This is a genomic window from Actinoplanes sp. NPDC051470 (genome assembly GCF_040682035.1).
GTDB lineage: Bacteria > Actinomycetota > Actinomycetes > Mycobacteriales > Micromonosporaceae > Actinoplanes.
Map to the genome: position 1 here is coordinate 265,816 of NZ_JBFBAA010000005.1, position 57,671 is coordinate 323,486.

Below are 57,671 nucleotides of genomic sequence, written 5' to 3' on the forward strand. Positions count from 1 at the left end.
CGAGCTGGCCGCGACCCGCCGCCGCCGGCGCTGGGTCCTGGCCGTGGTCCTGCCCGTGGCCGTGCTGCTGCTCGCCGTGGCCACGATCTATCTCTGGCCGCTCGGCGACGGCCGCCTGCGGCGATCGGAGGCGCCGGCGCTGGGGTTCGCCGCCGCCACGGCCGCGGCTCAGCGTCAGGTCGCCCACGATCAGGCCGATCCGACGGTACGCCCGGAATGCCGTACCCAGCTCCTAACCCATGGCCGGCGCACCGCCCGCACCGTCCTGATGTTGCACGGCTACACCGGCTGCCCGGCCGAGTTCGGGCGGCTGGCCCGGCAGTTCTTCGACCACGGCTACAACGTGTACGTGCCGCGCGAGCCCCGCCACGGCCGGGTCGACGACGAAGCGCACGAGTGGGTGACCGCCACCGAGCTGGTCGGCTACGCGGACGGCGCCGCCGGCATCACGGCCGGGCTGGGCGACGAGTTCGGCGTGCTCGGCCTGTCCGGCGGCGGCAACCTGGCGACCTGGCTGACCGAGTACCGCTCCGACGTCAAGCGCGCGCTGCTGCTGGCCCCGTTCTACGCCCCCGACGCGTCGCAGGCGCCGCCGATGCTGATCAAGCCGATGACCGTGCTGTGGGGCCGGCACGTGATGGCGGACCGGCGGAACGGCGACATGTTCTACTACGCGCTCGCGCAATACCTGCAGGTCCGGGCGAACTTCAAGGACCGCCCGGTGAACGAGTCGCTGACCTCGATCGCGGTCGCCGCCTCGGCCGCCGACGGCCTGATCGACCTCGGCGAGGCGTTCGACCTGCCGCGCGAGATCGCCCGGATCAACGACGTGCCGCTCCAGGAGTACGAGATTCCGGCCGAGCTGAAGCTCCCCCACGACATCGTCGGCCCCGGCAGCGTGGGCACCCGCGCCGACGATCTCTACGCCCGGTATCTGACCCTCTACGAAGGGGTCAAGCCGGCCTGAGCTGCCGCTTCGGCATCGGGGAACCCGCGAACCGCAACGATCGCCAGGTGGCCAGCGCCCAGTCGAGGTCGGCGGGGTCGGGCGTAAGGACGGCCAGCTGCACATAGGAGCCACGCCGGACGGTGTAGGCGTACAACGCCCAGCGCCCGTCCTCGGGGAACCATGACGCGTAACGCACCTCGTACGAGTCGGTGCCCGCCTCACGCCACCGCTGCTCCGGCGACTGATGCACGTCCTGCAGGATCTCGTCGAGCAGCGCCTCGGGCGCCCGCGCCGGCGGTGTCGCGATCACCTCGGCCAGCAGGACCCGGCCGTCGGCATGACGGAGGTCGGCGCCGAAGCCGGCCGGAAGCTCGATGGTCCAGTCGTCGCTCAGTCCTCGCCTCGCCACGCCCTCATCCTCGCCGATCACCGCCCCGCTCCGGAAGCCCTCCGTCTCGACCATCCGTCCACTGTGCCGTTCCGCGTCAGGTAGCGGTCAGTCACCGGGACGGAGCGGCGTACGACCATAGCGTCGGTCCATGCGCTCCCTACGACTGCTCGTCGTCGCGGCCCTGGTGCTCACCGCCGGCTGCTCCGGGGCCGACGACCCCCCACGAACCACGCCGTCCCCGCCGGTCACACCGTCGGCCGGCCCCACCTCGACCGGCCCACAGCAGCTCACCCGGGCCGAGTACCAGGCCGAGATCTCCGCGTTCGAACGCGACTACCGCAGCCACCTCGACAAGGCGGCCGCCGCGCGCACTCCGGCGCAGGTGGAAGCCGTGCGCCGCTCACTGGTGTCGGTGCTGGCCCGCCGCTCCCGCGCCTGGGAACAGCAGGACGTGCTGCCGCCCGCGGAGGTTTCCACCGCACACGACGACATCCGCCGGGTGATGGGCAACTACCAGTCGATGCGTACGGCCGAGGTCGCGGGCAAGAACGACTGCGGCGTCGCCCCGCCCGCCGCGCAGCAGCTCTACGACGCGAAGATCAGCCTGTACCGGTCGGCCGAGGAGGGCGCCAAGGAGGCGGCCGCCAGCGCGTCGGCCGCCGGCCTGACGTTCGGCCGGTCGCTGCTCCCCCGTGAGCCGGTCGCGCCCAAGCTGCAGAACCGCCGCCCCGGCAACGGCACCGTCGTGCAGCGGTCGGGCCGGCGCGGCCCGAGCAGCATCCGGATCCAGAACAAGAGCGACGGCGACACCGCCGTGCTGATGGACGGCGGCCGCAAGCAGCCGCGGGTGATGGTCTACGTCCGCGCCGGGAAGTCCACCACCGTCCGCGGCGTCGCCGGGAACCGCAGCGGCACCTTCTCGATCAAGTTCAAGCAGGGCGCCGACTGGGACCAGCGACGCCGCGGCTTCACCCGGAACTGCTCGTACGAGACCTTCCAGCAGTTCTTCGACACCCGCTCGGACTGGCGGATCAGCCTGGAGAAGTCCATCGCCGGCAACGCCCCGACCACCGAGACCGATCCCTTCTGACCGGGCCCGAATGCGCCGGCTTCACCCGTTCGGTGCCGGAGTCAATCCGATCGGGGGAGTTTGCGCAGGTGGGCGTTCCGGGCATGTCCAAGGTCGAACCGCCGCGCTGCAGCGCGGCGGCCGGACCCCCGAGGAACTCTTCATGACGGTTGCCGCCGCGCCCGCCCCCAGCACCGTTGATGCGGCCGAGCAGCCGGCGAAGACCGACCGGGCCGGCGAGCTGATCGCCGCGCTGGGCGCACTGCCGGCCGGGCACCCGTCGCGGGCGGCCGTTCGTGACCGGGCGATCGAGGCGTGGATGCCGATGGCCCGGCACCTGGCCAACCGGTACGCCGGCCGCGGCGAGCCCAACGACGACCTGTTCCAGGTGGCGCTGGTCGGCCTGATCAAGGCGGTCGACCGGTACCAGGCCGACCGCGGCGTCGAGTTCGCCGGGTTCGCCATCCCGACCATCGTCGGCGAGCTCAAGCGGCACTTCCGCGACCGCACCTGGTCGATCCGGGTGCCGCGCCGGCTCCAGGAGCTGCGCCTGGCCATCACCGCGGCGAACGCCACGCTCACCAACACGCTGGGCCGTTCCCCCACGGTCGCCGACATCGCCGTGCACCTCGAGGTGCGCGCCGCCCAGTCGGCCTGGGGCTTCGTCGACCCGGCCGCGACCACCCGCGCGGTGGGCCACTTGCGCGACGACCTGACCTCCGGCGCGTGGGACGACAAGTACGGCTCCTTGCGTACGCAGCCCGAGTTCATCGGTGCGTTGCGGTTGATCGTGGGCCGCCCGTGAGCCACGCCGAGTTCCGCCGGCGGCTACTCCTCCTCGGCCACGACCGGACGGACGGGCGGCGCCCATCCTGGTCGGGGGATGAGGCAGAACGGGTGGCCGGCGGGATCGGCGAAGACATGGTCGCCGCCGGGGCGGCGGGTGGCGCCGAGGGCGAGGACCTGATCGGCGGCCACGACCAGGTCGTCGACCATGACGTCGTGGTGCATCTGCTGCGGGACGGCCGGGTCGGGCCAGGTGGGTGGCCGGTGCTCGGGTGCTCGCTGGAAGGCCAGCCCGGAGGTGGTGGTGTCGCCCGAGACAACGACAAAATCGCCGTCGTCGTAGGTGATCGGCCGGCCCAGCACGGCACTCCAGAACGCGGCGGCGGCCGCCGGGTCGGCGCAGTCGAGGATGAGGTGATGCAGCCGTCCCACCGGCCCGGCCCTCATCTCACGTCCCCGCGGGCTGGAACAGCTCGACCGGGTTGCCGGCCGGGTCGTCCAGCACGATCTGCCGGCCACCGGGCCCGGTGATGATGTCGCTGCGGAAGGCGACTCCGGCCTCGCGAAGCCGGGCGACCTCGCTCCCGATGTCGTCGACGATGAGGTGGATGCGGTTCCAGCCGCCGGGTTCGGGGCGACGACCGTCGGGCATCGGCCGCCCGGCGGAACTCTCCGGGCCGGACAGCAGCAACCGCAGGTTGCCACGGGTCACGTCGGCGAAGGCGGGCAGGAACGTCGTGTTCGACGTGAACCCCAGGTGGCCGGTGTAGAACCGGATCGCTGCTCGGACGTCGTCCACGAGGTAGCGGACGCTGACGGTGGTGGTGTCGGTCATGACGCTTCCTTCGTCAAGATGTGCAGGGCGCTTCCTTCGTCAAGGTGTGCAGCAGGTAGGTGATGCGCTGGTCCAGCTCGTCGGCGACGGCCTCGAAGTCGGCGGGCCCGGCCGGTTCGGGAATGCTCCAGTGGATCGGGCGGGGGTGCCCGGGGAAGCCGGGACAGGTCTCCTTGACCTTGTCGCAGAGGGTGATCACGCGGTCGAAACGGCGGCCGGTGAACTCGTCCAGGTGCCGGGGCCGGGCGCCGGTGAGATCGATGCCCCGGGCGGCCATGGTCGCGATGGCCCGCGGGTGGACCGGCTTGGGGCGGCTGCCCGCGCTGTGCGCCTCGACGGCGCCGCCCGTGCGGTGGCGCAGGAGCGCTTCGGCCATCGGGGAGCGAGAGCTGTTGCCGGTGCAGAGGAAGAGCACCCGCGCGGTGACGTCCGGGGGCAGGGCGGGCGCGCCGAGGCGGAGGGCCGGATGCAGGGCGGCGCCGGCGCCGGCGAGCAGGTCGGCGCAGCGGGTGAGGTCGAGGGTGTAGAACGTGTCGCGGCGGTCGGCGCTGCTGCGCCGGGTGGACACGAGTTCGGCCTTCCGCAGCTTCCCGAGGTGGTACGAGACGAGGTTCTGCGGCTGGCCGAGACGCTCGGTCAGCTCGCGGACGGCCAGGTCTCCGTGTGCGAGTTCGCCGAGCAGCCGCCAGCGCAGCGGGTGCCCGCCCGCGGTCAGGAACGCCGGCGGCATCATGACCGGAGATTACATCAAACTGGTTTGATGCAATAGCGGTCACGGCTGCTGGGGAACGACCAGGCCGGTCTCGTACGCGAGGATCACCAGCTGAGCGCGGTCGCGCGCGTGCAGCTTGGCCATGGCGCGGTTGAGGTGGGTCTTGGCCGTGATCGGGCTGATCACCAGGTGGGCGGCGATCTGCTGGTTGGAGAGGCCGCGGGCGGCCAGGGCGACCGTCTCGCGTTCGCGGTTGGTCAGTCCGGCCAGCGCCGCCGGGTCGGGGCGTGGCGGCCGGGTGACGTACCGGTCGATGAGCTTGCGGGTGATCGAGGGCGCGAGCAGTGCCTCGCCGCGTGCGGCGACGCGGACGGCGTACAGGAAATCGTCCGGCAGGATGTCCTTGACCAGGAAACCGGCGGCACCGGCGCGCAGCGCGTCGAAGACGTAGTCGTCCAGGCCGTAGTTGGTCAGGATGACCACGTGAACGCCGGCCAGCTCGGGGGCGGCGGCGATCCGGCGCGTCGCCTCCACACCGTCCATCAGGGGCATCCGGATGTCGATGAGGACGACGTCGGGGCGGAGCTCGTGGGCCAGGGCCACGCCCTCGGCGCCGTCGGCGGCCTCGCCCACGACGTCGATGTCGTCCTCGGCCTGGAGCAGGGCCCGGAATCCGCTGCGGATCAGGGCCTGATCGTCGACCAGCAGAACCCGGATCACGGCGGGCCCGGCACGGGAAGCTCCGCGTGCACGGTGAAGCCGCCCTGCTCGCGCGGCTGGGCGTCCAGGCGGCCGCCGAGGGCGGTCACCCGTTCACGCATCCCGAGCAGGCCGACGCCGGGCACCGGCGGATCCGAGGCGGTGGCCGTGCCGTCGTCGTCGACCCGGACGGCCAGCGCGCCGGGACGGTAGGTGATCTGGATCGAGGCGGTGGCGGCGCCGGCGTGCCGGGTGATGTTGGTCAAGGACTCCTGCACGATGCGGTACGCGGTGCGGTCGACGGCCGCCGGCACGCTGGTCCGGTCGCCCTCGATGGTGAGGGAGGCGTCCAGGCCGGCGGCCCGGGTGCGGTGCACGAGGTCGGGGACGTCGCTCAGCCCGTACCGCGGCTTGTTGTCGTCGTCGCGCAGCAGGCCCAGGGTCGCGCGCAGCTCGCGGGCGGCCTCCCGGCCGGCGTCCCGGATGGCCAGCAGCGATTCGGGCACCGGTTCGCCCCGTTTCCGGGCCACGTGCACGGCGGCTTCGGCCTGCACCTTGATCACCGAGATCTGGTGGGTGAGCGAGTCGTGCAACTCCCGGGCGAGATGGAGCCGTTCCTCGCCGGCCCGGCGCAGCGCGGTCTCCTCCCGGGTCCGCTCCGCCTCGTCCGCCCGCCGCTCGGCCTGCCGCACCGCCTCCCCGGCGGCGCCGGCGGCGATCAGCCACGCCAGCTCCAGCACACCCCGTCCCCGCCCGAACGCCTCGGCCGCGTCGTGCCGGCCCGAGGCCATCGCCGCGAGCGGCAGGACGACCAGCATCAGCACGCTCACCACGATGGTGGCCCTACGGTGTCCGGCCCGCACGGCGCTGTAGACCGCGACCAGGTATCCGACCGCGAACACGTCGAACCCGGCCGCCTGGTAACCCACGGCGCACGCCCCGGCGGCCACCAGGACGGCGATCGGGGCCCGGCGCCGCGCGGCCAGCGCCAGTCCACCGAGGACCAGCGCCGAGAGGCCGAGCACCGCGAGGCCGCCCCGCGGGTGTCCCTCGGACAGCCCGACGATCAGCAGGATCGCGGCCACCCCGGCCGCGACCGCCCAGTCCCGCGCCCGGCCCATGGGGGCACCCTAGCCGGGCGCACCGCCGGAGCGACTCGTCCCGCCGGATGACCCGCGGCTACCGCCGACGCGGCAGCCCGGCGGTTTCTACCGCGTCCGCAGCAGCGTGGAGTGTCGGCGCCGGCACGATGCCCGGCCGCCGCCTCGCGGAAAGACTCGGGTCTCAACCTGAAGGAGGGTTCTGATGATCGACGAATATGGCTTGACCGGCGGACGAGCCGTCGGTACGGCGGGCGCCGTCCTGGCCCTGGCCGCCACGATCCTCGCGGGCCTGGCCCTGATCCGCCGCATCGGCCCGCGGGGCGCGGCGCTGGCCGTGGTGGCGGGGTCGGCCGGGGCGGCCGCCGGCGTCCTGGTGCTGGCCGTGGCCGACGGCGGCCCCGGCACCGGCAACGGCGTCGTCGGGGCCGGCGCGGCCGTGGTGTTCGGTCTGATCGCGGCGGTCGTCGGCGGGATCGTGATGGCCCGGGCGCGCCGGACCACCCGGACCGGCTGACCCCTTCGGCACCCCACACCTCCACCGCTCCGACGGGCTGAGCCCGTACTCACCGCCGCGGTTCAATGAGCCGCGGCGGTGAGCCGTGCAACCCGGCGCGGGGTCCGCTGAGTCGTATCTCCGTCCATCACGAAGCGGAGGCCGGAGGGCACCTTGAGCCGCGGCGACGACCAGGAATTCCACGATTTCGTGGCGCAGCGCATGGAGCGATGGCGTCGTTCGGCGTACCTGATGTGCCTGGACTGGCACACCGCCGACGACCTCGTCTCGATCGCCGTCGCCAAGATCTACCGCCACTGGCGCGACGTTCGACGGGCCGACAACCCTGATGCGTACGCGCAGAAGGTGTTGACCCGCACCTGGCTCAGCGAGCGGCGGCGGCCGTGGCGGCGGGAACGTTCCGCCGAGGTGCTGCCCGACCAGCCGGTCACCACGCCGGATCACCTCGCCGACCGGGACGCGCTCGCCGGGCTGCTGCGCGGTCTCGGGCCACGTCAGCGGGCGGTGCTGGTCCTGCGGTTCTACTTCGATTGTTCGACCGAGCAGACCGCCGAGATCCTGCAGGTGACCGTCGGCACCGTGAAGAGCCAGACGGCGCGTGGGCTCGATGCCCTGCGCGCGGCCCAGCAGACCCTGCGCGGCTGAAGACCGCGCGAGAAGGAGTGACCGACTCATGAATCAGCAGCTGTTCGACGAGCTCACGGCCGACGCTCCGCCCAGCACGGTCGACGTGCCGGGAATCATCCGCCGGGAGAGGCGTCGCCGCGGCCTCCTCCGCGTCGGCGCCCCGGCGGCCGCGGCCCTGACCGTCCTGTCGGCGATCGCGGTGCTCGCCCCGGGTGACCCGCCGCCGGCGCCATCGGTGGTGGCCCAGCCGTCGTCCACCCCGACGCCCGGACCAGCGGGTTTTCGGCTCGTGGCCCACGACCGGGCGTCGGCCGCCGCCACGGCCGAGACGTTGCGGGCCGCCCTGGACGACGCCGTGCGCCGGACCGCACCGGGCGCGACCTGGCTCACGCAGGGCCTGACCAAGGAGGCGACGCCGGACGGCCGGCCGCCACGGATCTTCGGCGACGACCAGCGACGCCCGTCGAGCCAGATGTTCACCGGGACCACCGGCATCGCCCTCGACGGCCGGCGCGGCATGCTCAGCCTCGAGGTCATCTCGACCGATCCGTGTACGGGCGGCTCGCTCGCCAAGTGCCCTCCGACGGGGACGGACCCGCTGACCGGCCTGTTCGCCTGCGGGCCGGCGGCGAAGACGTGCACCACCGGCACCGGCGAGGACGGGCGCCGCCGGCGGGTGCAGACGATGGAGAGCCTGGGCGGCTTCCTCAGCCAGGAGACGAACGTCGAACTGGCCGACGGGCGGGTGCTGATGGTCGCCGTCACCAACCAGTTCATCAAGCCCGGCAGCGGGGTCACCAACGACTACGTCGCGCAGCCCGCCACGCCGCTGAGCCCGGCCGCGGTCACCGGGATCGCCACCACGATCGGTGACCGGATTCTGGCCTGACGCCCTGGTGCGTCACGCCCGCCGGGCCGGCCCCGTCACCCTCGGCCGGCCCGGCGGAGCATCGCGTCGGTCTCGGGGTCGGCCATCAGCTCGCGGACCTCCTGCGCGCAACGGCACCCGGCCGCGACCTTGGCCGCCCACGCCAGCGCCTCCTCGCGTGAGGGCACGTCGACGACCACGAACCCGCCGATGACCTCCTTGGTCTCCGGGTAGGGGCCGTCGGTGACCAGCCCGTCGGTGGCCAGCCCGTCGGTGGCCACGACGCTCGCCCGCTGGCGCTCGAGTCCGGCCCCGAAGACGAACACGCCGGCGTTCACGGCCTCCTGGATCACCGCGTGCGCGGCCTTGCCCACGTCGGGCCAGTCGGCGTCGGGGATGTGGTCCATCGCGCCGTCGTTGAACGAGATCAAGTACCGGGTCATCCCATGGCTCCCTGGGTCGTGCCGCGGCGGCTCGTCCGCCGCCCGTCAGCCGTTCTGCTCACCTGTTCCACGAACGACCCGGCCCGGATCCGACGCTATCCTCCTTCGCCGAAGCTGGGAAAACTCGCCGAGAAAATCTATGACGGAAGTACTAGACATCCTCGGCAAGGTCGTCTAATGTTCCTGGTGTTGACAACGAGATCGCGGAACAAGCCGACGAAGTGACCGAGCGTCAAGCAGGGCTCACGCCGACACCCATGTCGCGGGCTCGCTCGGCACAGGTATTGGTAAGTGGCAAGGCAAGATCGGCAAGTGGCAAGACAAGACCTTGACGTAATTCCAGGTCAGGGCAACGCTCGTCGCACGTGTGCGGGGCCATGAAGTTTGCGTGGGGCTTCGACACCGGCGAGTAGCACGTCAGATGTTGGAAGCAGAGGAAAGGGAGGGCTGAACACCGTTGGATCGCCCGCGACCAGAACATGTTCTGAGCTCTGGGGCGGACACCGCAGTTTCCATCGAACGAGAGGTGGTCTCCGGTCACGCTTATGCGATCCTCGCACCCCATGCCGCCAGCGGCGGCAGGTGCGGATAAGACAACCCGACGATCGTGTCGGTAGATGGTGTGTAACCCATAACCCTGGGCCCCGGCGCTTTCGCGCCGGGGCCCTCGTCATGAAAGATTTCTATATGGCGCTATCCGACGACATGTTCGGCGACGACGACTACCCCGCCTACACGATGGGCCGCGCCGCGGAGATCACCGGGGCCTCACAAGACTTCCTGCGCCGGCTCGACGAGGCGAAACTGTTCACCCCGTTCCGCTCCGCCGGCGGACACCGCCGCTATTCCCGCTACCAGCTGCGCCTGGCCGCGCGAGCCCGCGAGATGGTCGAGCAGGGAACCGCTCTGGAAGCGGCCTGCCGCATCATCGTTCTCGAGGACCAGCTCGAAGAGGCCCTCCAGCAGAACGAGTCCTACAAGCGCGAGCAAGAATCCGGCGCCTGATCAGTCCCCCTCCGATCGCGTCCTTCCCTGGCCCTCCCGGTACCTGACCGTTCCGCCGGTCATGTCACCGTGGCCCAGACCACCTTGCCGTCCCGGGTCGGGATGGCCCCCCACGCCGAGGCGATCGTGTGCACCAGCCGCAGGCCTCGCCCCCGTTCGTCGAGCGAGGCCTGCGGGCTGGTGGGACTCGGTTCGCCCGGGCGCGGGAACCGGCTGACGCAGTCGTGGACCGCGACGTGCAGCCGGGTGCCGCTGCGTGACAGGGTGATGATGAAGTCGGTGCGGGCGTGCTGCACCGCGTTGGCGGCCAGCTCGGACACGACCAGCCAGGTGTCGTGCCGCAGCTCGGGCAGATGCCAGGCCCGGCAGGCCTCGGTGACCAGGTCACGGGCGGCCTTGACGGACGCGGGCCGGGGCTCCAGGCGAGCCTGGATCCGGTCCGCGCGCGATATCCGCGCGGCGATCGCCCGGCGCGCTTCGGGCACCATGGTGAACACGGATGGTTGCGATCCTTGGACGCCCCGGAGGCGGCGGCTCAACGCGGCCGCGCCGGGCAGGCAGAACGCCAGGTGCACCGGCGCGCTCCCGGACCGGGCCTGCTGCGCCGACGCGACCCAGAACGGCAGGCTGGCGCCGTAGGGATCGCCCAGGTCGTGCAGGTCGACGATGATCGCGGCGGACGGTCCGGCCAGGCACAGGCGCAGGGTCGCGGTCAGGTGCTGGCACAGCAGCGGCGACCAGCGGCCGTGCGCGGCGATCTCGACCATCGTGTTGCCGGCGTCGCCGGTGACGGCAACACCGACCCCGCGGCGGCTGATGACGGCGGAGAGCAGGTACGGCGGCTCCATCGGCTGTGCCCGCGCGGGTCGATCCGCGGTCACGATGAACTCTTCGTCGGACGGTTCTCGACGGTCACAGCTGCTCCCGGGCACCTTGACAGAACGTGGTGCGCCACCAGGGGCTGGGGCAGCGGGCTGAGGGACGAGACACCGTCCCTCGCGACCCAACGGTATATCAGACCGCCAGGAACCGCTGGTCAGCCGATCGTGGAATCGATCTGGACGCGCGTACGGTGACGGTGTCACTCGCGCCCCCTCGGCGCCGTCCGGCCGGCCCGGCCGCACCCTGCTGACGAGGCGAGGTGAGGTACACCATGACGAGCGCGCCGTACGCCGACCCCGCCGCCGCCTTCTCGATCACCAGCCGCCCCACCACCGCCGGCATCCGGCTGGCCGTCAACGGCGAGATCGACATGTACACCGCCGGGCACCTCGGTCGCGCCATGGCCGGCGCCCTGCGCACCGGCGCCGCCGAACTCCTGGTCGACCTGGCCCTGACCACCTTCTGCGACTGCGGCGGCATCACCACCCTGCTCTCCGCCCGCCACAACGCCGCCGGCCGCACCACCTTCCAGGTGACCAACCCCACCGGCCTGCCGCTGCGGGTGCTGCAAACCCTCGGTGTGTACGCCTTGCTCACCACCCGGAGCCGGTGAGCTCGGCCGGCTCCGCCCCGCCGAGACCATCAACCCGCCCGGGCCATCCGCGGCTGCTCGCCGATCCCGTGCGGCCGGTCCGCACGGTCCCTTGTAGGCGGTGTCGCCAAGCGGAACACTGACGGCAGGCGACGACGCTGCGGAGGTGGCCGTGAACCGTACCCGGGTGGGACTCGCCTCGGTGGCCGCCGGTCTGCTCGGCCTGGCCACGGCCTGGTGGCTGATCGACAGCGAGGGCGGGTCCGGGGTGGTCGGCACCACGGCCGCGGTGGTGCTCGCCGCCGGTCTCCTGCTGGTCGCGTCGGAGCTCGGTGAGGCCGCGACCCGGATCTGTGGCGGTCTGCTCTGCGTCGCCGGGCTGGCCGTCGCCATCACCCAGCATGAGGTCTGGTGGTGGCTGCGGGCGGGCTGGGAGACGCCGATGACGGTCGCCGCGCTGCTGATCGCGGTGGTCGGGCTGGGCGTGCTGCTGTTCGCGTACGGGTTCCGGATGGCCGGCCTCAGCGGCGCCTGTGGCGTGCTTGCCGCTGCCGGGCTTCTGTCGGTGGCGCTGCCGTACAACGGCAGTGAGGACGAGGCGGTTCTGCGGGCCTGGGCCGCCGCTCTCGGTGCGGTGGCTCTCGTGGCCGGCTTCCGCGCTGCCGCCAGGCCGCCGCTCGCACACTCCTTGGGCGTGGGCGTCACGTTGGTCGTGGCGGCGGTGCTGGGTGTGGCATTCGCGGGCTATGGCGCGTACGAGACGTACGCGCCGATCGGCTATCGAGCCGCGACCGTCACCGCGACGGTCGTCGGCATCGTGGCCGTGCTCGTGATCGGTGGCCTGCCGCTGCGCCGGTTCCGCGGCGGCCTGCCCCGCCCCGCACCCGACGACGGCGTGGTCTCGCCCGAGCCCGGCGCGCCCGCAGTTCCGACGCCCGGCCCGCCCGTTCGTCGGTCACCCGAGCCGGCCGCGCCCACCGGGCCATCGGACCGGCCCGTGGCGGTCGACCGGACGCCGGCCGTTCCGGGCGCCGTGGCTTCGGCCGGTCGGTCACCCCGAAACCGGCTGGAGACGCTGTCCCTGGCCATCGGTGTCGTCATCGGACTGATCACCATCTTCAAGGAGATCATCGCCGCGGTGCGGTCGCTGGTCGGCTGACATCTCACGCCACACCGCGCCCCCGGGCGCGCCCCGCATCGATTTGTCGAACCGTGCGTAGTGTGTGCAATATGTTGCATGCCGATTCCGCCGGGTAGCCCCGCCGTAGGCCGCCTGCTCCTGCGTGACGATGTCTACCGGCGTCTTCGCGACGCCATCGTCGACGGCACCTTCCGGCCCGGGGAGCAGCTCAAGGACGGCGAGCTCGCCGAATGGCTGGGGGTGAGCCGCACTCCGGTCCGCGAAGCCCTGCTGCGCCTCGGGGGCAGCGGCCTGGTGGTCACCCTGCCCGGTCGATCGACCAGGGTCAGCGCCATCGACACGCCGTCGGTGCGGGATGCTCGCGACGTCATCGCGGCCATGCACGCCCTGGCCGTCCGCCAGACCGCGGGCCGCCTGGGCGACGACGACCTCGACCGCATGCGGGACGCCAACCGCCGCTTCGCCGGGGCGCTCGACTCAGGCGACCTCGCCGCGGCCCTGGACGCCGACGAGGAAGTACACCGGATCCCGGTCGCCGCGCTGGGCAATCACGCCATCGAGGCCGTGCTCGAACAGTTCGATCCGCTCGTACGCCGCGCGGAGCGGCTCCGCTTCAGCGCCGACGGCCACGCCTCCGTCGAGCTGCACTCCCGGCTGATCGACCTGATCGCCGCCGGCGACGCCGAGCAGGCCGCGTCGGTGGCGTTCGACATCTGGCACACTCTGCCGACCGACGAGCGCGAGACGGGTTAGGCGCGGCGGGATCCGGTTTCGCGTTCCCACAACAGTTCGGTGAGCTGGGCGATCGCCTTGTCCCGGTGCCGCCGGTAGGTGTTGAAGGACAGGTGCAGGGAGTCCGCGACGCGCTCCTGGGCGCCGGCCGGCCGCAGGAACGTGCGATCGATCACCACGCCGGACTCGGGCGTCAGCGTGGCGACGGCCTCGTCGAGCAGGTCCCGCAGGGTCTCGGTGGGCGCGCGTCCCGCTCTCCCGTGCTGCCGGACCACCCGGGAAGTCAGCAGCGGGTTCGACCGCAGCAGCTCCGGCGTGTGCAGGGTGCGCAGGGCGGAGCGGACGGCATCGGTGAACTCCGGCTCGGACAGCACCGCCTCGCCGAGGACCTCCCCGGGCGGCGGGGTCGGCGCGCCGATCTGCCGGGCGTGCAGCCGGTCGGCCAGTCCGGCCACGCCGGTCCGGCGCCAGTCGTGCGCGAACACCGGGAACCGGGACTCGCCGACCGTGTACTCGGCTTCGGCCGCCGCCCAGAAGCCGAGCGATTCCATGGCCGGGGCCCACAGCTCGGCATCCTCGAACGCGCCCACGAAGCTCCACGCCGCGTCGTCGCCGACCAGGAGGTTGTCCAGCATCTGCCAGGCGACGAACAGGGTCAGCGACCGCGACGGGCGCTGCCCGTGATCGCGGTCGAGGAAGAAGCGCCAGGCCCGGACCCGTTCACCTGAGCGCGGCGCCCCGTACTTCGACGTGTACGCCCACATCGCGTCGGCGCCCGGGTCCACGCCGAGATCAGCCTCGGTCAGGTCGAGGCACGCGCCGTAGCCGAGCGGTTCGCCGGTCTCGGTGCGGAAGACCCGGAACGCCTCGGGCCGGCGATTCATCCAGTACGCCGCCAGCTCGGCCTGGTCGCGCCCCTGCCGGTCGGCGGTCATGGCCACGATCGCCGACCGGTCACGGTCATGCAGCTGGTCGGCGTACGCCCGCATGGTTGGTGGGAGCGAAGCGAACGCGGCCAGCGGGGAACGGGCGCCGTTCAGCACGACGGTCAGCACCAACATCTCCAGCCGCTCCCGCTCATCCGCGGTCGCCCGGACCAGCTCGTGGAACACGGCGAATTTTCTGCGGTACAGCTCGGCGTACCGGGCCGGGGAGCGCCAGCGCAGATCGGCGGTGATGGCGTCACGGACCACGTCGTGCGGATAGAGCCCGTACGGGGACTCGTCGATGAACGGTTGCGTACGCAGCCAGGCGAACAACTCGGCGGCATCGCCGTCGGCCATCGCGCGCAGCAGGTCCTCGGTCGTGACGGCGACCAGCGCACACACCTCCAGCGCCGTGCGGTGCCGGGCGCTCGGCACCTCGTCGATGATCAGCGCCAGCAACGCGCTCACCGTGTCGGGCTGGTCGGACAGCGATCGCGGCGTGGCACCGCGCCGTACGGCATCCGCCATCATCGACAGGGTCAGCGGGTGGCCACGGCTGATCGTCAGCAGCCGATCGTGCATCTCACCGGGAACGTCCTGGGCGCACAGGTAGGCGCGCCCCTCCTCGGGCGACAGGTTGCCGAGCGCGATCACCCGCGTCAAGGTCCGCCAGGCCGGGTCGGTGCGCCACCGCGGCCCGGGGGCACGCCGCCCGGCGATCACCACCAGGCAGGACGCCGGCAGAGCCGACAGATAGTGGTCGCGGATCCAGTCGTCGACCGATTCCAGCAGCTCGTACGTGTCGATCAACAGCACCGCGGGCACATCGCCGGGCAGGACGGGCGGCGCTCCCTGCCCGAGGGTCAGGTGCCGGGCGTCCACCCGTACCGCATCGAAGCCTTTCTCGGCGGCCAGGTCGGCGAACACGTCGAGCAGGGCGGTCTTGCCCACCCCGCCGAGCCCATGCACGAAGATCACGCCGGGGGCGCCCAGCGCGTCCCGGAACGCGGCGACCTCTTCCTCCCGGCCGGTGAAGGACCGCCGCCGCAACTCCCGCAGGGTGTGTCCGAGAGATGTCACGCGCCCGACTGTAGCCAGCGTCGCCCAGAAGAATGGGCAGCGGATGGGCACCGGAATGGGCTGGTGGGCACCGGCCGGCCCGTCGACGATCACTCCATGACCGACATCAACATCGCCGAATTCCCCACCAACTGGGGCCGCTGGGGCGACAAGGACGAGCTCGGGGCGGTCAACCTCATCACCGCGGAGGCCCGGGCGCGCGGCGCCGCCGAGGCGCGCACCGGCCGGACGGTCTCCCTGGCCCAGGAAACCCGGCCCGCGCCGCTGGTCGGCGGGCCGATGGCACGGATGAGCGCCGACACGACCGGTGTCCAGACCGCCATGCTCTTCACCGGGGCGTCGCCGATGGCGATGGCCGAGCTGATGATCGTCAACACCCACCACCCCGAGATCACCCACCTCGACGCCATGGGCCACTTCGTCACCGACGGGCAGGTCTACCCCGGCGTTCCACAGCACGAGAGCTCCGGCATGACCGGGGTCACCCACGGCGCCACCCACGTGTACGCCGACGGCATCCTGACCCGGGGCGTCCTGCTCGACCTGGCCCCGGGAACCCGCCTCGCGGCCGGTCACGCGGTGACGGCCGCCGACCTCGACGCCGCGGCCGAACGCGCCGGCGTCGAGGTGCAATCCGGCGACGCCCTCGTCATCCGGGCCGGCTGGGCGAGCGGCACCGACTTCGGCCAGGGAATGCCCGGCATGACCGTGGGCGCGGTCCGCTGGATGCACGACCACGGGATCGCCATCTACGCCGGTGACATCGGCGACGCGCACCCGCCCCTCAAGGACGAGTTCCCCGGCGCCCTGCACCGGCTCGGGCTGGCCCGGCTCGGCATTCCCCTGGTCGACGGCGCCTCCACCGACGCGGCGGCCACGATCTGCGCGGAGCTGGGCCGCTACACGTTCCTCTTCGTCGTCGCCGTGCCCCGGATCGCCGGCACCACCGGCCTGCCGGTCAACCCGCTGGCCATCTTCTAGAACTGGTCCGCGTCAGGGATGTCCCCGCCGGTCGAAGCTGCCCGCCGACGGTCCACATCGATCTCCTTACCGACTAGTTGGTTGGTAAGCGCCAGCTCCGTGTTGCTCATGCGCGTGTGGCGTGTCAGCCTCACCTCTCGTCGAGACCGGTGGTGATCTTGCTGTACACGTCGTTGGCGGTGATCCGGCCGTTGTGGATCCGGTAGAGGTCAAGCCCCTGCAACACCGTGCCGCCTTCGGCGGGGGCCACCGCTCGCAGACCACCCGGTGGCCGGCCGCCCAGACGTGACCGAGGATCGGGCTCGGGCCCATTTGGCGGCTTCCTCCCGGCCGCGAACAACGCGCGCCGGCCCGTCGCAGGCGTTCGGCAGTACTTCACGTTGGACCATGAACCAGACAACGGCTGGACAGCTTCACGGTGGACATGCCGAGGTCCCGCTGGACCACACCGCTGACCTGCGTGTCGAGTTCTCGCCGGCGGGCATCCGGAAGGGCCGTCCCCAGTCCCGCCGTGGTGGTGAAAGAGAGGCCGCCACCCGAACCGGGTGGCGGCCTCGCGGGTGGGACTTCACGGTGGCGGTCGTGGATCAGTGCTGGTAGCGCCGGGTTCGTGCTCGCGGGGCCGGGTCGGCGATGGTGACGGCGGGTCCGACCCGGGGTCTGGCGGGGCGGGTGGGGCTGCGGAGGGTGGTGCAGGGGGTGACGGAGGCGCGGGCGGCGCGGGCGGTTCGGTGAAGTTGGCGCCGATCAGGGCGTCGAACTCGCCGCGGACCAGGTCGGGGTCGCCGCTGATGAGCTCGGTGAATTCTTCGTCGAACCCGCGGTCCCATTCCGGGGACAGCGCTGTGCCGGCTTGCGCTGTGGGATTGCTGATCATGTCGGTCACCACCCGCCGCAGTCGTCCTCAGTGGGCAGCTGACGTGACGAACCGTCAGGTCAGCCGTTGATCACTTTCTGCTCACTGTCCTGACGCCCGGTCACGCTGATCTTGCGGGGCTTGGCCTTCTCCGCGATCGGGATCCGCAGCACCAGCACGCCGTTGTTGTAGGCGGCGTCGATCCGGTCCGCGTCCAGGGCGTCACCCAGGAACAGCTGCCGGGAGAACACGCCCGACGGCCTCTCACTGACCTGCGGTGTGGCGTCATCTCCCAGGTCGATCGGGCGTCGCTCCGCTCGCACGGTGAGCACATTGCGTTCCACGTCGATGTCGATCGCGTCGGCGTCCACGCCAGGCAGGTCGAACGCGAGCACGAACTCGTCGCCGTTGCGGAACGAGTCGACGGGCATCGCCGTCGGGCGTGACCAGGTCCCGGCGACCGTAGTGCCGAACAGTTGCTGGGCGAGCCGGTTGACCTCGGTGAAGGGTTCGCTGCGCATCAACATGGTGCCCACCTCCTGTGATCTCAACGTCAGAGTCAATGCGCGATAACTTGTTTTTAGCACGTCGTCCTTACGATGACAAGCATTTCGTCGTCAACCCGATGACGTAGCCCAGGGTCCGCGCTAACACCTCCGCGACGGGCACAGCCCTTGCCGACACTCTGCGGCCTCATCGAGGATCAAAGCCGCGATCGCCGCGATCCGAGAGGCCGCGAGCGAGGTCACGGCAGCTGGTCAGGCCAGCCCCAACGCACCGAGTTTCGCCGCTCAGCCCGCAACCTCGACGAGTACGAGCAGATGACCTCCACGTTCGTCGACCTCTATCCCGACGTCCCGGTACCGAAGTCGGCGTGGCAATGGGTAGAGTCCGCCCAATACCGCCTGATGCGTTCCGGCGCACACCGGGCGTTGTCATGCGTGGACCTGCTCATCTGCGCCTGTGCCGCTGTCCGCGGGCTCGTCATCCTGCACGACGACAACGACTTCGCAACCGCCGCACGGCACCTTCCCGACCTGGCCGAACGACGAGTCCACTCGCTTCCTTGACCTGCCGGCGAGACATCAGGCACGCGCGGCCTGGAACCCCGAATCATCACCGTTGTGAAAGAAAATTCGCCCCTCGCCGCCGCCCTCTTCAGCTGACACCACACCTCTGAACCGCGGCAATGTCCACGGACGACGCGACGAGACGACCGACACGTCGAGGGCGAACCCGAGGCACCGTCGGCCACCGCGCGAACGCCTTCGCCGCACGTCAGCCCGGCCGAACCGAACGGCTGGTCTCATACGGGACAGAGGCAACCACCTCGTGCAACTCCGCACAAGGGCGTGACCAGCGGCCCAGCAGCATGGGGTTCCCGCCTGGCCCCGCAGCAGGACAACGAGCGGATCGAATCCGCGCTTTCGTAGACACGTCGTGCACTCGTGGGGCGCCAGGGACTCGTACCCGGAACCTGTTTATTAAAAATCGGTAAAGGTAGATTTCGTTGGTGCCCACAGACGCGGCGAGGGTGATCGCCGGCCGTTACCGCCTGGTGCGGCGCCTGGGACGGGGTGGAATGGGCGTCGTGTGGCTCGCCCGCGACCGCGGGCAGATGGTCGGCTCGCCGGAGTATCTGCCGCCCGAGAGGGTCAGCGGCCGGCCCGCCACGGCCGCCGGCGACCTGTGGGCGCTGGGGGTCACCCTTTTCCAAACGGTGACCGGCCACTCACCGTTCCGCCGTGAGGATGTGCCGAGCACCTTCGCGGCCGTGCTTCACGGCCGCGTCGCCCGGCCGGCCGGCACCGACCGGCTCTGGCCGGTCCTGAAGGGACTGCTCGCGAAGGACCCGGCCCGCCGGTTGACCGCCGACCGCGCCGCAGAGCTGCTGGCGAAGGCGGGGCAGCCGGCCGCCGCGAGCCAGGCGGCGGCTCCGTCGTCTCCCGCGCTGACGTCGCCGTCGGCGGGCGGCACGGTGGCGAGGATCTGGTCGACACGGACGGTTCGGTGGGCAGGAATCCCGGTCGCGATCGCGGTGATCATCGCGGCCGCGCTGATCTGGGTGATGCCGGACGGGCGGGACCGCGGCCCACGAGGCGGCACGGCGGCCGCCCCGTCGCCGAGCACCGTGACATCGTCGTCGCCGGCCGTCCCGCCCGTGCGGAACCTGCCGCCGCCACCGCCCGGGTTCACCACCGTCACCTCCTTCAAGACGTTCGTCTTCGCCTTGCCCCAGCCGTGGGTGGAGGAGAACCTGGTCTGGGCCAATCAGGACGACAGCCGGGCGGGCTCGCTGTTGCGTGCGCGGCCCTCCGTCGAGACGCCGTCCGGGACGGACACGCGCATCTCGGCCGCCGCCTACCTGACGCTCGCGCACGAGAGAATGCCGAAGGGGTCCTATCACCGGATCCGCCTGACCGGCGTGGCGGTGCCGCCCGGCGCGAGCAGCGCGGCCGAATGGGAGTACACCAGCGTGCTTCCTCAGTACGTCGCGAAGCACGGGGAACGACGCTTCTCACACACCTTGACGAGGGCCTTGGCGCTTCCGACCGGGAAGATCATCATGCTCTCCGTCTCCGTCACGTCCGAGTCGGCGGAGGCGCTGGATCGCGACTGGCAACAGCATCGTCCGACGCTGACGCAGATCACCGGCAGCCTGCGACAGCTCGTCTGACCGCGTCCGTCGACGACCGTCAGGCGACGAGCGGCCCGCGAGCCGTTATCCAGGTTCTGTGGCGCCATGGGGCGCATCGGCCGGTGTGGTCAGGCGGCTCATGAATTGACAGTCGTGAGCATTGACCGCGTACCCCTAACGGTTTAGTGTCCAGCCTAACCGTTAGGGGGTGAGCGATGCCGGCAGCCGTGAGCGCGGCGAGCGGCCAGCCGTCGCCGGGAATCCAACTGGGCGTGGTGCAGGAAGTGCTGCTCGCCCTGCTGGCCAAGGAGCCATCGCACGGCTATCAGCTGCGCGCCGGCCTGCAACTGGCGCTCGGCCCGCTGGCCGACGCGCTCAAGGAGGGCCAGGTCTACGTCACCCTCACCCGGCTGGAGCGCGCCGGCCTGGTCAGCTCCGAGCGCGTCGGCCAGGCCAACCTGTCCGAGCGCAAGGTCTACACGCTCACCGCGGCCGGCCGACAGCGGGTCATCGACTGGCTGGCCGACACGAGCTGGCCCAAGCCGGCCCCGGCCGAGTTCCATCTGAAGCTGGTGGCTGCCGCGGCCGCCGGCCTGGGCGATCCACAGCGGATCGTCGACACGCAGCGGCACGCGGTGCTGGCCGAACTGGCCGCGGTGCAACGAGCGGCGCTGGCCGAGTCGTCCGGCTCGGCGGCCGGGCTGCTGCTGGAGGGCGTCGTGCTTCGCCTGCAGGCAGATCTGCACTGGCTGGAATCCTGCGCCCGATTCTGGACGAAACCCAAGAAGAGCCAGGAAGGGCGGCCATGAACGCGGTGCTGCGTACCCGCGATCTGCGGATGACGTACGGACGGGGCGCGGGACTCGTACACGCGCTGGAGGGTGTTGACCTTGAAGTCGCACCGGGCGAGACGGTGGCGGTGATGGGACCGAGCGGATGCGGCAAGTCGACGCTGCTGCAACTGCTCGGAGGGTTGCAACGCTCCAGCCGCGGGGAGGTCTGGGTCGACGGCCGGCGGATCGACGGCCTCGGCGAACGAGCTCTCGCCCGGCTGCGTCAGGGCACGATCGGCTTTGTCTTCCAGGCCTTCCACCTGCTGGACGAGCTCACCGCGGTGGAGAATGTGGAGCTTCCGGCGCTGCTGGCCGGCCGGTCACCGTCCGTCGCTCGCCGCCGCGCAGTCCAGTTACTGGACCGGGTCGGGCTTACCGAGCAGTCGGGGCGGCTGCCCGCCGCGCTCTCCGGCGGGGAGCGGCAACGGGTCGCGATTGCCCGGGCGCTGAGCAACGGACCCCTGATCGTGCTGGCCGACGAACCGACCGGCAACCTGGACAGCGCGTCCACCGCCGACGTGCTGCGGCTGCTCGACGGCTTGCGCTCGGAAGGGCAGACCCAGGTGATCGTCACGCACGACGCCCGGGTCGCGGCCACCGCGGACCGGCTGATCTCGATGCGTGACGGAGTGTTCGTCGAGGAGACCCGGCTGACCCACGGCACCGGCGGTCGGCTCAGCCAGCTCGCCGGTCTGGAGGGCTGAGCGATGGGCCGGGCCCTGTTGATCTTTCGGTTGGCGGCGCGTGACCTGCGGCGCCGGCCCGGGCAGGCGGCGCTGCTGCTGGTCGCGATCGCGTCGGCGACCACGACGCTGACCCTCGGGCTGGTGTTGCAGGGAGCGGGGCAGAAGCCCTATCAGAGCACCCGGGCGGCGACCGCCGGACCGGACGTCGTGCTCGGGCTCGCGCCACAGCCCGGCACTACCGTCGACCCCGCTGACCTGAGGAAACTCGTCAGCGAGCCGGGGGTGACCGCGTCGAGCGGGCCGTTCCCGTACACCGAGAAGGTGGTGACCGTCGGCGGTTTCTCGGTGCACGCCTGGCTTCAGGGCCGGGACACCAACACGGCGGCGGTCGACCGGCCGGCGCTGTCCGCGGGGCAGTGGACCCGGCCCGGCGGGGTCGTTCTGGAAGCCGGGTTCGCCGAGTCGATCGGCGCGGGAGTCGGCGACCGGATCGACATCGGCGGCCGCCGGTTCACGGTCAGCGGGATCGCGGTCATCGCGGCTTCCGGGCCGTACCCGAAAACGGGTTTCTCTCCGATCTTCTACGGTGATGCCAAACCCCCGCTGCCCGCCCCGGGCGGCGATCCCGGGCCGGCGCTCGGCGCGCCACCGCCCGACGGGTTCTACCTCGGCCCGGCCGGGCTCATCTGGCTGACCGAGGCGGACACCCGCGCCCTGGCCGGGCCGAGCACACTCGCCTACCTGCTCAATCTCAAGCTCGCCGACCCGGCCGCTGCGCCGGCCTTCGCCGCCACGCACATCTTTGTCACCGAGCAGGCCGTGCTGGCCCCGGCGACCTGGCAGGACCTCGAGGTCATCAACGGCTGGGTGCTCCGCAACAAGCAGTTCTCGCTGATGCTGGGCAGTTCGCTGCTGGTGCTGGTCGCGGTGGCCAGCATCGTGGTGCTGGTCGGCGGCCGGATGGCCGACCAGGTACACCGGGTCGGCCTGCTCAAAGCCGTCGGCGCGACCCCGGCGCTGGTCGCCGCGGTGCTGCTCGCCGAGCATCTCGCGATCGCCCTGGCGGCCGGCGGCGTCGGGTTGACCGCCGGGCGGTTGCTCGCCCCGCTGCTGTCCGATCCGGGCGCCGGGCTGCTCGGCCGAGCCGGCCCCCCGCCGTTCACGATGGGCACGGTCGCGGTGGTGGCCGCGGTGGCGCTGGGCATCGCGACGCTGGCGACCTTCGTCCCGGCGATCCGCGCCGCCCGGATCAACACCATCCAGGCGCTGGCGGGCACGGTCCGTCCGCCACGGCGCAACGCCCGGCTGATCGCGTTGTCGGCCCGGCTGCCGGTGGCGCTGCTGCTCGGGCTGCGGATCGCCGCGCGCCGCCCGCGCCGCACCTGGCTCGGCGTGTTCGCGGTGGCGGTGGCGATCACCGGGATCGTGGCCTCGCTGTCCGCCCGGGCGAATCGGCTGGTGGAGGCCGCGCCCGGCGTCGATCCGAGGGTTGCGATGACGCAGGGACTGCTGGTGATCAGTGTGATGCTGGCCGTGCAGGCGACAGTCAACGCGATCTGCGTGGTCTGGGCGACCACTCTCGACACCCGGCACGCGGCGGCGCTCGCCCGGGCGCTCGGCGCGACACCCGGTCAGGTCAGCGCCGGGTTGTCGGCGGCGCAACTGCTGCCCGCGCTGGGCGGCGCGCTGCTCGGTGTGGCCGGCGGGCTGGGCCTGGCCCAGGTCCTGGACGACGACGCGCTGGCCGTCCCGCCGCTGTGGCAGCTGGGCGCGGTCGTGCTCGGCACGGCGCTGGTCATCGTGGTCTGCACCGCGATGCCGGCCCGGATCGGCGCGTCCCGCCCGGCCGGCGAGGTGTTGCGGGCCGCTTGAGGGACCGGGCTGCTTCACCGCATGCGGGGCGGCTCAACGGCATCCTGCGGCCCGGGTCAGGTTCTGCTCCAATCCGGTTTGCCGCCGGCGGCGGTCGAGGTCACCTCCGGGCCGATCAGCAGGAAGTGGGCCTCGTCCCCGTCGACGCGGGGGCAGTGCTCGACCCCGCGCGGGATCACCAGCAGGTCACCTGGGAGCAGGGGCACGTCGCCGTCGCGCAGCTGGATCGTCATCTTCCCGGACAGCAGCAGGAAGGTCTCGTCCTGGTCGTCGTGCGCGTGCCAGTTTGTTGACCCGGTGCCTTTCGCCACCTTGAGCAGGTTGCCGTTGGCCGAGGCGAGCACCCGCTGGGACCAGAACTCGGTGAGGCCGGCCGCTTCCCCGGCCACCGCGTATTTCGTGAGCATGCACCCATCCTGCCGCCGTGGCCGGCCGGGCGGCAGTGGAAGGAATGACCAATGCCGCAAGGATCCTCACACCGTACGACCTCCGGGTGGTCGCCCCGCGTCGGCCGACTCGGCCGGCCGGAGGTCGGCAACACCCGCGATCAGCGTCCGACGACCGCTGTCGGCGCGCCCGCGAGCAGGGCGGCCAGTTCCGCCGGGTAGACGAGGTGAGGGAAGTGCCCGCCGGGCAGGACGGTGACCCTCATCCATTCGTCGTACGGGTGAGACGGCTCGGCCGACAGCACCCAGTGGTAGCCAATGCCACGTTGTGCGATCGCGCGCAGTTCGGCGCGGCGCGCGTCGTCGACGACTTCGTTGGGGTTCCGCAGAATGTCGTCCCAGTAACCAAGGAGCTGGTCGGCGTGGGGTACGCAGGACTCCACCAGTTCACGCCCTTCCGCGGGCAGCGAGGCCACGCCCATGCCGGCCAGCAGCCGGTCCCACACCTCCGTGCGCCAGCGGGGCCCACGCAGTGCGGGCTCGGAACGGCGTACCAGATTACCGAAGGGACCCAGCGTCAGCGGCTGGTCGAGGTTCACCACTTCGCGCGCGGGAAACCGGGCGGCGTACATCGTAGCCAGCACACTGCCGGCCGAATGCCCCACGACGGTCGGAGTCCGCAGGCCAGCGCTGGTCACCGCGCCGTGGACCAGGTCCGCCAGGGTGGTGGTGTGATAGCCGACATGGCGCGACTCACCGTGACCCGGCAGGTCGAGAGCGAGAACCCGGCGCCCCGGGTCGACCGTGGCCAATTCGCGCAGCAGCGGTTGCCATTGCCGCCGGTCGAAGGTCAGGCCGTGCAGCAGTACGAGCGGAGCACGCTCGTCGGCGTCACCGGTCAGGGTTCCCGCCAGTTGGTCGAAAATCGTCATAACCACAAAGGCGTAACACCGCAGCGTACGAATTGTTCGTTGCCCGCTTCACAGCCGCCAGCGCTCCGGCCCACCCGCGGCGGCCTGGTAGCGCAGCGAGGAGCCGGTGCGGATCGACGCCTGCAGGTGCGCGCCGGCCAGCGGCGCGAGCGACGAGATCCGTTGCAGGGCGGTACGGACCGCACGCGTGACGTTGACCCGGGCGCGCTCTGCTTCGGTGCCCTGTTGGCGAATGCGGCCGCCGAGCCCCGTGGCGTGGCGCAGTTCCCGCACCAGCGCCGAGCGTTCCGCGATCAGTCGGGCGGCCAGGTCGGCGTCACCCGCCCGGTCGGCGGCCGCCAGCCCTTCCTCGATCCGGGCGAGCCGATGACGGAACGCGGCGCGGCCCGTGTCGTCGAGTACGGGATCGGTGGCCGGTGCCCGGAGTCCGGCACCGCCGGCGGCCAGATCGAGCGCGGTGATCTCGCGTCCCGCAGCCGCCAGCAACGCGCGCAGGTGCCGCATGCCGAGGCTGTCGCGGACTCGTACAGTTTCGGCGTCAGCCTCCAGCTGCCAATCCGTACCGTCCCGGCGCAAGATCCACTCCTCGGTGGTTGGCGAGCCGAGGCCCAGGCGTCGAGTGATGTCGCGCGCCCGGTCGGCGTCGCCAGGCCGGCCACGAGCGGCCAGGATCGAGGCCAGCCACGGCAGTGCACCCAGCCGTTCGGCGGTCTCGGCGGCCCGATCGAAATGACCAGCGGCGACGTCCAGGAGTCCCTGGCGTACCGCCAGCCGGCCGAGGTACTCGTCGACCGGCCCGACGATCATGTTGGCGCCGCCCCAGACGACCAGGCGGCCGGCGTACGGTTCGAGGGCCTGGTAAAGCGCCCGCGTCGAGGGCTCGGCGGCGCCGAGCGAGGCCACCAGCGCCAGGTCCGCGGCGGCTCCCAGCCAGCGAGGACCGTCGCCGGCCAGCACCGCGGGCAGCAGCCGGTCGAGTTCCAGCAGCGCCTCGGCAACCTGTCCCGTCTCGGCCATCGCTCGCGCCGCGGTCGCCTCATAGAACTGCCCGGGGAAGCGTCGCGCCATTTCCATCAGCGGTGGGATGTGGTCAGCGCCCGTGCCGCGCAGCAGGGCAAGCCACCCGGTCAGCGTCGCCGTGAGGCGATCTGTGTCGACGAGCCCGATCCGGCGGCCCTGCTCGGCGACCTCGCGGGTCAGCGATTCGGCCAACGCGAAGCGGCCGCGAACGATGGCGAGTACGGCCTGCCGCGCCAGGACGACGACTCCGGCTTCCGGATCGCCGTCCAGCTCGCCGGCTCTGCCGTAGGCAGCGAGCGCCGCCTCGGCGGCATCGAGCTCGCCTTGCTCGGTGAGCGCGATGAACCGCCAGAACGTGCCCCGGCGCTCTGTTGCGGCATCGCCGGCGGCGCGGGCGCAGCCGACGATTTGCGAAGCGACGGTGAGACGTTCAGCGGCAGCCGCCGGGTCCCAGAGCGCATGCAGACGGCAATCGAGGACCTCGGCGGTCACACCCGGGTCGCCGGCGGCCCGTGCCAGCGCGGTGGCCTCGTCGATCAGAGCCCGGCGCCGGCCGGTCGTGGACTGGTCGCCGAGCAACTCGCGGGCGAGGCGGGCAAGTACCCGAGCCCTGACCATAGATGGCAGGGGGCGCGCCGCCGCCTCCTCCAGGAGCCGGACCAACGCCACGTCACGGTCGAGGAACTGGGCTCGCGACGCGGTGGTGAGCGCCAGTTCGACCAGGGTGTCGTTCGTTTCCGGGTCAGTCACCTGCGCGGCGAGTTCGAGTGCTGTCCCCGGCCAGCCCGCGGACGCCAGCCACAGTGCGTGGATCGCGTCCGGCGGCAGGCCCGATACGAGTGTGGTCAGCTCGGCCGGAGTCAGCGGTGCCAACCTCAGGTCCACGGCGTGGCCCGGCGGCTGCCCGGTGACAGTGACCAGTACCGCGGTGGGACTGGATGACAGCTGCGACGAGCGTTGCCGTAACTCGGCGACGACGTCCGCGCCACTCCAATCAAGATCGTCGCAAACAAGCAAGCGGGGGCCGTCGCCATCACCGTGGTCGTCCCAGGCAGGCCGGCCGAAGGCCCGGTTGACCCGCAGGCCGCGCCCTCGAGCCTCACGCACTGCCGCGTCGGCGATCGCGGTCTTGCCCGACTTTGGCGGGCCACTCACGGTCAGGTGGCCGCTGATGCCCGCCGCGACGTCGTCGAGCAGCCGACGCACCGCGGCGAGCTCCCGCGTTCTGCCGATCAAGGACACAGGCCGATCTTTACACCTCGGGTTGACCCGTCGGCGGTCACCTGGCCTTGCGGCGCCAGCGCGGAGAAGCGCGACGAAGGAGGTCGTGGGTGTGCAACTCTCCCCCAAAGCGCGTTTCCGCAGCTCAGCGGCATATGCTTGAGCTCGCCGGGCGGTCGAACACGCGGGCATCGACCAGCTCGACTGGGTCCGCCGCACCCTCGACGCGCTGGACCGCGGCGAAACACCGCCGCCGCCGTTCCACTCGAAGAAGCGGCAGCCGACCGCGCCTTAGATGAGGGCACAGGTGAGGTCGCCGAGGTCATCGACCTGGCCCGCCACGACACCGGCGACAACAACTTCAACGTCGTCGTCAACGACGACCATCCCGGCGGACTCCCGGACGGGCTGATCACGGTCCTGCGATCGAACACTCACTGAAATCGGTAGCAATGCCGACGATCACCCGAGCCGCTAAGCCAGGTCATTTAGCCTACGACGCAACCTCTGGCAGGCCAATAATGGCACCGGATAGGTCGGCCAACCTACGGAGTAGCCATCCGTACCGAAGGTCAGCCCAACCTGCCCGTGGCGGCACCGCCACCATGGCCGACGACCCCGACCTCAACCGGCACGTGGCCCATTTCCTGCTGAAACAGAACGAGATCGCCGGCCGCATCGTCGACGCCATGATGGCCAAAGACCTCCACGGCATGAACGCCGCCACTCACGAGCTCGCGGACCTCAAGGCGGCACACCAAGACCTCGCCGACGACATCGCCAAGTACGGGGCCAACACACGCACGCCAGCCGCACCCCAGGCCCCAGCACTCGAACCCGCGAAGCCGCGCCGCGCCCGCACGCCGAGCAAGTAGACGCAGCAGGGAGCAACTCGGCGTAGCCGAGGCGACCGATTGGCTAAGAAAAGCTATACAGGATCAAGAAGGCCCGACCTACGGCCGGGCCTCGCGTACGCGCTCCTGGCCTACGGCCGCGCACGCACGCCCACCGAAGCGGACCGTCCACCAGAACGCCCACGTAGCCAGCTACACACCTGCCGTGACACAGGCGCCCCGTGATGGTCGCTTAACAGGACAGTCACCGATGGTGGCGCTGGCGGTCGGCGCCCACCGTTGCGCGATAGGCCACGCAAGCCTAAGGCGGAATGAGCCCGGCCGACATTGCATCGATACATTTGCATGCATGCCAGACAGTTGACAGCAACCGTGACAGCAACCCAGACGACCAACCATGCCCGCCGAAACACTGTGATGCCGAGCGACAACGCACCGCAACAGCACGCCCATAATGCGAACCATCACATCAATTGCATGCGCCGTACGGCTACTCCGTCATCAATCGGCGCCTCGAATCCCGCCGCCAGTAGGTTGGCCTCCACCAAAAAAAGGACGGTTCCATCCTGCGGCCACGGAGTTGCTTGGTCGTTTAGGTTCTCGAAATTATCCGTCTCCAAGTCAACCGGCCGGAAACCAAGTTCCTTGAGCCTACCTTCGAGTCCACGTCGAACAGGTTGATCAAATTTGCGCTGTGATTCAACAAGGGAATCCTTGTTGGCGCCACTACCCAGGGTCGGCCAGCGAAGCTGCACAAGATCGTCTTCCCAATCACAAACTGGGCAAATTTGGTGCGAACCTGGCGGTTCCTCAAGGACTAGATGCCCACAACACACGCACGGAAACTGGGACGCCGATCCCATCACGGCACCCCCCGGGCCCCCCGGGCTATCTTCCCTGATCGACCCCGTTGTTGACCAACTCGCTGATCTGGCCCTATGGGAGGCCGAACTCTCGGCCGGCCCTACAGCGGCCGATCCGTTGGCGGTGGCATCGTCGCTGCTGCAGCGGTTGCGGCAGGTGCCGGACCCGCGCCGGTTGCGAGGGTTGCGGCATCCCCTCGTCGTGATCCTGATCCTGATCCTGACTGCCTGCGCCACTTTGGTCGCGGGAAACGACGGTGTGACCGGGATCCGGCAGTGGGCCGCGCGGACCCCGCAGGATGTCTTGGGCCGTCTCGGTGCCCGACGTAACCCGCTGACCGGCCGGTATGTGGTGCCCAGCGAACGGACGTTCCGGCGGGTCCTGGCCAGCGTGGACGGTGATGCATTGGACGCGGCGACCTGCGGCTACGCCGCCGAGGTGGTCACCGGTGACGCACCGCGACCGGTGATCGCCTGCGCCGATGACGAGCCGGTTGAGCGTGAACAACACCGCGCCAAAACGCGGGCTCTGACCCACCCGACGCCGGCCGGTCTGCTCCCGGCCGCCGCGATCGACGGGAAACCGCTGCACGGCACCCGCACGCAGACCGGTCAGGTGTTCCTGGTCGCCGCGGTCACGCACCAACACGCAGTGATCCTGGGGCAGCGTCAAGTGCCGGACAAACGCGGCGAGAACACGGTGATCGCCGACCTGCTCGCACCACTGGACGTGGTCGGCATGCTGCTGACTCTCGACGCTCTGCACACCACGAAGAAGACCGCGCGGCTGATCACCGGAGAGCTACAAGCTCACTACCTGCTGGTCTTGAAGGGCAATCAACCACTCGCCCTGCAAGCCGCGCAGGCACTGCTGTCCGGTACCGACACCGCGCTCACCGACCGCATGAACACCACCGACGATCGGGGGCACGGACGCACCGAACACCGGACGATACGTGTCGCAGCCTGTGACGACACGTTGTTCCCCGGGGCCCGGCAAGTGTTCCGGCGACGCCGCGACACCGGCGGCCTGGACGGCGTGCGCACCAGCAAGGAAATCATCCACGGCATCGTCAGCATCACCGCCGACCAAGCCGGACCTGAGCACCTCAACGCCTATGCCAGAGGTCACTGGGCAGTGGAAAACGGCCTCCACTGGACTCGCGACGTGGCCTTTCACGAAGACGATTCCCAGCTCAGGACCGGTGCGGCTCCACGCAACCTGGCTGCCTTCCGCAACTTGGCCCTGAACACCTTCCGCCTCGCCGCCCGCGCCAACATCGCCCACGCCCGCCGCGATCTACACGACCGCGCCGACACCTTCGCCGTCTACGGCATCTAACAAACCATGATCAAACTAGACATAGAAGAACAACGCCGGGGCCGTGGGCTTGTAGCCAGTCACGATAGACGGACTTTGTCGCAGCATGTTCGGCTGGCGTGGGCGCGACCGTCGTGCTTGACGCTGCGCGGCTCTTGTAGTTCGGCACGTTGTGCTTCGCCCACACGTCAAGCACTGCGTGATGATTCTCGAGACCTGCGTGGTTATGGGTGCCAGTCATCACGCCAACCGTGACGGCAACGAGGGCGTACGTAGGCATCCACCTACGCACATTAGGATCCCACCGTCACTATCCGTCACGAATCCGATGGCGGATGCACCTCTCGATTCTGCGGATTGTACGTCGTGAGTCTGTGCCTGCTCGCCAACCTTCGCAACACTGGCGCGACCTCTTCACTCCGCGAATAGGCGAGGTTTGCGATGACACACTCGGGAGTCCTGTACAGCGGGGACGTCCACGGAGATTCCTCGATGTTCTCCTCCGTTAGATCACCAAACGCTGCGACTACCTCGGCAAAAAACTCATCGATTGCGGGCACCGCTGGCACAACACCATCCTCGCCGTCAGTGACGCGGTCATAGATCTCCGCGGCGCGATCAGGGGTGGACTGCTCATCCTCGTGCCAGAAACCTAGATCGAAGCTCACCGTATCTCCTCATCGACGCTTGACACGCCTCTTAGCAGGCACGCCGCCTCATACTACCGATCGATCCATACGTCGAACACGCCAACCAATGTACGGCCATCCTTGGTCGCCACAGTGTTCCCCGGTGTATTCAACCAGCTATCGAATGCCCGCTGAGAAGGGCTCCGCTTTGCAGATCCACCCTTCGTTTCTATTCCGTACCACTGGCCGTCAATTTGTACGGTCCCGTCATACTTCCTCACACCAACGCCTCGAACCGACACCCCTGTTTCCCCACGATGGACGATGGCACCGTCCATTTCAAGATGCTCCCAGGCTGTTACCTCGTCGGCAGCACCATCGCGTCCCGGCTCACCATTACGTTTAGCGAACTTGCCATCCACCGAGCGCGGAGCGCCTCCTCCGCAGTTGTGCACGAGTACGGGGGTGTTGCCGGCGAGTACATAGTACGTGTGGACGGTGTCGACGGTGAGGTCGTACATCTTCGCGGGGCGACCGAAGTTCCGAACTGTTGCCGCGGCAGCCCGCCCTCGGCCGGTGGTTTTCAGGTGTTCGCCGGCCTTGAGTTGGCCAGCGGGGACCCACTTGCGGCGTGTGAGACTCCAGAAGGGATGGTGCTGGGTGGTGTGCACCGTTACTACGCCGTCGTTGGTGACAATGGTCAGGTCGGTGAGGTAGACGTCATCGTTTGTGAAGAGCCGGTTGACTCGGCGCTCGGTGGTTTCGCCAGTCCGAGGGTCGGTGGCCAAGACTCGGTCGCCTACCTCGACCTGAGATATCGGCTTGGCTGTCCCGTCGGCCATCAGTACTGGCGTGGATGCGGCGAAGCTGTGGCAGGCCGGCAATTTTGGAGCTTTGGTCAGAAGACGGCCGAGGCCCTCGCTTGCGACTATCGATCCTACGAAGAAGATGATGTGGCCCGCGCACGCTTCCGCGGACGCGTCGGCGGTGCATCCGATCGTTTTGGTGGCCCGGCCGCAACCGCCTCCAGGATCGTCGAGCGCTATGTTGAGAAAGCTGCACTGACTGATATCCCTGACGAACTTGAGCTGCTCCACGCCGGTCGCGGCCAGTCTTTTGCAACTTTCCCAGCCCTGGAACGATGTGGCGCATTGAATGTTGTCACGGGCCTGTTCCACGGTCCCGGCGGCCGTGTTTTCTATGTCGCTGGTGATTGCTTTTTCCAAATCATTGTTGACCTGGATGTCGCGCCTTGAGTTCGAGGAGCCGTGGCTGGTCGATCTCTTGTGAGGACTGCCGTAGTCCGGCAGCTTTTGCATAGCTTTTCGTTCGTCGTTGTAGCGGGGGTCTTTGCCGGCGAGGCCGCTGGGGTCGGAGAGGGTGATGGGGTTGTTGCCGGCGTAGGTGTAGCCGCCGAGTTGGTTGGGGTCGGTGGTTTGCAGGAGTGGGTCGGCGCTGATGAAGCGGCCGAGGGTGGGGTCGTATTTGCGGGCTCCGAGGTTGGTGTAGCCGGTGGTGGTGTCTTTGGGGGCGCCGAGGTAGCCGCGTACGGGGTCTGGCCAGATGGTGGGGTTGGCGGTGGTACGCGGTTCGCCGTAGGGCTTGAACTGCTGGCGGGCCAGGGCCTGAGTGGTGGTGTCCATCGCGACGGTCGAGGTGCCGTGCGGGTCGCTGAGCAGGTAGTGGTTGCCGGCGTCGGGGAGGGTGGATCGGATCGCGGCGGCGCCGCCGGCGTGGGTGATGGTTCGAGAGGCGCCGAGGATCGTCTTGGGCGTGGTGGTGGTGTCGACGACGATCTGGGTGTTACCGGCGAACAGGGTGGTGCGGCCGGGCTCACGACGGATCAGCTGGTTGCCGTCGGCGTCGTAGAGGTAGGTGGTGGATTGCGGGTTGGCGCCGGTGGTGGCTACTTCGTCCAAGCGGCCTTCGCGATTCCAAGTGAGGGCTTGGCCGGGGCTTCCGTCGGCAGGGGTGCGGGCGACGAGTTGGCCGGTGGCGTTATATCGAAAGGTGCTGGGTTTTGATCCGCCGGTGGTGGCGGTTAGCGTGTCCGGCTGGACGCCGGTGCTGGCGCAGTTGACCTGGCAGCCGTGGATGTATGAGGTGGTGGTGTCGGCCCCGCCGGTTGTCGAGTGCTCGATGAGCTGGGTGCGGTTGCCGGTCTTGTCGTAGGCGAGGCTCTGCCAGTAGGAACCTGGTCCCGAGGCCAGCGACCCAGGCGGTGGCTGGACGGTCGCGGGGTCGGGGCATGCGCTGGCGGAGGTCCAGGCCTGGGTGAGCCGGGCGAGGGTGTTGTACCGGTAGCACTGGGCATCGGCGACAGTGTTGCCAGTCTCGGACTGCTCGTTGGTGATCGACAGCGGGTTGCCAGCCTGGTCGTAGGTGTAGCTGGTCTTGTCGACCTCGGGGCCGATGCCCTTTTCCCGGCTCAGGGTGCGGGTCTGCATCCGCCGGGTTTGGGCGTCGTAGGTGTAGCCGACCTTCGCTACCTGCCCGGTCGAGCCCATGGTGACCAGCGACGGAAGGCCGATCGGGTCGTAGGTGGTGGCGGTGACGTAGGCCTGAGCTCCGGAGGCGCTGACAGGCGACCCGAGCTTGGTGTAGCGGTAGTCGATCTTCTCGCCGCTCAGGTTGCCGACCGTGGGTTCGGTCTGGGCGGATAGCAGTTCGGTGTTGGGGGTGTACGCGAAGGATGTCTCGTACTGCACCGGCAGGGGACGTTCCACGGTGGGCAGGGAGAGCCGCTGCCCGAGGGGTTTGCCGAGGATCGAGTAGCCGGTGACGGCGACCGTGTATCCGCCGGTGACGCCGTTGACCCAGCGGGTCGCGGCGGTGAGCTTGCCGATGCGCAGGGTGTCGTAGGTCCAGGACGCGATCTTGAAATCCTGGCCGCGGTCGGTGGCCGTGAGTTTTCGGCCGAGCAGGTCGTAGGTGAAGTCATTCCAGTTGCCGCGGGCGTCGCGGGTCGAGGTGACGTTGCCCGCGTCGTCGTAGGTCGTGAGGCTGGTGCCGGTGTCGGGGTCGACGTGGCTGGTGATTCGGCCCCTGAGGTCGTAGTCATCGACCCATCGGGTGCCGGGGGCGCCGTTGTCGCCGGCTGGGCCGGTGGTGACGGTGTGCTGTCCCGCGGCGTTGTACTGGTAGGTGATGTCCTGGCTGCTGCCGCCGCTGGCGATGAATCCGCTCGTCCGGTTGCCGGTGAGGGCTGGCTGGGTGGTGTATTGCTGCAGGCGGGTGAGCTGACCGCGGGCGTTGGTGCTGCTGGTGGTGGCGACGCCACCTGTGGGAGGAATGACGGTAGTGGTGTCGCCGGTGTAGGCGGTGCGAGTGAACCACGTCTGCCGGTAGTTGTGCTGCTCGGTGACCTGGGTGGCGCGGCCGGCGGCGTCGTAGTCGGTGACGGTGTTCGACGGCAGGTCGACCTGGGAGATTCGGTCGGAGTAGAGCTGGTCCGCCGGCGCCCCGGTAACGGCGTAGGCATTGTTGGTGATGACGGTGCGGCCGTGTGAGTCGTACTGGGCGTTGGTGACCTTGGTGGTGTCGTTCTCGCCGTCGGTCTGCGTCTCGAGTGGACGCAGCAGAGCATCGAAGAGTGTTTTGCTGGTCGCGTAGAGAGGGTTTGTCGCATCCTTCGGTCGTTCGAGCAGGGTTTTGGTGGTGACGACGTTGGGGCTGTCGGCCGAGATCTTGTAGGTATAGATGAGGTTGGCCTCGGCACCGGTGGTCTTGTTCTTGTTCGGTAGCCACACGGCGGTGAGCCGGCCGAGCGCGTCGTAGGTGAGAGAGGTCTTTTGACCGGCAGCGTCGACCTTGGAGATGGGTAGTTGTCGGGCCTGTTCCATATCGACCGAGGAGAGGTGGCAGTCCTTGGACGAGACAGTGACTGCGGAGCAGTTCACCCCGGCAGCGGCCTGGGTGACCGTGTCGATTCGCTGTGGCAAGGCGCCGGCGGCCGGTGTGTATCTGGTGTAGGTCTTCTGGGCGAGGCTGGCCGTGGTGGTGCCACCGGCGGGTGTGGTCGAGTGCGGCGTACGCGTGGTGGTTATCGCGCGGCCGTAGTTGTCGTAGGTCGTCGCGGCCATGTCGATGAAGCCGCCGCCGGTGGCTCCGGACGCGCTTGAAGCCTGCTGAACCAGGGTTGGGTTGCCCTTGCTGGGCCGGGCCGGTGAGGTCTGGCCGTTGACCGCGAAAGCGTTGCCGTCGTACGACGTGCGGGTGTGCGAGACCAGGTTGCCGGAGGGGGTCGCGCCGGCGTTGGGGCAGTCCTGGTCGGTGGTGATGCTTTCGGCCGGGACGACGAGGGTGGTGGCGGCGCCGTCGAGGTAGCGGGTGAACATGCACTGGGTGATGTTGCCGGCGGCGCTGGTCTCGCCGCGGTCGGCGACCTGTGTTGTCATGCCGGTGGTGGTCTGTCCGAGGGTGGTGTTGTAGAAGGTGCCGGTCTCGGTGCGGCGCCACCCGTAGGACGCCTTCTGCCGGGTGAGTGACTTGATGGTGCGGACCATCTGCGCGGTTTGCGCCGGCATGCCGGTGCGGCTGCGGCTGGCGGTGGGGCCGATGATGGTCGGCACGGTGACGGTGGCGGTGTCGACGGTTCCGCCCACACCGTTGTAGGTGAGTGTCTCGAACTCCCGTCCCGCGTAGGAGTTATGGTCGGCTACCGTGACCTGCTGGTCTCCGCTGACGAGCGGCTCGGCGACGCGACTGCGGCCGTCGGGCAGGGTGTCACCGTTCATGCCGCGGAAGTAGATGGTCCTGGTCAGCGTCTTCTGGTCGTGGGTGTTGACGCCGTCGGTCTTGTGGAACACCGCCGGGTCGCCGGTGGTGACGTCGACCTCGGAGTAGCCGCGGAACTGACCCCACGTGCGGTATTTCTTCTTCACAAGCTCGTTGTCGTCGTAGTGCCAGCCGGGCTCGCCCGGGTAGCCGTACTCGGTGATGAGGGTGACGGGGCTGCCGTCGGCGTAGCGGTTGTGGCGGTCGAGGGTGGTGACCCGCTTGACCCGGTAGGTGTGGAACCAGTCGATCATCGGACGGGGCTGGCCGACCGGAGTCCAGTAGATCGGCTGGCAACCGGTGGTGTTGGTCGAGGCGAACCGCTGCGCCCGGGTGTCCTTGTCGTCGTCCGGATCACTTGCCGGCAGGTTCGGGCAGGCCGGCGCTTCGTAGTCGACGGTTGTCTCCGCACCGTACTCGGTGATGATGTTCTTGATCCTGTTGTGGTACATCGGCGAGTTGATATTGACGTCGACCCGGTTGGGCAGCTGTTCGGGATTGAACCTCACTGCGGGCAGCTCCAGGTCCGCGCCGGCTTCGCCGAGGCGGGACAGTCCGGTGCGCTGAATGCTGTCGAGCCACAGGGTGGGCGGGTGGTCGCCGCCGTCGGGGAAGGTCTGGGTCAACTCGTAGCGGTCGACGAGCTTGGTGGTGCCACCCGACTGGATCTGGGTGGTGATCGAGGCCAGCCGCTTGCGGGACCAGAAACTCGGTCCATGGTTCTGGCAGTTGGTCGCGGTGCGAGCGCAGTTCAGGTCGATCGGGGTGTCCGGCCAGTACTCCGGATGTGTGACGGTGAACTGGTCCTCGGCGCAGTCGTTACCGGCCGGTGCGTCCTTGATGCACCGTTCGGTGGTGTTGAAGAGCACCTGCGCCGGGGCGGTGGCGCTGTAGATCGTCGACGGGGTGAGGCCGTAGTCGATGCGGTAGAGATAGCCGCCGCGGGTGTACGGCGCCGCGTCACCCTTGGCGTTGGCACCGTAGAAGCCGGCTTCGGGCTGGTAGTAGTAGGCCATCGCGTTGCCGTTGAGGTCGACGACGTAGTCGAGGTTGAACCGGTAGCCAAGAGTGCAGGCGGTGACAGCGAACGCGCCGTCCGGGCAGTCGTCGACGCCGCCGTCGTGAGCCTGGTAAACGGGCACGGTGTAGACGGAGTCGGTGGTCTTCTGGTCGGTCCAGCCGGGCAGCCGGTTCAGGCCGAAGTAGTACTGCACCCCGTTCTCGGTGACCCGGAAGTACTCCTTGTTCCTGGTGTTGTTCTCGGCCCCGGTCAGGCTTTCGATCTTGGTGGTGGAGTCGTCGTCGGCCGGCCGGAAGGTGTTGGTGTCGTCGTCGTAGACGATCGGCGTGGACTGCCCGTTCAGCGACAAGGTCAGGATCTGGCCGTACCAGCACAGGTCGCCGCTGCCCTGCGGCGCGCCGGAGCCGTCGACCTCGCTGCACGACTGGTAGGAGCGTTCGATGAAGTTCTCGGTGGAACTCCAGCCGTCGCCGATCCATGACGACTGATTGTTGGTGCCGGCGGTCCGCGCGTCCTGGGTGGTCGAGTCGTAGCTGAGCGAGACGGCCGGGGCAACGCCGGCGATCGGCGGCGGCACCGCGATCGGGTAGCTGTAGGTGAACGCTCCGGTGTTACCGCCAGCTGACCAGGTTCCCCCCGGCGACAAGCTGGTCGCCTTGTAGTCACCGTCTGACCCGTCGGTTGTCGACGTCGCCGCGATCACCGTCGCGCCCTGGCCCGCGGCGGATACCGGAACTGTCGCGGTGAGCGGCGCCGTCGCCGCGGTGGGCAGCGGGGTCTGGGTCTGACAGTCGGACAGCTGCGGTGTCGTCAAGACGCAGGCGGGCATCTGCACGAGGTGCAGGCGGGATGCGTAGTCACCGCCGTAGGCGTGGCGGAAGGTCGCGGCGTCGACCTGCACGCCGACGCTGCCGGTGCCAGCGGTGGCGGTCACGCTGAACAGCACGCCCCGGATTCCGGCGGCCTGGGCGGTGTTCTGGTCGGTCGTGGCCACGCGCACCTGCTGTGGCGCGGCGCCGATGCGTGGTCTCGAGACCGAGATCGGCGTCTTGCCGGCTCGTACGGGGGCGGCGTCGGCCTCGCGGCCGTCGGCCTTGCCGGCCACGGGCAGACTCACCGTTACCTGCTGGGCTCCGGGCAGGGCCGCGCTGCCGCCGGGCGTGAACGTCGGGTACGCGGGCAGCGGTGTGACCTTCGCTGGTTTGCGCGGCGGGGACAGCTTCATCGGCGGAGTCGTCGGCGGCGCCGGGATGCCCGGCGTAGCCGGTGCCGCGGTGGCTGGCTGCCCGACGGTGAGGCTGGTAGCCACCAGGAGAGCGGTGATCGCGACTGCGGTGAGACGCCGCCTTCGGCTCTGCATCCTTTTCCTGCCAACGATGGTGGACAGCATGAGCTCCCGCCTTCTCCGTGTGTACCGCACCGCGACAGATCCATGCCGGACGATCTCCAGCGCGGCGCGCTCAGGTTACGGTCCACAGTGGCTCTCGCGCTGTCCGAGTTTGCTCCGTAATGGACTTTTGAAGCCGAGATTCCTCTCTGTGATTGAAACCACACTCTCCGCTTTCGGCATCATGAGGGTCGATCTCATCGCTCGCAGCGGATGACAATGACGACCCGGTCGCGTCGGTGGTGATGCGATGCCCCCATGAAGGAGTCCCGAGGCATCATGGTGTCGCTCGCGCCGTCCCAGCGTTGTCTTTCGTGGACCATGACCGTGATTGCTGCGCTGGCCGGCGGAACGCTGGCTGTCGCCGTCCCGGCGCAGTCGGCTATGGCTGCGACTCCAGGCTTGGCCGGCAAGCGTGCCGAGCCACCGGCCGACCCCGTAGCGGCAGCGGTCACCAAGGCTCGCGCCGAGAGCCGGCCGGTTCCGGTGGACCGGCTGACCGACGAGTACTCGACGACCTCGGTCAACCCGGACGGCACGCTCACCACCGCCCATTCCTCGAGCCCGCAGCGGGCGAGACGAGACGGAACCTGGGCGCCGATCGACACGACGCTGGCCCGGCAGAGCGACGGCAGCTACACACCCCGCGCCGCGACGGCCGGGCTGGTGATCGCCGCCGACCGCTCCACACGCCTGCTGACGATGACCGAAGGCAGCCGGCAGATCTCGTTCACCTGGCCGCAGGCGCTGCCCGCCCCGGACGTCGCCGGTGACACCGCCACCTACCGGGAGGTCTACTCCGGCGTCGATCTGCAGATCACGGCGGACCCGACCGGCTATTCGTCGGTCCTGGTGGTCAAGACCCGGGAGGCGGCCGCCAACCCGGCATTGCGGACCGTCGACTTCGGGCTGACCGGTCGCAACGTGCGCCTCGCGGAGACGGAGCAGGGCGGCGCCGAGGCCGTCGACGTCGCAGGCGGCGGGCAGGTCTTCCACACCGATACCGCGCTCATGTGGGACAGCACCCCGCGGGCCGCGGCGCGGAAGTCCGACGGGGCACGGCCGGCCGACGAGGCGCCGGGTGCGCAGCAGCTGGGGCGCAACGTCGCCGAGGTGAAGATTGACATCGAGGACGGCAAGCAGCAGCTGACCCTGGACCAGGATCTGCTGACCGGCCCGTCGACGACCTTCCCGGTGTACGTGGACCCGGTCTGGTCCGGTTCACCGTCGCCGTCGCAGCTGAACTGGGCGCGCATCTCGTCAAATGGCTGGAATGAGTACAACTCCACGTCCAAGACCGGTGCGACCAGCGCCCGGATCGGCCTGGACGACTGGCCCGCCGACGGCGGCGCCGGGGAAACGGCCCGCACCTACTACCAGATGAACACCTCCGGCATCAAAGGCGCGGACATCTTCGCGGCCAGCCTGTACGTGGTCCAGCGGCACGCCGCCTCGTGCAGCGCCACCCCCGCGGACGTGTACGCCACCGCCCGGCCCAGCGCCTGGAACTCGTCGGCGCTGAACTGGGGAAAGCAGCCGGCCAAGCGCAGCGCGTTGCTAGCTTCCGTCAACGGCCGGCAGGTGGACTGCAACACCTCGAAGGAACGGGTCAGCCCGGCCAGCCTGAACTTCAACGTGCTCAGCTACATCAAGGCCGCATCAGCCAGCCAGATGAGCAACGCCACCTTCGTCGTGCAGGCCAAGGACGAGAACGACAAGTTCTCGTGGAAGCAGCTCGGCTTCGGCGGCGGCGCCACCCTCTCAGTCACCTACAGCTACAAACCACAATTCCTCAACGGCACCGGGAATCCGCGGCTGACCCCGGCGATCGTCGACAACGGAGTGCTGCTGACCACCACCCACACCCCGACGCTGTCCGCGCAAGGCTTCACCCCCAAGGCCAACGGACTGCAGGAGAACGTGCAGATCGCCTACCAGGTGTTCAACGCCGCTGGCACCAAGATCCTGTCCGGCTACGGACCGGCCAGTGGCTACAACCTCAACGGTAGTCCCTGGACGGTGAACTCCGGGCTGCCGGACGGGCCCTACACCTGGAAGGCGGCCATCAAGAACGCCTCCGGAGTCTGGGGCGGTGTCTGGTCGGCCACTCAGGCGTTCACCGTCGACACCAGCAAGCCCAACCCGCCGGGCATCAAGTCGACCCAGTTCCCGCCCGATCAGCTCGGTAGCGGGTACACCGACCGCGGCGTCTTCGAACTGGTCAACGACAAGACCAACAACGTCAGCGCCTACCTGTTCACCCTCGACGGCGACCTCAGCAGCGTCACCGCGGCCAGCCCGAACATCAAACCCTGGACCAGCACCACCGTGATCCAGCCCGGCCTGATCTACCGCGCCACCGCCGACAACGCCGCTGGGACAGCGCCCGCCTCGGACTTCGTGCTCAACGGCTTCGCCGGGGTCACCTTCGCGCCCGCCACCTCCGGTCAGCACAAGGTTGCCGCGAAAGCCATCGACCGGGCCGGATCAACCTCCACCCAGACCATCTACTCCTTCTACGCCGGCAACAGCACCCCGATCTACGCCACCGGCGACAAGCTGATCAGCGGCTGGACCGCCACCAACGGCGACGGCAGCACCACCGTCGTCCCGGCCGCGACCACCACCAGCCGAACCGGCGCCCTCACCGCCCAGGTGTCCCGGCCCGGCCGCTACTACATCAGTGGCCAGCAAGCCATGCTGGCCAACCTGTCGACCACCAGCAAGGTCGCCAACGGTGACAGCGCCACCTTCTACATCAACCTGCCCACCACCGGCCCCTGGGAGATCGGCGCCAACCTCACCACCGCCCAGGACTACGGCACCTTCACGCTGACCTTGGACAAAGGCACCGCGAACGCCACCAGGCTCGACAAGGGCGCCGGCGCGGGCATCGACGCGTACAGCACCACGGTGCTGACCAAGTATCTCAACTTCGGCATCGTTGAGGACGCGTCCAAGACACCACGCGAGCTTGCTGCTGGGCTGCACAGCATCACCCTCGACATCACCGGCAAGAACGCTGCGTCGACCGGCTTCCAGGCCGGCATCGACGCCTTCCGCCTCGCCCCGAGGATGACCTGCCCGATCAACAACACCACCACCTGCTTCAACAACACCGCGATCAGTACCTACACCGCCGGCACCACTCCCACCGTCACCCCGGCCGACGCCACCGGCAACGGCACCAGCCTGGACGCCGCCGGCCTGCGTGCCGCCGGCTGGACCCCCGGCAGCACCGTCACCGTCAACGGCGCCGCGATCACCCTGCCCGGGGCCTACGGAACCGGCGTGCGCGACAACATGCTGGCGACCGGTCAGATGGTTACCATCCCCGCTGCCGGCGTGGTCAACGAGGGCAACGCCGTGGTCCTGACCGGATTCGCGACCGGGGCGATCCCGGCCGGTAAGACCGGCACCATCGCCTACGGCAGTGGCTGCGACCTGACCAGTCAGCCCTTCACACTCGACGCGATCACCGACTGGGCCTCCACCTCGTCCGGCGATTCGGTGCTCACCTTCCCGCGTCGCAACAAGAGCAACGCCACCCAGGAGAACGTGCCGGTCAGCCTCTTCGCGATCGCAGTGCCCCTGCTCTGCCCCGGCGTACCGGTCACCAGCATTACCCTGCCGCTGATCTCGAATGAGGTTTCGGCCAGCACCTCGTCGCTGCACATCCTCGGCCTCGGCATCCGGCCCACCTCCACCACCGGCAGCAGCAACCCGGTGCGCTGGACCGGTAGCTGGGCCACCGCCCACGACACCGCCGCCGTCAAACAGGCCAGCGGCAGCACCACCATCGACGCTGGCCTCAACAACCAGACCGTCCGCATCCCCGCCCAGCTCAGCATCGGCACTGCTGCCGGCCACCAGATGCGCGTCCGGCTGACCAACAGCCTGGGCAAAACCCCGGTCACCTTCGACGCCGTCACCCTCGCTCTGCGTGACAACGGCTCCGCAGCCGCAGCCACCCCAACCCCGGTCACCTTCAGCGGCGCCCGCGCGCTCACCCTGCCCGCCGGCACTGACCGGCTCAGCGATCCGATCTCGCTGGCCGCTCCCGACCGGGCCGATGTGCTGGTCAGCTTCAAGGCCCGCGGCGCCCTGACCACGCTGGCCGGCCACCAGGACGGACGCACCCCCATCTACGTCAGCGCCGCCGACAACATCGACCACACCGGAGAGAGAGCCGCCACCAGCTTCACCCAATCCAGCATCCTCGGCACACCGTTCCTGGCCGGCGTCGACGTCACCACCACGGCCGCGCACCCCGCCGGGTCGGTCGTCCTTTTCGGTGACCAGACGGTAAACGCCGACACCGCCACCGCCGACGGCCACAGCCAACTCGACAACCGGCTCGCCGAGGCCCTCGCCGCCGCGCCCGCCACCGGCAACACCGTCCCGTTCGGTGTCCTCAACCTCGGCTCCAGCAAAGCCAGGCTGCCCGCCACCACCGGCGAACCGAATACCGCCACCGCCGCCGTCGACCGCGCCATCCTCAACCAGAGCAACGTGCGAGCCGTACTCATCTCCACCGGCTCCAGCGACCTGCTCGCCTGCGCCGCCACCACCCCCGAAGCCTGCGCCAGCCCGGTCCGCGACAAACTGACCGCGCTCGCCGTGCAGGCACGCCGATTCACCACCGACGACGCGAACGACCCGACCCGCATCCCCCGGACCCAGAACGGAACCGGGGCGATCAAGATCTACGTGGCGACGCTGCCACCGTTCACCACCGCCGCCACAGCCACACAGGAGGCGGCCCGCAAGGCGGTCAACGACTACATCCTGGCCGTAGCCGGCAGCAACAACCTGCAGAGCAACACCGACGGGCCCGTCGACTTCGCCGAAGCGGTCTCCACCGACAACGACCACGCCTCCGCCACCACGCGCGACGAATACCTCAGCACCAGCAGCCCGCGAGTGCCCAACAACGCCTACTACCAGGCCCTGGCCGAGCAATACCTCAACGAAGTCGACGGTGACGACTGGGTCACCGAGGACCAGACCGGCGGCACCGACCCCGCCGCTAGCCCGGTCGCGGTGTGGACGTTCGGCGACGCCGCAGGCGCCACCGCCGTCGACACCGGCTACGGAACCGGAGCGGACCAGACCACCCACGACGCCGCCCTGCACCAGGTGACCTGGGGCGCAGGCCGCATCCCACGCCGCACGGCGGGCACCTTCGACGGCACCGGCAGCTACGCCGACACCGGCCTGAACACCAACACGGTCCAAAGTTTCACGATCTCCACCTGGGTACGCCTGACCGACAAAACCAGCGACCGCGTCGTGTACGCCCGCGAATCCGACGACGGCTTCGCCTCCCTGAACCTGCGCTACCAGCAGTCCACCGACCGCTGGGCCGCCCAAATGCCTTCGGCAGCCGCCGGCGGCACCGTCACCTGGCGCGAAGCCATCGCGACCGAACCCGCCCGCACCGGCCTCTGGACCCACCTGGCCGCCACCTACAACGCCGACCTCAACACCCTCACCCTCTACGTCGGCGGCGCCGCCGACAGCCGGACCGAACAGGTCACCGCGTTCAACGACCCCGACGGCCCCACCTGGATCGGACGCAGCGACACCAGCCGCTTCGCCGGCGACATCGCCGACCTGAAAATCTGGCACCGCACCCTCAACGACGCCGAACTCGACACCGAAGCCGCCCCCACCCCCGTCGCACGATGGGAACTCGACGACGACACCGACCCCGCCAAGGCCGTCGACTTCACGCGCGAGCAGAACCACGGCACGCTCGTCGGCGCAGCCACCTACACCGCTCCTGGCCACCGCGAAGGAGACCTTCGAGCAGTACGGCTCAACGGCACAGACGCCGCCATCACCGCGCCAACGCTGCTGCGCACCGACCAGTCCTTCACCGTCGCCGCCTGGGCCAGACCCACACGCACCGACGGCAGCTACACCGTGCTCGGCCAGGACGGCACCAACACCGGCCGGTTTGCCATCCAATGGAACCAGCAATGTACCTGCTGGCGATTCGTCAGCGCCGACACCGACCAGGCAACAACCACCACCAGCCAAGCCGTCTCACCGGCTGCATCACCCGCCAACACCTGGACCCACCTCGCCGCTGTCTACGACGCGGCAACCGGCGCCATGACTCTCTACGTCAACGGCCGAGCCGCCGGCACCGCGACCACCACCGCGACGCCCTGGAACGCCACCGGCTCTTTCACTGCCGGACGCAGCCGCCGCAACGGCACCAACACCGAATGGTTCCCCGGAGACATCGACGCCGTACGCGCCTACCAAGGCACGCTCACCCCCGACGCGATCCACGCCCTCAGCGTCAGCTAGCCGCGAGCGCCGCCCACAGCACCAGCCCGTTGCGCACGCCAGCCTCCATCGCGCCGACACACAGCGCGATACCCGCGCCGGTGTAACGCCACAGCTGTTCCCGTTCCGAGTCCAGACCACCGCTCGTGGGCGGCGTCCTTCCAGTAGTCGGAGCTGGTGGGTACGTTCGTATCGGATCAGGCCTTGTCGGCGAGCTCCGCTGAGCGCGCTGCGAAGGACGGCCGAGATCTGAGAAAACAACATGCCGGCCACCGCGTTTCAGCGAAGTAGCCGCGTGAGGCTAGCGGCCTGCGTCGCTAAGAGGACGTCTGATTAACGTATTTTGCGGTGTTATGCGTTTTGGGATTCTCGCCAGGTTGGGGTGGTTTCGTCGGTGAGCCGCCGGGCGAGGTTGTCGATCATGGCGATGGTGATCATGCTGGCGGAGTTGCCAGGAAGGGTTTCGTAGTCGCGTACGAGCCGGCGATGCTGCATGAGCCAGCCGATCGTGCGTTCGACGACCCAGCGGCGCTTGACCACGCTAAACCCTCTGACCTGCGGATCCTTGGTGACGATCTCGACGTCGACGCCGAGTGTGGCGCCGTGTTCGACGGTTTTGACCTTGAACCCGGCATCGACCCAGGTCTTGGTCAGCGTCGGGTGGATGGCGGTGGCCTGGTCGAGCAGATCGTTGCCGATGGTGTTGTCGCTGACGCTGGCGGCGGTGACGATCACGGCGAGCAGCAGGCCGAGGGTGTCGGTGATGATGCCGCGTTTACGGCCGACGATCTTTTTGCCGGCGTCGATGCCTTGGGTATTGGTGGGCACGCTGGTCGATGTCTTGACGCTCTGGGTGTCCATGATTGCTGCGGTCGGCTCGACGGTGCGGCCGTGGTGATCGCGGACGAGTCCGGTGAGCTGATAGTTGAGTTCGACGAAGATCCCTTCCTTGCTCCATAAGGCGAAGTAGCCGTATACCGTCGCGTGTGGAGGGAAGTCGTGCGGGAGGTAGCGCCAGGCGATACCGGTGCGGTTGACGTAGAGGATGGCGTTGAAGATCTCGCGCAGGTCGTGGGTGGGAGTGCGGCCCTTGATCCCGAGCGCGGTACGGACGTCGGTGCGAGCCTGGCGCCACGCGGTCAGCCGGGGTGCGATCAGGGCCCAGCGGGCGTCGGACAGGTCGGACGGATATGCGCGTCGTTCGGTCATGACCTGGGGATACGGTGGTACAGGCAGGCGGTGGGGACGCCGGGTCCGTCGATTCCTGGCGGAAAGCTGATCAAACACGATCGAGGGATTAAAGCCCGCAGATCTACTCATATCAGAGTCAGCTCGAAAGGGTTGATTCGGGTGTATCGGCCAGCCAGGGCCATGATCGCGTTTTCTCAAACCGCCGTTAACACACCTACACCACTAAAACGTCCAGTAAGACCGCATCTCATTTGGGAGTGTTGTAGCTCAACATCATTCGCTGTTCGGGTGTGGGTGATGTGGAGAAGTACTGCCCGGAGTCGTTGTGGAGTCTCGTGCAACCGTTGCTGCCCGCGTACCCGGAAAGGCATCGGGGTGGCGGGCGGCGGCGGATCGATGACCGGGTCGCGGTCGCGGCGATCGGGTACGTCCGCCTCAACCTTCTGACCAGCAACAACCCCTAATGAGATGCGGTCTTATACTTCGAGAGGTAAGTTCGCGTCGTCCGAGACGACCGCCGGCAGTCCACCAGGCGCCTGGTCAGTCTAGTGACGTTTACCGCCAGTCCGGGTCGGTGCAGTCCGGAGTAGCGCCGCAAATCCGCGTAGCTCCGAAAAGTCCGAGGACCCACCGAGCCACCCACGACCCCTGCGCGGACCATCCGCCGACGACGCTGGCGACTCCCCCGCGCTGCGGCCGGGGAAGGTGACACGACGGTTGCCGGCAGGAGAAACGCCGGGACGGTCAGGCCGCGGCCGGGCGATAGAGGCTGGGGGGAAGGTCGGCGTCGGCGATATGGGCACGGATCATCGCCGCGAACAGATCGGGTTCCTCACCGCTCCACGCATGACCGACTCCGGGTACGAGTCGCGCGTCGCCTAACGCGAACCCGTCGGCCAGAACCGGCAACGACCGCAGAATCATCTCGTTCTCGTTCGTCCCGGCGACGGCCAGCAAACGGCACGGTGACGATCCTGCCGCGGCCGGGATCCCGAAGACGGTGACCTCGTCACCGACCCGCGCGAACGTCCCTCGCGCCACCTCCTTGGCCGCTCTGCGGTAGCCGGCGAACTCACCTGGGGGCACCTTGAGCGCCTTCGCGTTCGCGCGCACCATCGGCCCGGACGTCGCGAACGGACCCATGACCCGGCCGAGCAACCGCATCATCGCCGGATGTGGTAAAGGCAGCACGTTCACCCCGCTGACGACAACGCTGCGCACCACAGCCGACTCGTTCGCCGCGAGCAGCGCGGCGACATAACCGCCGAGCGACAGGCCGACAACGTGAGCCCTCCCTGCCGCTGTACGGGAACGAATAAGCTCTGCTACCGCCTGCACGGTGTCAGCCAGCGATACCCAGGCCCGGCCGCTGCGTCCATGGCCCGGCAGATCGGGCACCAGGACATGGAAATCCTCGGCGAGCACCGGTGCTACCCGATGCCACATCCAGCCGCTCGTACCCAATCCATGCAGCAGAACCACGGCGTCGGCGTTGTCCCGGCCAGACTCATCCAAAGAGGAATTCACAACATGATCATCCACCACGCGGCCCGACCCCGCACCGCCTCCTTGTCGCCGAACGTCATCCCGATCTGCCTCTCGTTGCCGTGATCGGATATCCGGATCTGCCGCCGATAAAACGCATTTGAGACGATGATGCCGAGTACGGCGCAGGGTGGCCGGGGCAGTTTCGCGTGGGTGGAGGGCCCGGCTGGGTACCGATTACCGTCTGCGCAGACCCGAACTGAGACGTCCGTCGGCCTGGGCTTTGTCGCGGATCACGTCCCGTTTTCGCAGCCGACTTCGACATAGGAGTGAGGCGGGCGAGCAGGTATCGGACCTGCGCCTTGTTGTTGCCCCGTAGACGGAAGTTGTGGATCGACGTGAAGTCCTCGCTCGGCAGTGCGCCGGCGAGCGCCTCCGCTATCTGTTGTTCGGTGTCGCAGGCGCGGAGCAGGGCGATGAGGTGCCGGTATTCCGCCTCGAAATCGCGAGCGCCGAGGGGTTCGTCGTTGAGCATCCGCGACACGTAGAGGCGGTCGAGATAATTGGCGACCAGGCGGAATCAGATGGGTACGGACGACCGACCGATAAGCCTGCGGCGCGGAAGGCCGCAGCCGGCTCTCCTTTTCCACCAGCCAGTCCTCGAGCCAACGGCGCACCGTCCAGGTCCGCACCCTCGCCTGCGGCCCGGGGCATGCCAACGAGATCGGCCAGGGCATGTTCAGCGATCGCCCGATCGTCGTATTCGCCGCGACGAACCCGAAACGGCCGCCCGTCGACGGTGACAACCTGCAAGGCGAAGTACCACCGACCATGTGAGGCCTCGCCGCGCCGGGGACATCGCGCGCGCCCACTGCCGGCCGGTCGCCGGGTTACGGCAGGCTTAACGCCGGTACACCGTCCCTCGCTGACCGCGCCCAACACCGCGTCGGCCACCGCCGATGAGCGGCGGTCGCTCGACGAGCGGTCCGGACCTTTGATTCGCTGTATAGACAAGGTTTGTTCTCTCTCAATGATCAGAGAGGACTTCCGTCCATAGATCCGGATCCGGAATCACTGGCGACCGCCACGGTACGAGCGCGCACTGACACCAAGTGTGATCAGCGCGGTGACCCGCAGAGCAGGATTGCGAGTCACGAGCGTGACTCACAACTGACTCACACGGCCGGAGAAGACATTCATAATCGAACATCTTCCCAGGCCAGCTCGGGTGGGGCGGACGTTGCACCATGCGAACCGCCCGGTCGTCGTTCGGGGCAACCCGCTGCCGGGACGTTTGACCAGCTCACGCGTCAGGCATCAGCACTCGAAGTCGTCGGCGGCGGCAACCGGCCCCACCTTCATCGTCGAAGCGGTCAGGACAACTTACCATTGAGCGTTTCCTACGGGCTTGCCCAAGTGAAGGCGGTCTTGGGGTGGGCTGCGGAGTGAGGCGAGGCTCCCGGTAAGAAAGCCATCGACCATGAAAGCGTTTGCTGTCAGATCCGCACCGAGTCGATGGTACTTGTCCACCAGAAACCCGACACCGCCGCTCGCGGAGTGAGAGAAGAGCGACTGCTAGCGGCGTGCACTCTAGATCGATAACCGATATGACCAAATTTACCTGTCCGGCCAACTCACAGCAGCAGGGGCGAACCATCCAATCTTGACCTAGAGTGACTTCACATTCACTTTGGGCAATGTTTGCTGGGTTGGAGATCGGCGATGGCGGGCAGCAACCACAGAGCCAACTGCGCTAATGCGAAGAATCCGGGATGTGTATGTTCCGGCTGCGCCGGCGCGCTGCACGGCTGGCACGGATGGACCAAGCTTGCGGCAGATACTGATAAGGCCCGCCTCGACCGCCGCCTTGAGATCAAGGCCAAGGTTGAACGAGACCGACACACTGGCCTTCTGGGTTTCAATATGCGCAACCGGCAAGCCTTCATCGACCTTGCCCGCTTGGACCTGGCGGATTACCTGTCGAGATCCAGTCCGCCGACGCCACCTGCCGGCCCAGTCCTTCCACAGGTCGATCTTTCCAACCCGACAACGTTCTCGTCTGATTTCGGCAAACTGAATACTCTCGCCGGAACGGTGATGGCCGAAACCTGGGATGAGATCGAGCCAAAAATCGAGGCTCAAGTAGGAGATAAGCGCACCGCAAACGAGGTGAAGAAGCAACTGGCTAACCACACCTGGTGCACTCTGCTGGTTACCCTGATTCGCTGGCTTGAGCAGGTCGAAGAAACATTGCATGCAGTAGCCGACGCAGGCAAAAGACTCTTGGAGAAAGCGCTGACCAAAAGCTTGACAGGATTTTCCAAGGCATTGGCCAGCATAGTGGTGGGGATAATCATCGACAAGGTCTGGTCAATCCTGGCCAGACTGCTGGAGGCACACTTCCCGTTACTTGGTGAGGATTCCTTGCGAGTGCTGCGCATTCTGGCAGTTTTCGCTTGTCCGTCCATTGAGCATCATCCGGAGGTCTACAAGTACACGGTCAGGCCGTTGATGGGGGACGCACTTAACTTGATCTCTCAGGATGTCAAGGAGCAGGTCGCTACGCTCTTCAATGCGTGGTGGCATCAGCGCGGCCCTGAAGCCATCGCCTAGATGGTTACCATTCGCTCCCAAGAGCACTTACGTGGCTGCTCGACCGGGCCCGCGTCGATGGCGTGAGCTGGGACGCAAGCCCGACGAGGGCGTGACCGGACTGCGGGCGCAATCACCGCACCGCGGGGCTTCCGGCGACTCGGCCCGGAGCCAGCATGACGAGTGGTTGCCGCTCGCGATTCCCGTGGCAGCTGCACCCAGCTCCTCATGGGAGACGATGTACATGCGAACCGCGCCACCGTCGTTCCGGGCGACCGCTGCCAGGTTGTTTACCAGATCACGAATAGGCCCTAACGCTCGACCCGTCAACAGCGCCAACACAGCGCGCCATCAGGACCCAAGTGGTACCGTATTCGGTACAAATCTGGAGGACTCGTGACTTCAGCGATCAGTGCCAGCGAGGCGCGCAAATCTCTTCGACTCACGGCATCCGCGACGTCGCCCCAGAGCCCCACAGTGGCCAGAAAGGCTAATTCCCCCTGCCCCCTACACGGCCCAATCTTTTTGACACGTAAGCGTCAATACAAACTTGACGCTTACGTGTCACTGAAAATCCGACATCGCAAATCACTGGACATCCACCCTCACCGGCGAGAGTCTCGACATAATCTCGCTTGACGGAGGTCGACCATTGGCATCGCCAAGAAGGAAAAGGAAGCGGCAGCGCAAGGCTCTCGGGTTCCCAGTCAGCACGAGGCCTGCAAAGGTGTCCTTGCCAAAACAAGCGCAAAGACTCCCTCAGAAACAGCGACTCTGCTGGAATTGTGAACACGGCTGCCGAACAGAGAAGAAGATCTACGATTGGGTATGCGCCAACTGCGCCTACGAGTTTGATCAGTACTTCTCGATGCTCACCGTTTTTCACGGGCCGGTCGGCACCGCAGAGGCGTTCGCTCACGCCACGGCAAACGGAATGCTGCCGCCGCCTGGACCTCGCGGTCGAGGGGTCAACGTCCGCAAGCCTGGCGGAATGCCGGTGGCGGTCCAGGTTTGCGCTGGCCATCCACGGCTTAGCGTTGCCCCCGGCTTGACCCGGCCGGTTCGGGTAATCGCTGATCAACGCCAGTGCTGAGGCTGAAGCGAACCACCGGCCGAGAACCGGGCCGGCGGTTCGCATGAAAGATCATCCGTGGACCGGACGATGCACCATGCGAACCACCCCACGGGCATCCCCGGAACCCCGCTACCAGGACGTTTGACCAGTTCGAACCGTATACGGCCGCCCCGCTGATCTACCTGGCGACCGCTGTAGGCCTTACCACCACGATCCTGGCATCGATCAACTACGATCCCAGCCGGGGTGTCGCGGATGACGGACGGGCAGGTACAGCGGCAGCAGGCGGTCGACGTGTTCCCTGCCGGTGTGTGCGACGGCGATCGCGGTCCAGGTGGATGGGCAGCTGTCCTTCAATACGGAAGTCGCACCCGTGAGTTCCACGGTGCCGAACTCCTACCGACGTCCAGCGATCGGATGCTGTTGACGGCGGTGGCCGAGGCCCTCGACCAACTGACCCGACCCGTCGCGGTGCGCGTTCATGCCGACCCAGCCGTTGTCGGCCGGCATCGCGACCTCAGGTCGCGGCTGGCTGCGGCCTCTCGGCCACATCAGGTCCGGTGGGTCGGAGAGGCCACCTCCGGCACTGGAGTCGAACGGGCGGGCGCCTTGGCGCAAACCGGCCTGCTCGAGGCCATGCAACAGCTCGACTCCCGGTGCGTCCATGACCTCGTCACCCGCCAGTGCTGGCAGTGTCGGCCGTTGGCTGGCACGCGCCCGGAGCGCGTCGCGGTCACCTCCGGTGGCGCGGTCTTCCACCTCAGCCAGGGCTGCACCGCCCTCAACGACGGTTGGCGACGCATCGAGCGAAGCGGCGGTGTCCGATCAGACCTGACGTGGGTACCGACCGTCGACGCCATCACCGCTGGACGCGGCGCGTGCGAAGTCTGCTGCGCCGGTCGCGACATCCGATAACACTGACAGCGCGCCGGCCGGAAGGGAATATCGTCTCGGCGTCCTACGACTTTAGAACCAGCCCCGCGGGAGGCCATTGAGGCTGAACCCAGGAAATCGGCAGCGGCCACTCGTCCTGCTTCAGCTCCCTATACGTTACGAGCCAAGGGCTACCGCACACCCGGCGAATGTGATAATTGGGGCGGATCGAACCGAGGTGGACCTCCCTGGGATCGAACCGAGGTGGACCTCCCTGGGATCGAACCGAGGTGGACCTCCCTGGGATCGAACCGAGGTGGACCATAGTTGGCAGAATGAGAACCGCATACCCGCAGCTCAGGGGCCTGTTGTGATGGTTTCCGCTGTCCGCAAGCGGTTGGCCTGACCCGCCGCCCACGCCCGCGCCTACACCCGGGTACATCTTGCCCGACGCGGTTCCAGGCCCTCCCGATTGAACGGCTTGGAGCCCAGACCGGGGAAGGCAGCACAACGACTGCGATGCTCGGACTGGGCAGCCCAGCGCCGCACTTCAGCCAACGCGAGAAATTGATCTACACAGGAGACAAACCACCGGAATTGAGATTATATCTGGTTATTGGCGCGCTGATGCGTGCGCCGCAGCGTTCAGATCGGGTATTGAGTCGGCGGGTGCCTCCCTCGGGCAGCAGGGAGTATGGCCTTGGTGGAGAGGCGGCCGGCGAGCCAACTCGCGCCTAGATAGCGATGAGGTCCCGCAGACGCGTGGCCGCCTCAGTCCAGTCGACTGGCTCGGTCAGGTGAGTCCACGAGAGGCGAAGCGCGCTGCGAATCTCGTCGTCAGGAAGCTCCATCGCGGAGAGCACATGGCTGGGATCGTACGAAGCTGAGGTGCAGGCGGATCCGTTGGACACGGCGAGAAGGCCACGCCATGCCACCATGACCGCCTCAGAGTCCAAGCCTGGCAACGACAGGTTCACAACGTGCGGCATCGTGTGCGCGGGCTCACCGTGGATGACGGGATCTAGGGGCGCGAGCCCGCGAAGAACTTCGCCCCTGAATGCGGCACAACTGGCCCGCCGCTCGGCGTGCTCCGCTACCGCCAATTCGCTGGCAAGGCCAAGACCAGCAATCAGCGCCACGGGCAACGTTCCGGGCCGGAGTCCACGCTCCTGACCGCCACCCACGAGCAGCGGCGTGAGGGGAGGTCGCCGGAACCCACGCCTGCGAGTGACGAGCGCCCCGATGCCCTTGGGGGCGAAGATTTTATGACCGGAGATGGATATCAGATCGATACGCTCATGGCGCAGCTCAGGCAGGAGCTTGCCGAATGCTTGGGCCGCGTCCACATGGAGGTACGCCGACTGGTCCGCGAGGAGACCGCACAGCTCCGACAAGGGCTGGATGACACCAGTCTCGTTGTTGACGGCCATCATTGACACGACCAGGGTGTCAGGACGCACTTTGCTGGCGATCTCTTCAGCTGAAACTCGACCAAACCGGTCCGGTTTGACTAAGTCGATCTCGAATCCGCTACCCGCCAACCGCTCAAGGGGCCCAAGCACGGCCTTGTGCTCGATCGCGGTAGAGACGATGTGCCGCCTGTCCGAACGCTCGCCCTCAGGTGCAAGTCCCAGCAGCGCGATGTTGTTCGCCTCAGTGGCGCCAGACGTGAAGATCACTTCGTCGTCGGCGGAGTCAACCACTTGGGCGACCTGCCGCCGCGCTCGTGCAACGGCGGTCTGAGCAGCATGGCCGATCTCGTGCGTGCGGCTGCCGGCGTTACCGAACTCCTCCGTGAGATATCCCATGACGAGGTCAGCGACACGCTTGTCCACGGGCGTCGTGGCGTTCGCGTCAAGGTAGACGGTCAACGTCCTGTACCTCCTGGTCGAGCTGGTCGAGCTTGGCGGCTCCCACAACCTGCGACTTGCCGACGTCTATGATTCACCCTTCGACACGGCAGCGGCAGGTTTGACGGTTCTACGTTTCCAACTTAACGTAAGGCGTGCGCGATCAAGCGGAAGGCGGAGCCGGTGGGGACGACGTGCCGGGTGTGAGCGCGGCGCCGCCGCTATCAGGCGTCTACGAGTATGCGTTTCCCGCCATCCGTGGAGTTCAGGCCGGACGGGTCTACTTCGTGTCGATGTGTCCGCTCAAGCTGCTGGCCAAGATGTTCGTGTGGGACGACGACGACCTCCCGGTGCAGCTGCGGGCCCAACGAACCTTGAACAAGGGGCGCATTCCGGAGATTTCTCGTTATATCGAGGAGAACATCACCTCGTATACGTTCTCGGCGATTACAGCTTCGGTGGACGCATCTGTTCGGTTTGTGCCAGCGCAAGCCGCAGAGGCAAACTCCGGTCTAGGCACCCTGCGCATCCCTATGGACGGCAGGTTCGTCATCAACGACGGCCAGCACCGCCGAGCGGCGATCGAGCAAGCGTTGCGCACGAACCCCGAGCTAGGTGACGAGACCATAGCGGTGGTGTTCTTCCTGGATAAGGGTCTGGAACGCTGCCAGCAGATGTTCGCGGACCTCAACCGGCACGCGGTGCGCCCGTCACCGTCCATTGGGGTGCTCTACGACCACCGGGACCCGCTGGCCGCGGTGACGAGGGAGGTCGCGGAGCAATCACCGATCCTGCGCGGTGTCGTTGAACATGCATCTACCTCACTGGCCAAGGCGTCGCGGAGGATGTTCACCCTGTCCGCCGTGCACGGGGCACACAAGGCGCTCTTCGCCGGTGTGACGAAGTTGGATCAGCCGCAGATGACCGATGCTGCGATGGGGATGTGGGACGCGCTCAACGACCAATTCCCGGAGTGGGCGATGATCCGCGCCAAAAAGATCCACGCACCGGAGGTACGCCGCGAATTCATCCACACGCATGGCATCGTCCTGACCGCGCTTGGCCGGATCTGCAACACGCTGCTGGTCGACGAGGTCCCCTTGGCGCTGTGGCCGCAGCGGCTTGAGGCCCTGTCGCAGCTGGATTGGTCGCGCACCAACACCGCGCTGTGGGAGGGACGTGCGCTGGTCGGCGGCACCGTCACCAAGGCAAGCTCGAACATCATGCTTACTACCGCCGCGCTGCGTTCTCACCTCGGTATGACGCTCTCGGCTGAGGAACAAAAGGCCGAAGACAACCGGAAGGCACAAGCATGAGCAAGGTTATGGTCCCCGTACCTCAGCGCCGACCGTTCGGCGACCTCGGCCTCGCCAAATCCGTGCAGGCGACCGTCGATGAGATAGCCGAGCTATACCAGGCCGACAGCATCCCTTGGGTCGTCGGGTACTCGGGTGGTAAGGACTCGACCGCAACCCTGCAACTGGTCTGGACGGCGTTGCAGAAGCTGCCGCCGTCAGCCCTGACCAAACCAGTTCATGTGATCAGCACGGACACCCTCGTCGAGAACCCGGTCGTCTCGGCATGGGTCAACCGGAGCCTCGACGTGATGGGGGCGAAGGCGCTCGAACTCGGGCTGCCGCTTACGCCACACAAGCTCACGCCTGAACTAGCGGACACCTTCTGGGTGAATCTTATCGGCAAGGGCTATCCGGCACCTAGACCACGATTCCGGTGGTGCACGGAACGGTTGAAGATCAAGCCGTCTAACTCCTTCATCCGCTCGATGGTTCGGGCGCACGGTGAAGCGATTCTCATCCTCGGTATGCGCAAGCAGGAGTCGTCAACTAGGGCTCGGGTGATGACTGCGCACGAGGCCCATCGGGTCCGAGAGCGCCTCGCACCCAACGGAAACCTGCCGAATTCCCTCGTCTACACCCCGATCGAGGCCTGGAGTTCTGACGAGGTATGGATGTACCTCATGCAGGTAGACAACCCTTGGGGATATTCGAACCGGGACCTGTTGACCATGTACCAAGGGGCCTCGGCGGACAACGAATGTCCCCTAGTCGTAGACACATCGACACCCAGCTGCGGTGACAGTCGTTTCGGATGCTGGACCTGCACCCTTGTGGACAAGGACAAGTCGATGACCGCCATGGTCCTCAATGATGCGGACAAGGCATGGATGGAGCCGTTGCTCACGCTTCGCAATGACTTGGACGAGCCGGACGACCGGAAGCTGCGCGACTTCCGACGTATGAACGGCTCGGTACAGCTGTTCAACAACGAGCCTAGACCGATCCACGGTCCATACACTCAGTCTTCACGCCAGCGCTGGCTGCGCCGTCTGCTGGAGGCCCAGGAGGAGGTACGCCGCAGCGGACCACCCGAGGTAGCACAGATCGAGCTGATCACCCTCGCCGAGCTCGAGGAGATTCGCCGGATCTGGATCGTCGAAAAGCACGAGTTCGAGGACAACCTGCCGCGCATCTACGCGGACGCGACGGGGAGGCCATATCCTGGCAAGCTCCTCGACGAGGCCCTCCCCCTCGGCGCCGTCGAAGTGGAACTACTCGCCGAGATCTGTGGCGACGACCGGCTTCACTTCGAGACGGTCCGCGAACTTCTGGATGTCGAGCGCCGGCACCGTAATCAAGTCCGCCGCGCCGGCCTGTTCCCCGCTCTAGAGAGTGCCCTGGTCAAAGGGTTCTACCGCGATCAGGACGATGCCGTCGACTACGCCCGCAGGCAGAAGGCGACCCGCGCAGCTTTCGACGCTGACGATCTTGCGAGTGGGAACCTGCAGCCGATTCTCGCCCCCGGCACCGACGACAATCCAGCATTCGACGACTTCCGCTAGGCGATAGATGATCTTCCAAGAACTCGTCCTTACCAACGTCGGCCCGTTTGCGGGCCGACAGGCGATGCGCCTCGCGCCGAAGGAACCCGACCATCCGATCGTCTTGTTCGGCGGCCTCAACGGCGCAGGCAAGACCACAGTGCTGGAAGCCTTGCTCCTCGTGCTCTACGGGACGCTCACGCCCGGTACAAGCCGGCGAGCGACAAGCTACGAGAAGTACCTGACCCAGCTCATCCATAACGCGACGGACCCAGCAGACGGGGCGTCGGTTGAGCTGCTTTTCCGCGCGGTCCACGACGGCGCGTGGCAGGAATTCCGGCTCATCCGCCATTGGGCCGTCGTCGGCGGCAAGCTCCGCGAGCGCGTCGAGGTCAACCGCGACGGTTACCCGGATCAAGCCCTCTCTGAGGGCTGGGCCGATCACGTCGAGACACTGGTGCCCCGCGGTGTAGCGAACCTCTTCTTTTTTGACGGTGAGCAGATCGAGGCATTCGCCGAGTCCGACGTCTCGCAGGAACTCGTCCGGGCAGCGGTCAGCGGGCTCCTTGGCCTCGACCTAGTCAACCGGCTCCAGGACGACCTGACGGTTCTCGAACGTCGCCATCGGCAAGAAGCCACCCAAGGCGACGAGCGGCGAACGATCACCGCCAAGCAACAGGACCTGCAAAAGCTTCGCCACCACGAACTCACCCTCGTGCACGAGCTGGAAACCGCCGAGCATCAGCTTCAGCTCGCTATGGATGACGCGGCTCAGGCACGTGCCCGCCTCCAGCGAGAGGGCATGCAGCAGTACCAAGACCGCGAGAAGATCGTCGACCGGCTCCACTCGGCGAAGACAGCGGCGAAGGCAGCCCGCCAGGCGATGATCGATGCAGTCGGCGGTTACGGTCCGCTCCTCCTGATCCCCGATTTGCTCGTGACGACAGTCACCCACGCCGCCGCCGAGCGTGAACAGGCCGATAACGAGACGCTGAACCGGATGCTGTCCGAGCGTGATCACCAATTACTCGAGCACCTGCATTCCGAGCGAGCCAGCGCCAAAGTTCGGGCAGCCGTTGCCGATTTCCTCTCAATGGACCGGACGAACCGGGAAACCAACGCCGACATTGAGAAGTTCCTCGGCCCGGACGACACGACACTGGCCGCAGCCACCGAACTGGTCGGCGGCGGCCTCGCTGCCGCCCACCGTGACCTTAAGCACCATGTCACCGCCCTCGACAAAGCGCGTGCCGAACTCGACGTGGCCGAGCGAGCCGCCGCCGCCATTCCACATGAGGATATCGGCGAGGCACTCGTAGGCGAGTACGAAAAGGCCAACCATGCTGTGGCAAGCATCGGCGCTCGCGTAGAACTTCTGAACAAGCAGATCGCCGGCGCCCGGTCAGCACACCAGAGTTCCCTGCGTGAGTTCCAGGAGCACCTGAAATCGGCATCCGAGCAGCAACTCAAGACGGAGCGACTTCGCCGCATCGTGGATCACGCCGCCAAAGCCCGTGCAACGCTCGCTGTTCTGCGAGCCAAGGCGACAGAGCGGCATGTCAAGCGCATCCAATCGATGGTGCTGGAGTCTCTTCAGCTGCTCTTGCGCAAGGAGGACCTCGTGCAGGAGGTGATCATTGACCCGGACACCTGCGAGATGGAACTGATCGCCCACAATGGACTACCGGTCCTGCCTCGGACGCTGTCCGCAGGAGAACGGCAGCTCCTGGCCGTCGCACTGCTTGCCGGCCTTGCCCGCGCTTCAGGTCGAATGCTGCCGGTCGTCATCGACACCCCACTCGGACGCCTCGACAGCAACCACCGTGACCGCTTCGT

At 68.1% G+C, this 57,671-nt stretch carries 47 protein-coding genes (2 of these 47 only partly in view); 26 read left to right on the forward strand and 21 right to left on the reverse strand.

The window, feature by feature from the left end; translation table 11 throughout:
• Positions 1-967, forward strand: partial view of an alpha/beta hydrolase gene (locus AB0M54_RS12370; RefSeq protein ID WP_364470650.1) — the 3' portion only. The gene continues 29 nt to the left of window position 1, outside the view; 967 of the gene's 996 nt are visible here — the last part of the coding sequence; the start codon falls outside the window, past its left edge; it ends in the stop codon at positions 965-967.
• On the opposite strand, the gene AB0M54_RS12375 is transcribed toward AB0M54_RS12370, so the two are convergent.
• A complete protein-coding gene (locus AB0M54_RS12375; RefSeq protein WP_364470652.1) occupies positions 954-1,412 on the reverse strand; it encodes a hypothetical protein in 459 nt (152 codons plus the stop codon). The two genes, AB0M54_RS12370 and AB0M54_RS12375, sit on opposite strands and share 14 nt — an antisense overlap.
• A 76-nt stretch (positions 1,413-1,488) precedes the next feature.
• Between AB0M54_RS12375 and AB0M54_RS12380 the strand changes: the two genes are divergently transcribed.
• On the forward strand, positions 1,489-2,430 hold the full coding sequence (locus AB0M54_RS12380) for a hypothetical protein (protein ID WP_364470654.1): 942 nt from the start codon (positions 1,489-1,491) through the stop codon (positions 2,428-2,430).
• Between the two features lie 142 nt (positions 2,431-2,572).
• Positions 2,573-3,214 carry a sigma-70 family RNA polymerase sigma factor gene (locus AB0M54_RS12385; protein WP_364322195.1) on the forward strand — a complete coding sequence of 214 codons (642 nt, stop codon included), beginning with the start codon at positions 2,573-2,575 and terminating at the stop codon, positions 3,212-3,214.
• Positions 3,215-3,237: 23 nt separating this feature from the next.
• On the opposite strand, the gene AB0M54_RS12390 is transcribed toward AB0M54_RS12385, so the two are convergent.
• Genes AB0M54_RS12390 through AB0M54_RS12410 form a run of 5 tightly spaced genes read right to left on the reverse strand, consistent with a single transcriptional unit; the run spans position 3,238 to position 6,562 of the window.
• Positions 3,238-3,642, reverse strand: coding sequence for a VOC family protein (locus AB0M54_RS12390; RefSeq protein ID WP_364470656.1), 405 nt, complete (start codon positions 3,640-3,642; stop codon positions 3,238-3,240).
• 1 nt (position 3,643) lies between these two features.
• A complete protein-coding gene (locus AB0M54_RS12395; protein WP_364322191.1) occupies positions 3,644-4,030 on the reverse strand; it encodes a VOC family protein in 387 nt (128 codons plus the stop codon).
• A gap of 13 nt (positions 4,031-4,043) precedes the next feature.
• On the reverse strand, positions 4,044-4,763 hold the full coding sequence (locus AB0M54_RS12400) for a MarR family transcriptional regulator (RefSeq protein WP_364322189.1): 720 nt from the start codon (positions 4,761-4,763) through the stop codon (positions 4,044-4,046).
• Between the two features lie 39 nt (positions 4,764-4,802).
• On the reverse strand, positions 4,803-5,462 hold the full coding sequence (locus tag AB0M54_RS12405; protein ID WP_364322187.1) for a response regulator transcription factor: 660 nt from the start codon (positions 5,460-5,462) through the stop codon (positions 4,803-4,805).
• Positions 5,459-6,562: a histidine kinase gene (locus AB0M54_RS12410; RefSeq protein ID WP_364322185.1), complete on the reverse strand. Its 1,104-nt coding sequence runs from the start codon at positions 6,560-6,562 to the stop codon at positions 5,459-5,461. The genes AB0M54_RS12405 and AB0M54_RS12410 overlap by 4 nt, the downstream gene beginning before the upstream one ends.
• Before the next feature lie 184 nt (positions 6,563-6,746).
• Between AB0M54_RS12410 and AB0M54_RS12415 the strand changes: the two genes are divergently transcribed.
• The 3 genes from AB0M54_RS12415 (at position 6,747) to AB0M54_RS12425 (ending at position 8,574) form a co-directional block, all read left to right on the forward strand.
• Positions 6,747-7,058 carry a DUF6223 family protein gene (locus AB0M54_RS12415; RefSeq protein ID WP_364470658.1) on the forward strand — a complete coding sequence of 104 codons (312 nt, stop codon included), beginning with the start codon at positions 6,747-6,749 and terminating at the stop codon, positions 7,056-7,058.
• Between the two features lie 153 nt (positions 7,059-7,211).
• Positions 7,212-7,703, forward strand: a complete 492-nt coding sequence (locus AB0M54_RS12420; RefSeq protein ID WP_364322181.1) for a SigE family RNA polymerase sigma factor — start codon at positions 7,212-7,214, stop codon at positions 7,701-7,703.
• A gap of 28 nt (positions 7,704-7,731) precedes the next feature.
• The gene (locus tag AB0M54_RS12425; RefSeq protein WP_364470660.1) at positions 7,732-8,574 is read left to right on the forward strand and encodes a hypothetical protein; all 843 of its coding nucleotides are present in this window, start codon (positions 7,732-7,734) and stop codon (positions 8,572-8,574) included.
• A 35-nt stretch (positions 8,575-8,609) separates the two neighbouring features.
• On the opposite strand, the gene AB0M54_RS12430 is transcribed toward AB0M54_RS12425, so the two are convergent.
• A complete protein-coding gene (locus AB0M54_RS12430; protein ID WP_364470662.1) occupies positions 8,610-8,996 on the reverse strand; it encodes a YciI family protein in 387 nt (128 codons plus the stop codon).
• Between the two features lie 687 nt (positions 8,997-9,683).
• On the opposite strand from AB0M54_RS12430, the gene AB0M54_RS12435 reads away from it, so the two are divergent.
• On the forward strand, positions 9,684-10,001 hold the full coding sequence (locus tag AB0M54_RS12435; RefSeq protein ID WP_364322175.1) for a MerR family transcriptional regulator: 318 nt from the start codon (positions 9,684-9,686) through the stop codon (positions 9,999-10,001).
• 59 nt (positions 10,002-10,060) lie between these two features.
• Here the strand turns inward: AB0M54_RS12435 and AB0M54_RS12440 are convergent, their stop codons facing one another.
• Positions 10,061-10,882, reverse strand: a complete 822-nt coding sequence (locus tag AB0M54_RS12440) for an ATP-binding protein (protein WP_364470664.1) — start codon at positions 10,880-10,882, stop codon at positions 10,061-10,063.
• Positions 10,883-11,142: 260 nt separating this feature from the next.
• On the opposite strand from AB0M54_RS12440, the gene AB0M54_RS12445 reads away from it, so the two are divergent.
• The 3 genes from AB0M54_RS12445 (at position 11,143) to AB0M54_RS12455 (ending at position 13,369) form a co-directional block, all read left to right on the forward strand.
• Positions 11,143-11,496, forward strand: a complete 354-nt coding sequence (locus tag AB0M54_RS12445; protein ID WP_364470666.1) for an STAS domain-containing protein — start codon at positions 11,143-11,145, stop codon at positions 11,494-11,496.
• Between the two features lie 145 nt (positions 11,497-11,641).
• A complete protein-coding gene (locus tag AB0M54_RS12450) occupies positions 11,642-12,634 on the forward strand; it encodes a hypothetical protein (RefSeq protein ID WP_364470668.1) in 993 nt (330 codons plus the stop codon).
• Between the two features lie 78 nt (positions 12,635-12,712).
• Positions 12,713-13,369 (forward strand): GntR family transcriptional regulator, encoded by a 657-nt coding sequence (locus AB0M54_RS12455; protein WP_364470670.1) that lies wholly within the window; start codon positions 12,713-12,715, stop codon positions 13,367-13,369.
• On the opposite strand, the gene AB0M54_RS12460 is transcribed toward AB0M54_RS12455, so the two are convergent.
• Entirely contained in the window at positions 13,366-15,354 is a 1,989-nt protein-coding gene (locus tag AB0M54_RS12460; protein ID WP_364470672.1) for an ATP-binding protein, read from the reverse strand. The genes AB0M54_RS12455 and AB0M54_RS12460 overlap by 4 nt on opposite strands.
• Positions 15,355-15,450: 96 nt before the next feature.
• On the opposite strand from AB0M54_RS12460, the gene AB0M54_RS12465 reads away from it, so the two are divergent.
• Positions 15,451-16,335 carry a cyclase family protein gene (locus AB0M54_RS12465; protein ID WP_364322164.1) on the forward strand — a complete coding sequence of 295 codons (885 nt, stop codon included), beginning with the start codon at positions 15,451-15,453 and terminating at the stop codon, positions 16,333-16,335.
• Positions 16,336-16,903: 568 nt separating this feature from the next.
• On the opposite strand, the gene AB0M54_RS12470 is transcribed toward AB0M54_RS12465, so the two are convergent.
• Positions 16,904-17,212, reverse strand: a complete 309-nt coding sequence (locus tag AB0M54_RS12470; protein ID WP_364470674.1) for a hypothetical protein — start codon at positions 17,210-17,212, stop codon at positions 16,904-16,906.
• A gap of 59 nt (positions 17,213-17,271) precedes the next feature.
• Positions 17,272-17,718 (reverse strand): Hsp20/alpha crystallin family protein, encoded by a 447-nt coding sequence (locus tag AB0M54_RS12475; RefSeq protein ID WP_364322160.1) that lies wholly within the window; start codon positions 17,716-17,718, stop codon positions 17,272-17,274.
• Between the two features lie 147 nt (positions 17,719-17,865).
• On the opposite strand from AB0M54_RS12475, the gene AB0M54_RS12480 reads away from it, so the two are divergent.
• The 5 genes from AB0M54_RS12480 (at position 17,866) to AB0M54_RS12500 (ending at position 23,220) form a co-directional block, all read left to right on the forward strand.
• Positions 17,866-18,261, forward strand: coding sequence for a hypothetical protein (locus AB0M54_RS12480; RefSeq protein WP_364470676.1), 396 nt, complete (start codon positions 17,866-17,868; stop codon positions 18,259-18,261).
• Positions 18,262-18,704: 443 nt separating this feature from the next.
• Positions 18,705-19,868, forward strand: a complete 1,164-nt coding sequence (locus AB0M54_RS12485) for a hypothetical protein (protein ID WP_364470678.1) — start codon at positions 18,705-18,707, stop codon at positions 19,866-19,868.
• A gap of 176 nt (positions 19,869-20,044) precedes the next feature.
• Positions 20,045-20,638, forward strand: coding sequence for a PadR family transcriptional regulator (locus AB0M54_RS12490; RefSeq protein ID WP_364470680.1), 594 nt, complete (start codon positions 20,045-20,047; stop codon positions 20,636-20,638).
• On the forward strand, positions 20,635-21,366 hold the full coding sequence (locus AB0M54_RS12495; protein WP_364470682.1) for an ABC transporter ATP-binding protein: 732 nt from the start codon (positions 20,635-20,637) through the stop codon (positions 21,364-21,366). Before AB0M54_RS12490 ends, AB0M54_RS12495 begins: the two co-directional genes overlap by 4 nt.
• Before the next feature lie 30 nt (positions 21,367-21,396).
• Positions 21,397-23,220, forward strand: a complete 1,824-nt coding sequence (locus AB0M54_RS12500; protein WP_364470684.1) for an ABC transporter permease — start codon at positions 21,397-21,399, stop codon at positions 23,218-23,220.
• A 56-nt stretch (positions 23,221-23,276) separates the two neighbouring features.
• Here AB0M54_RS12500 and AB0M54_RS12505 read toward each other — a convergent pair whose 3' ends face one another.
• The 3 genes from AB0M54_RS12505 to AB0M54_RS12515 form a co-directional block, all read right to left on the reverse strand.
• A complete protein-coding gene (locus AB0M54_RS12505) occupies positions 23,277-23,627 on the reverse strand; it encodes a cupin domain-containing protein (protein WP_364322148.1) in 351 nt (116 codons plus the stop codon).
• A gap of 140 nt (positions 23,628-23,767) precedes the next feature.
• The gene (locus AB0M54_RS12510) at positions 23,768-24,538 is read right to left on the reverse strand and encodes an alpha/beta hydrolase (RefSeq protein ID WP_364470686.1); all 771 of its coding nucleotides are present in this window, start codon (positions 24,536-24,538) and stop codon (positions 23,768-23,770) included.
• Positions 24,539-24,586: 48 nt separating this feature from the next.
• On the reverse strand, positions 24,587-26,800 hold the full coding sequence (locus AB0M54_RS12515) for an ATP-binding protein (protein WP_364470688.1): 2,214 nt from the start codon (positions 26,798-26,800) through the stop codon (positions 24,587-24,589).
• Positions 26,801-27,384: 584 nt separating this feature from the next.
• Here AB0M54_RS12515 and AB0M54_RS12520 point away from each other — a divergent pair.
• Entirely contained in the window at positions 27,385-27,654 is a 270-nt protein-coding gene (locus AB0M54_RS12520; protein WP_364470690.1) for a hypothetical protein, read from the forward strand.
• Between the two features lie 443 nt (positions 27,655-28,097).
• On the opposite strand, the gene AB0M54_RS12525 is transcribed toward AB0M54_RS12520, so the two are convergent.
• Positions 28,098-28,496, reverse strand: coding sequence for a CPCC family cysteine-rich protein (locus AB0M54_RS12525; RefSeq protein WP_364470692.1), 399 nt, complete (start codon positions 28,494-28,496; stop codon positions 28,098-28,100).
• 124 nt (positions 28,497-28,620) lie between these two features.
• Between AB0M54_RS12525 and AB0M54_RS12530 the strand changes: the two genes are divergently transcribed.
• Positions 28,621-29,838 carry an ISAs1 family transposase gene (locus tag AB0M54_RS12530; protein ID WP_364470694.1) on the forward strand — a complete coding sequence of 406 codons (1,218 nt, stop codon included), beginning with the start codon at positions 28,621-28,623 and terminating at the stop codon, positions 29,836-29,838.
• A 10-nt stretch (positions 29,839-29,848) separates the two neighbouring features.
• Here the strand turns inward: AB0M54_RS12530 and AB0M54_RS12535 are convergent, their stop codons facing one another.
• From AB0M54_RS12535 to AB0M54_RS12545, 3 genes are read right to left on the reverse strand one after another with little or no spacing between them, the layout of a single operon-like run.
• Positions 29,849-30,097 carry a hypothetical protein gene (locus AB0M54_RS12535; protein ID WP_364470696.1) on the reverse strand — a complete coding sequence of 83 codons (249 nt, stop codon included), beginning with the start codon at positions 30,095-30,097 and terminating at the stop codon, positions 29,849-29,851.
• Positions 30,098-30,134: 37 nt separating this feature from the next.
• Positions 30,135-30,485 (reverse strand): hypothetical protein, encoded by a 351-nt coding sequence (locus AB0M54_RS12540; RefSeq protein WP_364470698.1) that lies wholly within the window; start codon positions 30,483-30,485, stop codon positions 30,135-30,137.
• A 53-nt stretch (positions 30,486-30,538) separates the two neighbouring features.
• Positions 30,539-36,592, reverse strand: coding sequence for a polymorphic toxin-type HINT domain-containing protein (locus AB0M54_RS12545; RefSeq protein WP_364470700.1), 6,054 nt, complete (start codon positions 36,590-36,592; stop codon positions 30,539-30,541).
• Between the two features lie 574 nt (positions 36,593-37,166).
• On the opposite strand from AB0M54_RS12545, the gene AB0M54_RS12550 reads away from it, so the two are divergent.
• Complete coding sequence (locus AB0M54_RS12550) at positions 37,167-37,847, forward strand: hypothetical protein (RefSeq protein WP_364470702.1); 681 nt, start codon at positions 37,167-37,169, stop codon at positions 37,845-37,847.
• Positions 37,848-38,032: 185 nt separating this feature from the next.
• On the forward strand, positions 38,033-43,951 hold the full coding sequence (locus tag AB0M54_RS12555; RefSeq protein WP_364470704.1) for a LamG-like jellyroll fold domain-containing protein: 5,919 nt from the start codon (positions 38,033-38,035) through the stop codon (positions 43,949-43,951).
• Positions 43,952-44,281: 330 nt separating this feature from the next.
• Here AB0M54_RS12555 and AB0M54_RS12560 read toward each other — a convergent pair whose 3' ends face one another.
• Entirely contained in the window at positions 44,282-45,139 is an 858-nt protein-coding gene (locus AB0M54_RS12560; protein WP_364470706.1) for an IS5 family transposase, read from the reverse strand.
• A 272-nt stretch (positions 45,140-45,411) separates the two neighbouring features.
• Here AB0M54_RS12560 and AB0M54_RS12565 point away from each other — a divergent pair, with 272 nt between their 5' ends.
• Positions 45,412-45,585 carry a hypothetical protein gene (locus tag AB0M54_RS12565; RefSeq protein WP_364470708.1) on the forward strand — a complete coding sequence of 58 codons (174 nt, stop codon included), beginning with the start codon at positions 45,412-45,414 and terminating at the stop codon, positions 45,583-45,585.
• Positions 45,586-45,865: 280 nt separating this feature from the next.
• Here the strand turns inward: AB0M54_RS12565 and AB0M54_RS12570 are convergent, their stop codons facing one another.
• Entirely contained in the window at positions 45,866-46,666 is an 801-nt protein-coding gene (locus tag AB0M54_RS12570; RefSeq protein WP_364470710.1) for an alpha/beta fold hydrolase, read from the reverse strand.
• 1,662 nt (positions 46,667-48,328) lie between these two features.
• Between AB0M54_RS12570 and AB0M54_RS12575 the strand changes: the two genes are divergently transcribed.
• Both AB0M54_RS12575 and AB0M54_RS12580 read left to right on the forward strand, forming a co-directional pair.
• Entirely contained in the window at positions 48,329-49,219 is an 891-nt protein-coding gene (locus AB0M54_RS12575; RefSeq protein WP_364470712.1) for a hypothetical protein, read from the forward strand.
• 1,309 nt (positions 49,220-50,528) lie between these two features.
• Positions 50,529-51,188 carry a hypothetical protein gene (locus AB0M54_RS12580; protein WP_364470714.1) on the forward strand — a complete coding sequence of 220 codons (660 nt, stop codon included), beginning with the start codon at positions 50,529-50,531 and terminating at the stop codon, positions 51,186-51,188.
• A gap of 692 nt (positions 51,189-51,880) precedes the next feature.
• Here AB0M54_RS12580 and dndA read toward each other — a convergent pair.
• Positions 51,881-53,017 (reverse strand): cysteine desulfurase DndA, encoded by a 1,137-nt coding sequence (gene dndA / locus AB0M54_RS12585; RefSeq protein WP_364470716.1) that lies wholly within the window; start codon positions 53,015-53,017, stop codon positions 51,881-51,883.
• 134 nt (positions 53,018-53,151) lie between these two features.
• Between dndA and dndB the strand changes: the two genes are divergently transcribed.
• The 3 genes in view from dndB to dndD are tightly spaced (at most 7 nt apart) and all read left to right on the forward strand, a layout consistent with a single transcriptional unit that may run on beyond the window.
• A complete protein-coding gene (gene dndB / locus AB0M54_RS12590) occupies positions 53,152-54,312 on the forward strand; it encodes a DNA sulfur modification protein DndB (protein ID WP_364470718.1) in 1,161 nt (386 codons plus the stop codon).
• Positions 54,309-55,856 (forward strand): DNA phosphorothioation system sulfurtransferase DndC, encoded by a 1,548-nt coding sequence (gene dndC, locus AB0M54_RS12595; RefSeq protein ID WP_364470720.1) that lies wholly within the window; start codon positions 54,309-54,311, stop codon positions 55,854-55,856. The genes dndB and dndC overlap by 4 nt, the downstream gene beginning before the upstream one ends.
• 7 nt (positions 55,857-55,863) lie before the next feature.
• A protein-coding gene (gene dndD, locus AB0M54_RS12600; protein WP_364470722.1) for a DNA sulfur modification protein DndD crosses the window boundary here: on the forward strand, positions 55,864-57,671 show its 5' portion. It continues 208 nt past the right edge of the window; the window shows 1,808 of its 2,016 coding nt (coding positions 1-1,808); its start codon is at positions 55,864-55,866; the stop codon falls past the right edge of the window.

What these genes read in the sequence shown, in the direction of transcription:
- AB0M54_RS12380 (WP_364470654.1), top strand. Translation starts at nt 1,489, where the DNA reads ATGCGCTCCCTACGACTGCTCGTCGTCGCGGCCCTGGTGCTCACCGCC.
- AB0M54_RS12490 (WP_364470680.1), top strand. Translation starts at nt 20,045, where the DNA reads ATGCCGGCAGCCGTGAGCGCGGCGAGCGGCCAGCCGTCGCCGGGAATC.
- AB0M54_RS12495 (WP_364470682.1), top strand. Translation starts at nt 20,635, where the DNA reads ATGAACGCGGTGCTGCGTACCCGCGATCTGCGGATGACGTACGGACGG.
- AB0M54_RS12505 (WP_364322148.1), bottom strand. Translation starts at nt 23,627, where the DNA reads ATGCTCACGAAATACGCGGTGGCCGGGGAAGCGGCCGGCCTCACCGAG.
- AB0M54_RS12430 (WP_364470662.1), bottom strand. Translation starts at nt 8,996, where the DNA reads ATGACCCGGTACTTGATCTCGTTCAACGACGGCGCGATGGACCACATC.
- AB0M54_RS12435 (WP_364322175.1), top strand. Translation starts at nt 9,684, where the DNA reads ATGGCGCTATCCGACGACATGTTCGGCGACGACGACTACCCCGCCTAC.
- AB0M54_RS12415 (WP_364470658.1), top strand. Translation starts at nt 6,747, where the DNA reads ATGATCGACGAATATGGCTTGACCGGCGGACGAGCCGTCGGTACGGCG.
- AB0M54_RS12395 (WP_364322191.1), bottom strand. Translation starts at nt 4,030, where the DNA reads ATGACCGACACCACCACCGTCAGCGTCCGCTACCTCGTGGACGACGTC.
- AB0M54_RS12510 (WP_364470686.1), bottom strand. Translation starts at nt 24,538, where the DNA reads ATGACGATTTTCGACCAACTGGCGGGAACCCTGACCGGTGACGCCGAC.
- AB0M54_RS12425 (WP_364470660.1), top strand. Translation starts at nt 7,732, where the DNA reads ATGAATCAGCAGCTGTTCGACGAGCTCACGGCCGACGCTCCGCCCAGC.
- AB0M54_RS12470 (WP_364470674.1), bottom strand. Translation starts at nt 17,212, where the DNA reads ATGATCAGCAATCCCACAGCGCAAGCCGGCACAGCGCTGTCCCCGGAA.
- AB0M54_RS12525 (WP_364470692.1), bottom strand. Translation starts at nt 28,496, where the DNA reads ATGGGATCGGCGTCCCAGTTTCCGTGCGTGTGTTGTGGGCATCTAGTC.
- AB0M54_RS12455 (WP_364470670.1), top strand. Translation starts at nt 12,713, where the DNA reads ATGCCGATTCCGCCGGGTAGCCCCGCCGTAGGCCGCCTGCTCCTGCGT.
- AB0M54_RS12575 (WP_364470712.1), top strand. Translation starts at nt 48,329, where the DNA reads ATGGCGGGCAGCAACCACAGAGCCAACTGCGCTAATGCGAAGAATCCG.
- AB0M54_RS12535 (WP_364470696.1), bottom strand. Translation starts at nt 30,097, where the DNA reads ATGCCTACGTACGCCCTCGTTGCCGTCACGGTTGGCGTGATGACTGGC.
- AB0M54_RS12560 (WP_364470706.1), bottom strand. Translation starts at nt 45,139, where the DNA reads ATGACCGAACGACGCGCATATCCGTCCGACCTGTCCGACGCCCGCTGG.
- AB0M54_RS12390 (WP_364470656.1), bottom strand. Translation starts at nt 3,642, where the DNA reads ATGAGGGCCGGGCCGGTGGGACGGCTGCATCACCTCATCCTCGACTGC.
- dndC (WP_364470720.1), top strand. Translation starts at nt 54,309, where the DNA reads ATGAGCAAGGTTATGGTCCCCGTACCTCAGCGCCGACCGTTCGGCGAC.
- AB0M54_RS12465 (WP_364322164.1), top strand. Translation starts at nt 15,451, where the DNA reads ATGACCGACATCAACATCGCCGAATTCCCCACCAACTGGGGCCGCTGG.
- AB0M54_RS12520 (WP_364470690.1), top strand. Translation starts at nt 27,385, where the DNA reads ATGGCCGACGACCCCGACCTCAACCGGCACGTGGCCCATTTCCTGCTG.
- AB0M54_RS12400 (WP_364322189.1), bottom strand. Translation starts at nt 4,763, where the DNA reads ATGATGCCGCCGGCGTTCCTGACCGCGGGCGGGCACCCGCTGCGCTGG.
- AB0M54_RS12475 (WP_364322160.1), bottom strand. Translation starts at nt 17,718, where the DNA reads ATGTTGATGCGCAGCGAACCCTTCACCGAGGTCAACCGGCTCGCCCAG.
- AB0M54_RS12375 (WP_364470652.1), bottom strand. Translation starts at nt 1,412, where the DNA reads ATGGTCGAGACGGAGGGCTTCCGGAGCGGGGCGGTGATCGGCGAGGAT.
- AB0M54_RS12410 (WP_364322185.1), bottom strand. Translation starts at nt 6,562, where the DNA reads ATGGGCCGGGCGCGGGACTGGGCGGTCGCGGCCGGGGTGGCCGCGATC.
- AB0M54_RS12385 (WP_364322195.1), top strand. Translation starts at nt 2,573, where the DNA reads ATGACGGTTGCCGCCGCGCCCGCCCCCAGCACCGTTGATGCGGCCGAG.
- AB0M54_RS12580 (WP_364470714.1), top strand. Translation starts at nt 50,529, where the DNA reads ATGACGGACGGGCAGGTACAGCGGCAGCAGGCGGTCGACGTGTTCCCT.